The 57671-nt window shown below is 74.4% G+C and carries 46 protein-coding genes and 3 tRNA genes; 23 read left to right on the top strand and 26 right to left on the bottom strand.

Features of this window, described 5'->3' with window-relative positions; genetic code table 11:
- Positions 1-161: 161 nt before the first annotated feature.
- Entirely contained in the window at positions 162-803 is a 642-nt protein-coding gene (locus QP090_RS37320; protein WP_285944522.1) for a TetR/AcrR family transcriptional regulator, read from the bottom strand.
- Between the two features lie 104 nt (positions 804-907).
- On the opposite strand from QP090_RS37320, the gene QP090_RS37315 reads away from it, so the two are divergent.
- From QP090_RS37315 to QP090_RS37295, 5 genes are all read left to right on the top strand, one after another.
- Positions 908-2776, top strand: coding sequence for an acyclic terpene utilization AtuA family protein (locus tag QP090_RS37315; protein WP_285944520.1), 1869 nt, complete (start codon positions 908-910; stop codon positions 2774-2776).
- Between the two features lie 56 nt (positions 2777-2832).
- Positions 2833-4365, top strand: a complete 1533-nt coding sequence (locus tag QP090_RS37310; protein ID WP_285944550.1) for an acyl-CoA carboxylase subunit beta — start codon at positions 2833-2835, stop codon at positions 4363-4365.
- A gap of 11 nt (positions 4366-4376) precedes the next feature.
- Positions 4377-6383: an acetyl/propionyl/methylcrotonyl-CoA carboxylase subunit alpha gene (locus tag QP090_RS37305; protein WP_285944548.1), complete on the top strand. Its 2007-nt coding sequence runs from the start codon at positions 4377-4379 to the stop codon at positions 6381-6383.
- Positions 6380-7534 carry an acyl-CoA dehydrogenase family protein gene (locus tag QP090_RS37300; RefSeq protein WP_285944518.1) on the top strand — a complete coding sequence of 385 codons (1155 nt, stop codon included), beginning with the start codon at positions 6380-6382 and terminating at the stop codon, positions 7532-7534. The genes QP090_RS37305 and QP090_RS37300 overlap by 4 nt, the downstream gene beginning before the upstream one ends.
- 88 nt (positions 7535-7622) lie before the next feature.
- Entirely contained in the window at positions 7623-8786 is a 1164-nt protein-coding gene (locus tag QP090_RS37295; protein WP_285944516.1) for an RDD family protein, read from the top strand.
- Positions 8787-8814: 28 nt separating this feature from the next.
- Here QP090_RS37295 and QP090_RS37290 read toward each other — a convergent pair whose 3' ends face one another.
- The 6 genes from QP090_RS37290 to QP090_RS37265 all read right to left on the bottom strand — a co-directional run bounded on the left by QP090_RS37290 (position 8815) and on the right by QP090_RS37265 (position 15947).
- Positions 8815-9387 (bottom strand): P-loop nucleotide/nucleoside kinase family protein, encoded by a 573-nt coding sequence (locus QP090_RS37290; protein ID WP_285944514.1) that lies wholly within the window; start codon positions 9385-9387, stop codon positions 8815-8817.
- A 55-nt stretch (positions 9388-9442) separates the two neighbouring features.
- On the bottom strand, positions 9443-10561 hold the full coding sequence (locus QP090_RS37285; RefSeq protein WP_349666539.1) for an enolase C-terminal domain-like protein: 1119 nt from the start codon (positions 10559-10561) through the stop codon (positions 9443-9445).
- Between the two features lie 140 nt (positions 10562-10701).
- A complete protein-coding gene (locus tag QP090_RS37280) occupies positions 10702-11142 on the bottom strand; it encodes a hypothetical protein (RefSeq protein WP_285944512.1) in 441 nt (146 codons plus the stop codon).
- Between the two features lie 70 nt (positions 11143-11212).
- The gene (locus tag QP090_RS37275; protein ID WP_285944511.1) at positions 11213-12751 is read right to left on the bottom strand and encodes an LCP family protein; all 1539 of its coding nucleotides are present in this window, start codon (positions 12749-12751) and stop codon (positions 11213-11215) included.
- A 113-nt stretch (positions 12752-12864) separates the two neighbouring features.
- Positions 12865-14358: an LCP family protein gene (locus tag QP090_RS37270; RefSeq protein ID WP_285944509.1), complete on the bottom strand. Its 1494-nt coding sequence runs from the start codon at positions 14356-14358 to the stop codon at positions 12865-12867.
- A gap of 152 nt (positions 14359-14510) precedes the next feature.
- Positions 14511-15947 carry a GuaB1 family IMP dehydrogenase-related protein gene (locus QP090_RS37265; RefSeq protein WP_285944508.1) on the bottom strand — a complete coding sequence of 479 codons (1437 nt, stop codon included), beginning with the start codon at positions 15945-15947 and terminating at the stop codon, positions 14511-14513.
- Between the two features lie 833 nt (positions 15948-16780).
- Between QP090_RS37265 and QP090_RS37260 the strand changes: the two genes are divergently transcribed.
- Positions 16781-17692 carry an Lrp/AsnC family transcriptional regulator gene (locus tag QP090_RS37260; RefSeq protein ID WP_285944506.1) on the top strand — a complete coding sequence of 304 codons (912 nt, stop codon included), beginning with the start codon at positions 16781-16783 and terminating at the stop codon, positions 17690-17692.
- A 59-nt stretch (positions 17693-17751) separates the two neighbouring features.
- Here QP090_RS37260 and QP090_RS37255 read toward each other — a convergent pair whose 3' ends face one another.
- Genes QP090_RS37255 through QP090_RS37235 form a run of 5 tightly spaced genes read right to left on the bottom strand, consistent with a single transcriptional unit; the run spans position 17752 to position 21787 of the window.
- Entirely contained in the window at positions 17752-19101 is a 1350-nt protein-coding gene (locus tag QP090_RS37255) for a cytochrome P450 (RefSeq protein ID WP_285944503.1), read from the bottom strand.
- Complete coding sequence (locus tag QP090_RS37250) at positions 19098-19703, bottom strand: GTP-binding protein (protein WP_285944501.1); 606 nt, start codon at positions 19701-19703, stop codon at positions 19098-19100. Before QP090_RS37250 ends, QP090_RS37255 begins: the two co-directional genes overlap by 4 nt.
- Positions 19681-20034 carry a DUF742 domain-containing protein gene (locus QP090_RS37245; RefSeq protein ID WP_285944500.1) on the bottom strand — a complete coding sequence of 118 codons (354 nt, stop codon included), beginning with the start codon at positions 20032-20034 and terminating at the stop codon, positions 19681-19683. Before QP090_RS37245 ends, QP090_RS37250 begins: the two co-directional genes overlap by 23 nt.
- The gene (locus QP090_RS37240) at positions 20031-20465 is read right to left on the bottom strand and encodes a roadblock/LC7 domain-containing protein (protein ID WP_285944498.1); all 435 of its coding nucleotides are present in this window, start codon (positions 20463-20465) and stop codon (positions 20031-20033) included. The genes QP090_RS37245 and QP090_RS37240 overlap by 4 nt, the downstream gene beginning before the upstream one ends.
- Positions 20462-21787, bottom strand: a complete 1326-nt coding sequence (locus QP090_RS37235) for an ATP-binding protein (protein WP_285944496.1) — start codon at positions 21785-21787, stop codon at positions 20462-20464. The genes QP090_RS37240 and QP090_RS37235 overlap by 4 nt, the downstream gene beginning before the upstream one ends.
- A gap of 398 nt (positions 21788-22185) precedes the next feature.
- On the opposite strand from QP090_RS37235, the gene QP090_RS37230 reads away from it, so the two are divergent.
- The gene (locus QP090_RS37230; protein WP_285944494.1) at positions 22186-23151 is read left to right on the top strand and encodes an AraC-like ligand-binding domain-containing protein; all 966 of its coding nucleotides are present in this window, start codon (positions 22186-22188) and stop codon (positions 23149-23151) included.
- Here the strand turns inward: QP090_RS37230 and QP090_RS37225 are convergent.
- The 5 genes from QP090_RS37225 to QP090_RS37205 all read right to left on the bottom strand — a co-directional run bounded on the left by QP090_RS37225 (position 23138) and on the right by QP090_RS37205 (position 28811).
- Positions 23138-24733 (bottom strand): Na+/H+ antiporter, encoded by a 1596-nt coding sequence (locus tag QP090_RS37225; RefSeq protein ID WP_285944493.1) that lies wholly within the window; start codon positions 24731-24733, stop codon positions 23138-23140. The two genes, QP090_RS37230 and QP090_RS37225, sit on opposite strands and share 14 nt — an antisense overlap.
- Positions 24734-24875: 142 nt before the next feature.
- On the bottom strand, positions 24876-25763 hold the full coding sequence (locus QP090_RS37220; RefSeq protein WP_285944491.1) for a LysR family transcriptional regulator: 888 nt from the start codon (positions 25761-25763) through the stop codon (positions 24876-24878).
- 173 nt (positions 25764-25936) lie between these two features.
- Positions 25937-27481, bottom strand: a complete 1545-nt coding sequence (locus QP090_RS37215; RefSeq protein WP_285944490.1) for an MFS transporter — start codon at positions 27479-27481, stop codon at positions 25937-25939.
- Complete coding sequence (locus QP090_RS37210) at positions 27481-27744, bottom strand: ubiquitin carboxyl-terminal hydrolase 14 (RefSeq protein ID WP_285944487.1); 264 nt, start codon at positions 27742-27744, stop codon at positions 27481-27483. Before QP090_RS37210 ends, QP090_RS37215 begins: the two co-directional genes overlap by 1 nt.
- A gap of 32 nt (positions 27745-27776) precedes the next feature.
- Positions 27777-28811 carry a GDP-mannose 4,6-dehydratase gene (locus QP090_RS37205; protein ID WP_285944546.1) on the bottom strand — a complete coding sequence of 345 codons (1035 nt, stop codon included), beginning with the start codon at positions 28809-28811 and terminating at the stop codon, positions 27777-27779.
- Positions 28812-29037: 226 nt separating this feature from the next.
- On the opposite strand from QP090_RS37205, the gene folP reads away from it, so the two are divergent.
- Positions 29038-29928 carry a dihydropteroate synthase gene (gene folP, locus QP090_RS37200; protein WP_432763120.1) on the top strand — a complete coding sequence of 297 codons (891 nt, stop codon included), beginning with the start codon at positions 29038-29040 and terminating at the stop codon, positions 29926-29928.
- Positions 29929-29998: 70 nt separating this feature from the next.
- Here the strand turns inward: folP and QP090_RS37195 are convergent, their stop codons facing one another.
- A complete protein-coding gene (locus QP090_RS37195) occupies positions 29999-30559 on the bottom strand; it encodes a CGNR zinc finger domain-containing protein (protein ID WP_285944485.1) in 561 nt (186 codons plus the stop codon).
- A 147-nt stretch (positions 30560-30706) separates the two neighbouring features.
- Complete coding sequence (locus QP090_RS37190) at positions 30707-31279, bottom strand: hypothetical protein (RefSeq protein WP_285944484.1); 573 nt, start codon at positions 31277-31279, stop codon at positions 30707-30709.
- Positions 31280-31496: 217 nt separating this feature from the next.
- Between QP090_RS37190 and QP090_RS37185 the strand changes: the two genes are divergently transcribed.
- The 4 genes from QP090_RS37185 to QP090_RS37170 all read left to right on the top strand — a co-directional run bounded on the left by QP090_RS37185 (position 31497) and on the right by QP090_RS37170 (position 32426).
- Positions 31497-32012, top strand: coding sequence for a PaaI family thioesterase (locus tag QP090_RS37185; protein WP_285944481.1), 516 nt, complete (start codon positions 31497-31499; stop codon positions 32010-32012).
- 75 nt (positions 32013-32087) lie between these two features.
- Positions 32088-32159 (top strand) — tRNA-Trp (locus QP090_RS37180).
- A 14-nt stretch (positions 32160-32173) separates the two neighbouring features.
- A tRNA-Ala gene (locus tag QP090_RS37175) sits at positions 32174-32244 on the top strand.
- 97 nt (positions 32245-32341) lie between these two features.
- Positions 32342-32426 (top strand) — tRNA-Ser (locus QP090_RS37170).
- Between the two features lie 103 nt (positions 32427-32529).
- On the opposite strand, the gene QP090_RS37165 is transcribed toward QP090_RS37170, so the two are convergent.
- Positions 32530-33897, bottom strand: a complete 1368-nt coding sequence (locus QP090_RS37165; RefSeq protein WP_285944480.1) for a pyridoxal phosphate-dependent aminotransferase — start codon at positions 33895-33897, stop codon at positions 32530-32532.
- Between the two features lie 143 nt (positions 33898-34040).
- Here QP090_RS37165 and QP090_RS37160 point away from each other — a divergent pair, with 143 nt between their 5' ends.
- From QP090_RS37160 to QP090_RS37140, 5 genes are all read left to right on the top strand, one after another.
- Positions 34041-34967: a LysR family transcriptional regulator gene (locus QP090_RS37160; protein WP_285944478.1), complete on the top strand. Its 927-nt coding sequence runs from the start codon at positions 34041-34043 to the stop codon at positions 34965-34967.
- A gap of 192 nt (positions 34968-35159) precedes the next feature.
- Positions 35160-35855 carry a VC0807 family protein gene (locus tag QP090_RS37155; RefSeq protein ID WP_285944476.1) on the top strand — a complete coding sequence of 232 codons (696 nt, stop codon included), beginning with the start codon at positions 35160-35162 and terminating at the stop codon, positions 35853-35855.
- A 153-nt stretch (positions 35856-36008) separates the two neighbouring features.
- Positions 36009-37181: a L,D-transpeptidase gene (locus QP090_RS37150; RefSeq protein WP_285944475.1), complete on the top strand. Its 1173-nt coding sequence runs from the start codon at positions 36009-36011 to the stop codon at positions 37179-37181.
- Between the two features lie 204 nt (positions 37182-37385).
- Entirely contained in the window at positions 37386-38567 is a 1182-nt protein-coding gene (locus QP090_RS37145; protein WP_285944473.1) for a L,D-transpeptidase, read from the top strand.
- Positions 38568-38640: 73 nt separating this feature from the next.
- A complete protein-coding gene (locus tag QP090_RS37140) occupies positions 38641-40020 on the top strand; it encodes a glycosyltransferase family 4 protein (RefSeq protein ID WP_285944471.1) in 1380 nt (459 codons plus the stop codon).
- Between the two features lie 11 nt (positions 40021-40031).
- Here QP090_RS37140 and QP090_RS37135 read toward each other — a convergent pair whose 3' ends face one another.
- From QP090_RS37135 to QP090_RS37125, 3 genes are all read right to left on the bottom strand, one after another.
- The gene (locus tag QP090_RS37135; protein ID WP_285944470.1) at positions 40032-43229 is read right to left on the bottom strand and encodes a condensation domain-containing protein; all 3198 of its coding nucleotides are present in this window, start codon (positions 43227-43229) and stop codon (positions 40032-40034) included.
- Positions 43226-44497: a serine hydroxymethyltransferase gene (glyA, locus tag QP090_RS37130; RefSeq protein WP_285944468.1), complete on the bottom strand. Its 1272-nt coding sequence runs from the start codon at positions 44495-44497 to the stop codon at positions 43226-43228. Before glyA ends, QP090_RS37135 begins: the two co-directional genes overlap by 4 nt.
- Positions 44498-44693: 196 nt before the next feature.
- Entirely contained in the window at positions 44694-45161 is a 468-nt protein-coding gene (locus QP090_RS37125) for a MarR family winged helix-turn-helix transcriptional regulator (RefSeq protein WP_285944467.1), read from the bottom strand.
- 83 nt (positions 45162-45244) lie between these two features.
- Between QP090_RS37125 and QP090_RS37120 the strand changes: the two genes are divergently transcribed.
- On the top strand, positions 45245-47131 hold the full coding sequence (locus tag QP090_RS37120) for an ABC transporter ATP-binding protein (RefSeq protein ID WP_285944465.1): 1887 nt from the start codon (positions 45245-45247) through the stop codon (positions 47129-47131).
- Positions 47132-47154: 23 nt separating this feature from the next.
- Here the strand turns inward: QP090_RS37120 and QP090_RS37115 are convergent, their stop codons facing one another.
- Positions 47155-47517 carry an STAS domain-containing protein gene (locus tag QP090_RS37115; RefSeq protein ID WP_285944463.1) on the bottom strand — a complete coding sequence of 121 codons (363 nt, stop codon included), beginning with the start codon at positions 47515-47517 and terminating at the stop codon, positions 47155-47157.
- A 359-nt stretch (positions 47518-47876) separates the two neighbouring features.
- Here QP090_RS37115 and QP090_RS37110 point away from each other — a divergent pair, with 359 nt between their 5' ends.
- Both QP090_RS37110 and QP090_RS37105 read left to right on the top strand, forming a co-directional pair.
- Positions 47877-49082 (top strand): hypothetical protein, encoded by a 1206-nt coding sequence (locus QP090_RS37110; protein ID WP_285944461.1) that lies wholly within the window; start codon positions 47877-47879, stop codon positions 49080-49082.
- A gap of 78 nt (positions 49083-49160) precedes the next feature.
- Positions 49161-49580 (top strand): RNA-binding S4 domain-containing protein, encoded by a 420-nt coding sequence (locus QP090_RS37105; protein WP_285944459.1) that lies wholly within the window; start codon positions 49161-49163, stop codon positions 49578-49580.
- A gap of 45 nt (positions 49581-49625) precedes the next feature.
- Here QP090_RS37105 and QP090_RS37100 read toward each other — a convergent pair whose 3' ends face one another.
- Entirely contained in the window at positions 49626-51101 is a 1476-nt protein-coding gene (locus QP090_RS37100; protein ID WP_285944457.1) for an FGGY-family carbohydrate kinase, read from the bottom strand.
- A gap of 174 nt (positions 51102-51275) precedes the next feature.
- Between QP090_RS37100 and QP090_RS37095 the strand changes: the two genes are divergently transcribed.
- Positions 51276-53360 (top strand): ATP-binding protein, encoded by a 2085-nt coding sequence (locus QP090_RS37095; RefSeq protein WP_285944455.1) that lies wholly within the window; start codon positions 51276-51278, stop codon positions 53358-53360.
- Between the two features lie 1752 nt (positions 53361-55112).
- On the opposite strand, the gene QP090_RS37090 is transcribed toward QP090_RS37095, so the two are convergent.
- Positions 55113-56636 (bottom strand): acyl-CoA synthetase, encoded by a 1524-nt coding sequence (locus QP090_RS37090; RefSeq protein WP_285944453.1) that lies wholly within the window; start codon positions 56634-56636, stop codon positions 55113-55115.
- 222 nt (positions 56637-56858) lie between these two features.
- On the opposite strand from QP090_RS37090, the gene QP090_RS37085 reads away from it, so the two are divergent.
- Both QP090_RS37085 and QP090_RS37080 read left to right on the top strand, forming a co-directional pair.
- Positions 56859-57200, top strand: coding sequence for a hypothetical protein (locus tag QP090_RS37085; protein WP_285944451.1), 342 nt, complete (start codon positions 56859-56861; stop codon positions 57198-57200).
- A gap of 339 nt (positions 57201-57539) precedes the next feature.
- The coding region (locus tag QP090_RS37080) for a Clp protease N-terminal domain-containing protein (protein WP_285940114.1) at positions 57540-57671 on the top strand (132 nt) is incomplete at its 3' end.

Raw genomic sequence — 57671 nt, 5'->3', positions numbered from 1 at the left:
ATGCACGTTTCCATCGCCTGGGGCGCGACTGAGGACGAGGGCGGACGTGGGTGCGCGCCGTGTCAGAACTCGGTGTCAACTGCCGCCGGATGGCACGCCGCGAGGCGGGCGGCGCGGGGACGGTGGTGCGCCTGGCGCGGGTGCTGCGGAGGAGGGCGGCGTCAGGTGGTGCCGTCAGACGGTGGGGCTGGGGCGCTGGGAGCGAGGGCCAGATCCAGGGTCTCGGCCCACTGGTGGAGGAGCCGGGCGCGGCGGGCCGAGTCATCGGTGAGCAGGTCGGCCAGGCCGAGGCCGCGCACGAGGTCGAGGGTGGCCTGGACGGTCTCGCGCACGCCGGGGACCGACTCGTCCGCACCGAGGGCTTCGACCGTGAGGCGGTGCGCCTCCCGTCCGACGCGGGCCTCCAGCGGCAGGACCTGGGCGCGCAGCTGATCGTCGGAGCTGGCGGCGACCCAGAGCTGGAGCGCGGCGCGGAAGAGCGGGCTGGTGTACATCTCGCCGAGCAGTGCGACCACGTCCAGAGTGGACGGGCGCCGTCCGGCGAGAGCGTCGAGGCGCTCGCGCATCTGGGCCATGCGCACCTCGGAGCCGTACTCGACCGCCGCGGTGACCAGCTCCTCGCGCGTGCGGAAGTGGTGCTGGGCCGCTCCGCGCGAGACGCCGGCGCGCTCGGCGACCACGGCCACGGTGGTGCCGGCCCAGCCCGCCGAGGCCAGGCAGTCGATCGCGGCCTCCAGCAGCCGCCGCCGGGTGGCGCGGCTGCGCTCCTGGCGCGGTTCGCGGGGGACGGCCTGCGTGGTCATGGTCTCCTCGGATCGGCTCGGAGGTCCCAGTCAATCAAAGGACCTCGGCAAAAAACAATCAAGCACGATTGATTTTTTTGAGCCCGGCTGGCAGGCTGCGGGCCATGAGCCAACCGTTGCGGATCGGTAACGCCTCGGGCTTCTACGGCGACCGCTTCACCGCGGTGCGGGAGATGCTGGAGGGCGGCCCGCTGGACGTCCTCACGGGCGACTACCTCGCCGAGCTGACGATGCTGATCCTCGGCCGGAGCCGGATGAAGGACCCCGCGGGTGGGTACGCGACCACGTTCCTGCGGCAGATGGAGGAGTCCCTCGGACTCGCCGTCCGGCACGGCACGAAGATCGTCACGAACGCGGGCGGGCTCAACCCGCGCGGCCTCGCGGACGCGCTGCGCGCGCTGGCCGGACGGCTCGGCGTCGACGTGCGGATCGCCCATGTCGAGGGCGACGACCTGCTCGGCAGGGCCGACGGGCTCGGCCTGGCCGCCTCGCGGTACGGCCGGCCGCTGACCGCCAACGCCTACCTGGGCGCCTGGGGCATCGTCGCATGCCTGCGGGCCGGAGCCGACATCGTGGTGACCGGCCGCGTGACCGACGCCTCGCTCGTCGTCGGGCCCGCCGCCGCGCACTTCGGCTGGGCGCGCGACGACTGGGACGCTCTGGCGGGCGCGACCGCCGCGGGCCACGTGCTGGAGTGCGGGGCGCAGGCCACCGGCGGGAACTACGCGTTCTTCCAAGAAATCTACAACGTAAAGGCGGCGGCCTGGCGAGACCCGCGCCGTGGGGACCCGCACCGTGGGAACCCGCACCGGGCAGACTCGCCGGGGTTCCCGATCGCCGAGATCCGCGCCGACGGGTCCAGCGTGATCACCAAGCATCCCGGAACCGGCGGCGCCGTCACCACCGAGACGGTCACCGCCCAGCTGCTGTACGAGATCGGCGCCCCGGCCTACGCGGGCCCGGACGTGACCACCCGGTTCGACACGATCGGGTTGCGGCGGGAGGGGCCCGACCGGGTCCTGATCAGCGGTACACGGGGCGTCCCGCCGCCCGCGTCCACCAAGGTCTGCCTCAACCATCTCGGGGGCCACCGCAACGAGATGACCTTCGTGCTCACCGGGCTCGACATCGAGGCGAAGGCGGAGTTCGCCAAGGCGCAGCTGGAGGCGTCCTTCGGTCATGGCGGTCGCGGTGGACGGCCGGCGCGCGTCGAGTGGACTCTCGTCGGCGCGGCCAGGCCCGACGCCGAGACACAGGGGGAGGCGACCGCGCTGCTGCGCTGCGCCGTGCTGGACCCCGACCCCGACAAGGTCGGCCGGGCCTTCAGCGGCGCCGTTGTGGAACTTGCGCTCGCCGGATACCCGGGCTTCACCATGACCTCCCCGCCGGGGAAGGGCGGGCCGTACGGGGTGTATACGCCAGCGTTCGTGCCCAATGAGGAGATCGAGCATGTCGCCGTCCTGCCGGACGGGACCCGGCGGGTCATTGCGCGATCGGCCTTCACACAACCCCCGCCCGCCCAGGGGGGCGACCCCAGTTCTATTGTCAACCGCCCAGATGGGGCTGCGGAAGACGAACCGCGTTCTGTGGACAACCGCGTGGTGCGGGTGCCGTTGGGGTGGGTGGCGGGAGCCCGGAGCGGGGACAAGGGGGGCGACGCCAACATCGGCGTCTGGGCTCGAACCGACGCGCAGTGGAGCTGGCTGGAAGGGTTCCTCACCACGGAACGGTTCGGCGCGCTGCTGCCGGAGACGCGCGAGCACACCGTGACGCGGCACGTCCTGCCGAACCTCCGCGCGGTGAACTTCGTCGTCGAAGGGCTGTTGCAGGAGGGCGTGTCGGCCTCGACCCGGTTCGACCCGCAGGGCAAGGCCCTCGGGGAATGGCTGCGGTCCCGCCACGTCGACGTCCCGGTGGCGCTGATCCCCGAGGAACTGATTCCAGACGACCCGATCCCGGAGGCAGTGCGTTGACCCTGAAGAGCACGCTCGATCCGCGGAGCCCGGAGTTCCGGGACCGCCGCGCGGCCATGCTCGCCAAGCTCGCGGAGCTGGACGCCGAGCACGCCAAGGCCCTGGCGGGCGGCGGAGAGAAGTACGTGACCCGGCACCGGGGGCGCGGCAAGCTGCTGGCCCGTGAGCGGATCGAGCTGCTGCTCGACCCCGACTCGCCGTTCCTGGAGCTGAGCCCGCTCGCCGCGTGGGGCAGCGACTTCCCGGTGGGCGCGAGCGTCGTGACCGGCATCGGCGTCGTCGAGGGCGTCGAATGCATGATCGTCGCGAACGACCCGACGGTGCGCGGCGGGTCCAGCAACCCCTGGACGGTCAAGAAGAGCTTCCGGGCGTCCGACATCGCGCTGGAGAACCGGCTGCCGGTGATCAACCTGGTCGAGTCCGGCGGCGCCGACCTGCCCACCCAGAAGGAGATCTTCATCCCGGGCGGCCGGATGTTCCGCGACCTGACCCGGCTGTCGGCGGCCGGGATCCCGACGATCGCGCTGGTCTTCGGCAACTCCACCGCCGGCGGCGCCTACATCCCGGGGATGTGCGACCACGTCGTCATGGTCAAGGAACGCGCGAAGGTGTTCCTCGGCGGGCCGCCGCTGGTGAAGATGGCGACCGGCGAGGAGGCCGGCGACGAGGAGCTCGGCGGCGCCGAGATGCACGCCCGCGGCTCCGGCCTCGCCGACTACATGGCGGTGGACGAGGCCGACGCGCTGCGCCTCGGCCGGCAGATCGTCAAGAACCTCGGCCACCGCCGGCTCGGACCCGCGCCCGGCCCGGCCGCCGAGCCGCTGCACGACGCCGAGGAGCTCGCCGGGATCGTCCCCGAGGACCTGAAGGTCCCGTTCGACCCGCGCGAGGTCATCGCGCGGATCGCCGACGGGTCGCGGTTCGACGAGTTCAAACCGCTGTACGGGACGAGCCTGGTCACCGGCTGGACCCGCGTGCACGGCTACCCGATCGGGGTCCTCGCCAACGCGCAGGGCGTGCTGTTCGGCGCCGAGGCGCAGAAGGCCGCGCAGTTCATCCAGCTCGCCAACCAGGGCGACGTCCCGCTGCTGTTCCTGCACAACACCACCGGCTACATGGTCGGCAAGGAGTACGAGCAGGCCGGCATCATCAAGCACGGCGCCCTGATGATCAACGCGGTGGCCAACAGCAGGGTCCCGCACATCACGATCGTCATGGGCGCCTCCTACGGCGCCGGGAACTACGGCATGTGCGGGCGCGCCTACGACCCGCGGTTCCTGTTCTCCTGGCCGAGCGCCAAGTCGGCGGTGATGGGGCCGCAGCAGCTCGCCGGGGTGCTGTCGATCGTCGCGCGGCAGGCGACCGAGGCGCGCGGGCAGGTGTACGACGAAGCGCAGGACGCGGCGATGCGCGAGATGGTCGAGGCGCAGATCGAGTCCGAGTCGCTGCCGTTCTTCCTGTCCGGGCGGCTCTACGACGACGGGGTCATCGACCCCCGCGACACCCGCACCGTCCTCGGCCTGTGCCTGTCGGTGGTCCACAACGCGCCCGTACGCGGAGCCGACGGCTTCGGCGTCTTCCGGATGTGAGCGAAGAGCTGATGATCTACAAAGTGCTGGTCGCCAACCGCGGCGAGATCGCCCGCCGCGTCTTCCGCACCTGCCGCGACCTCGGGATCGGCACCGTCGCGGTGTTCTCCGACGCCGACGCGGCGGCCCCGCACGCCGCCGAGGCCGACACCGCCGTCCGGCTGCCGGGGGCCGCGCCCGCGGACACCTATCTGCGCGGCGACCTGATCATCGAGGCGGCGCGGGCGGCGGGCGCCGACGCCGTCCACCCCGGGTACGGGTTCCTGTCGGAGAACGCCGCGTTCGCGCGCGCCGTCCTGGACGCCGGGCTCACCTGGATCGGCCCGCCGCCGGACGCCGTCGACGCGATGGGCTCCAAGATCGAGGCCAAGCGGCTGATGGCGGCGGCCGGCGTGCCGGTGCTGCCCGAGCCCGACCCGGCCGCCGTCACCGCCGCGGACCTGCCGATCCTGGTGAAGGCGTCCGCCGGCGGCGGCGGGCGCGGCATGCGCGCCGTCCGCACCCTGGATGAGCTGCCCGAGGCGCTGGAGGCGGCGCGGCGGGAGGCGCGGTCGGCGTTCGGCGACCCCGCGGTGTTCTGCGAGCCGCTGCTGGAGGACGCCCGGCACATCGAGGTGCAGATCCTCGCCGACGGGCACGGCCGCGTCTGGGCGCTGGGGGAGCGGGAGTGCTCGATCCAGCGCCGCCACCAGAAGATCGTCGAGGAGGCCCCCTCGCCCGCGGTGGACGCCCCGCTGCGCGCCGAGCTGTGCCGGGCGGCGGTGGACGCGGCCAAGGCCATCGGGTACGTCGGCGCCGGCACGGTCGAGTTCATGCTCACCGGCGACGGGCGCTTCTTCTTCCTGGAGGTCAACACCCGGCTCCAGGTCGAGCACCCGGTCACCGAGTGCGTCCACGGCCTGGACCTGGTCCGGCTCCAGATCGAGGTCGCCGAGGGACTGCCGCTGCCGGACGAGGCGCCCGCCCCGCGCGGCCACGCCATCGAGGTCCGGCTGTACGCCGAGGACCCCGCCGCCGGATGGCGGCCCGAGACCGGCGTCCTGGACACCTTCGAGGTCCCCGGCGCCGACGCCGAGTTCGCCGTGCCGGACGGGTACGGGCTGCGGCTCGACAGCGGCGTGCGGAGCGGCGACGAGGTGGGGATCCACTACGACCCGATGCTCGCCAAGCTGATCGCGTGGGGCCCCACCCGCCCGGCCGCCGCGCGCCGGCTGCGGGCCGCGCTCGCCGGAGCCCGCGTGCACGGCGTCACCACCAACCGCGACCTGCTCGTCCGGATCCTCGCCGACCCGGTGTTCCTCGCCGGGGACACCCACACCGGCTACCTCGACCAGATCGGGCTGGACGTCCTGTCCGCCCCGCTCGCGGGCGCGGACGCGGTCCGGCTGTCGGCGCTGGCGGCGGCGCTCGCGGGCGCCGCCGCCAACCGTTCGGCGGCGCGGGTCCAGGGCGGGCTCCCGTCCGGCTGGCGCAACGTCCCCTCGCAGCCGCAGCGCAAGTCCTACACCGCGCCGGACGGCACCGGGATCGAGGTGGCCTACCGGCTCACCCGCGACGGCCTGGCCGCCGAGGGCCACCCGGACGTCGCGCTCGCCGCCGCCACCGCCGGACGGGTCGTCCTCGACACCGGCACCGTCCGCCGCGCCTTCGAGGTCCGCGCCGCCGGAGACCGCGTGCACGTCGACTCCGGGCTCGGGCCGGTGACGCTGCGCGTCCCGCCCAGGTTCGCCGACCCGAGCGACCAGGTCGCGCCCGGCTCGCTGCTCGCGCCGATGCCCGGCACGGTCGTCCGGGTCGAGGCCGCGGCCGGCGACACGGTGGCCGAGGGCCGCACCCTGGTCGTCCTGGAGGCGATGAAGATGGAGCACCGCATCGCCGCGCCCGCCGGCGGGACCGTCACCGAACTGAACGTCGGCCCCGGGCAGCAGGTCGAGGCCGGTGCCGTCCTCGCCGTCATCGCCGCGCCCGAGACCGCCGCCCCTGGAGAGACCGCCACCCCTGGAGGGACCCCCCGATGAGCTTCGTCGAGACCGAGGAACGGCGGGCCCTGCGCGCCGCCGTCGCCGAACTGGGCGCCAAGTACGGTGCGTCCTACTACGTGGACCGGGCCCGGGCGGGCGAGAAGACGGGCGAGCTGTGGGCCGAGGCCGGACGGCTCGGCTACCTCGGCGTGAACGTGCCCGAGGAGTTCGGCGGCGGGGGCGGCGGCATCGGCGACCTCGCCGCGGTCTGCGAGGAGCTGGCCGCCGCGGGCTGCCCGCTGCTGCTGATGGTCGTCTCCCCGGCGATCTGCGCCACCATCATCGCCCGGTCCGGCACCGCGGAGCAGAAGCGGCGCTGGCTGCCCGGATTCGCCGACGGGGCGGTGAAGATGGCGTTCGCGATCACCGAGCCCGACGCCGGGTCCAACGCGCACCGGATCACCACCACCGCGCGCCGCGACGGCGACGGCTGGCTGCTCAACGGGCAGAAGACCTTCATCTCCGGCGTCGACGAGGCGGACGCGGTGCTGTTCGTCGGCCGCAGCCAGGACCAGCAGGGCACCCTGCGGCCCTCGCTGTTCATCGTCCCGACGGACGCGCCCGGCTTCACCTTCACCCCGATCGAGATGGAGATCGTCTCGCCGGAGAAGCAGTTCGTCTGCCACCTCGACGACGTCCGGCTGCCCTACGACGCGCTCGTCGGCGACGAGGACGGCGGGCTGCTCCAGCTCTTCGCCGGGCTCAACCCCGAGCGGATCATGGCCGCGGCGATGGGCGCCGGGATCGGCCGGCTCGCGCTCGGCAAGGCCGTCGCCTACGCCGGCGACCGGCAGGTCTTCACGACCCCGATCGGCGCGCACCAGGGCGTCCAGCACCCCCTCGCCCAGGCCAAGATCGAGCTGGAGCTGGCCCGGCTGATGGGGCAGAAGGCCGCCTGGCTGTACGACGCCGGCGACGACGCGGGCGCAGCCGAGGCCGCCAACATGGCCAAGTACGCCACTGCCGAGGCGGCGATCCACGCCGTCGACCAGGCCATCCAGACGCACGGCGGCAACGGCCTCACCACCGAGTACGGGGTCGGGATGCTCGCGGGCGTGGTGCGGCTGATGCGCATCGCCCCGGTCAGCCGCGAGATGATCCTCAACTACGTCGCGCAGCACTCCCTGGGCCTGCCCAAGTCCTACTGACGGCCGGGTGGCGGGGGCGGGGCGGCGTCCCTAAACTCTGGACGGTCCGCCGTCCTGATCATGAGTCGACGACCCCGAAGGGGCTCTCGTGCACGGCCCTCCTCCGCCCCCGTTCCCCGTGCCCTTCTCCCCGGCCCCCGAGCCCGTCCCGCCGCCCCCGCCGGGCTCGCCGGGACGGGCGGACGCCGCGCCCCGGATCCGGCGGCTCGCGGCCTGGTCGCTCGACGCGGCCCTGCTCGCGGGCGTCGCCGGACTGCTCGCCGTGATGACGTGGGGACGGCTGCACGGCTCGCTGGTGGACGGCCTGCCGGGCAAGGTGCTGTCCGCGGCCGGGGGCCTGCTGCTGTCCGGCGGCGACGCCGGACAGGCCGCCGAGGCCTTCGGCATGGGGCTCTGGCGGACGATCGTCCGCGACATCGAGCAGGCCCTCGCGCTGCTCGTCCTGATCGAGCTGCTGTACCACCTCGTCCTGCCGGCCTGCACGGGCCGGACCCTCGGCAAGACGGCCATGGACATCCGCGTCCGCGCCGCCCGCGCGACGGCGGCCGGACGCGGGCCCGGGCTGGGCCGCGCCGCCCGCCGCGCGCTGGTCGGCACCGCCGCCGGCACGGGACTGTACGCGGGGGCCTGGGTCCTCCTCCTCGAAGGCATGTTCTTCTTCGCGCTGGTCGCGTGGCTCCTCGCGGTCGCGGTGTTCGTGGCCAACAGCGCGCCCACCCTCTTCGGCGCGCGGCGGCGCTCCCTCGCCGACGCCGCGGCCGGCACCGTCGTGGTGCGCGCCCGCAGCTACCAGCGGGTCAAGGAGGCGACCCGGTACGGCGCCGTGGCCGCCTGGGACGGAGCACAGGCGGCGGGCCAGGTGGCCGGGCAGGTCGCGGGGCAGGCGGCCCGCGACAACGCGGCCAGGCTGGCCCAGAGCGGACGGGCGCAGCAGGCATTGGAGTCCGCGCCCGTCCGGCAGGTCCAGGACATGGGCAAGCGGCTGGGCGGTCGCGTCAGGAACGCCTACCGTGACCGCCGGGACGACCGCCTCCCCGGCAGCTCCGGCCAGCCAGGGGAACTCCAGCACGACCCCTACCCGCAACTCGCCGCCCCGCCCCAGCCCAACCCCGTCCAGCCCGCCCCTGCTCACCCCGGCCTGGGCGAGCCAGTCCTGGGGCGGCCCGCCCCGGTTGAGCCTGTCCCTGACCCGGCCCCGTATCCGCACCCGTACGGGAACCCGGACGAGCCGTCCGGCGGGCGACCGGCCTGAACGGGGCGGCGGCGCCCGCCTGAGCGGGTCAGAGCAGCGCCGCGACCTGCTCGCCGAGCGGTACGGGCGCGTCGAGGCGGTTGTCGATCGCCACGTGGGGGACCGGTGGCGGCTCCTCCGGGAGCATCCGGTCGACGAACGCGCCGAACGCGCCGAGCTTGCCGGCGTCGCGGTCCAGGCCGCGGGCCGTCAGCCGGTGCCGCAGCGTCGCCGGATCGGTCCGGATCCAGACCAGCCGCACCTCGGGACCGCCGAGCGCCGCCACCCACGCGTCCCAGCGGACGGGTGAGCGGATCTGCCCGGTGAACGGCGCGCTCAGCAGCACCGGGCACCCGTGCGCACGGACCTCACGGGCGGTCGAGGTCAGCCCCTCGTACTCGTGCGCCTTGACGTGCTCGTCGTACCACGGGCCCTCACGCTCGCCGGGATCGCGCCCGTGCGCCGCGAGGGTGGCCGCGACGAACGGCCCGTACAGCGTGTCCTTGTCGAGCAGCGCGGGCACGGGGCGCAGCCCCGCCAGCAGCAGCCCCGACACGGTGGTCTTCCCGCAGCCCGGCGGGCCCGCCACCACCCACACCGTCCCGGCCCTCACCGCGCCCATCGCCTCCACCTCGCCGGGTGCCCCGCGCCGCCCCGCCGGCCGCGCGCCGCCCGCGTCACACCGACAGGCGCATGCGGCGGGTCGCGAGCCGCTCGATGCGCGCCTCGTCGACCTCGTGGCCGAGGCCGGGCTGGGTCAGCGGGACCCCGACGACCCCGCCGGTCGACCGCACGGGCGGCGTCACGAACACCGGCCCGCCCGCCGGGTCGGACACGTCGCTCGGCAGCGTGCAGCCGGGCAGCGACGCCACCGCCACGGCGGCGGCCTGCCCGATGCCGAACGCGCCCGTCCCGGTGCACCACACCGCCCAGCCGGCCGCGAACGCGAGGTCGTGCGCGCCGCGGGCGGCGGTCAGCCCGCCGAACCGCTCGGGCCGCAGGTGCAGGGCGCGGCCCGCCTCCTCACCGAGTGCGGCGTCCAGGGTGTCGAGGTCGCCGACGTCCGGCGCGATCGCGGTGCCGACCCGGCGCTGGAGCCGCGCGTGGGCGGACAGGTCGGCCGCCGCGAACGGGCGTTCGAGCGCCACCAGGCCGTAGGCGTCCAGCCCCTCCAGCGCCGCCAGGTGCTCGGGCGACTCGGTGTAGGCGTGCCCAGCGTCCGCGACGATCGCCAGTGCCGGGAACGCCTGCCGGATCGCCCGCACCGGTTCGATGTCCCAGCCCGGCCGCACGTCCAGCGTGATCCGGGTGTGCCCGGCGCCGACCGCCCGGTTGACCCGGCCCGCCACCGTCTCCAGCAGCGGCTCGGGCGACAGCCGCGCGCCCGTCACGATCGAGGTGCGGGTGCCGCCGAGCGCGTGCGCGAGCGGCATCCCCCGGCCCCGGCACCACAGGTCCCAGCAGGCCGTGTCGATCGCGGCGGCGGCGTCCCGGCAGCCGAGGTCCACGGCGGCCGACGCGTCCTCGGGCCGGTCGAGCTGGAGCCCGATCAGGGCCGGGCCCATCCGCTCCTCGATGTCGGTCCAGGCGCGTCCGGGGCCGTCGTCAGGGCCCCGGCCGCCCGCGCCGCCGCGCCCGCCGCCGGACCGGCCGTTCGGCGCCGCCGGCACCGAGACCTCGCCCCAGCCCACCGCGCCGTCGGCGCCGGCGAGCCGGATCAGGATGCTCTCCGGACGCCGGCCGCGCGGCATCGCCACCCGGAAGGCGTCGCAGCCGTGGATCTGGGGCACCCGCACCCGCCCCCTCGTGATCGGAAGTGTTCCCTCCCCATGATCCCCCCTCCGGGGACCGGGAGGACACCTCCGCGCCGAGGTGGGAGCGCGTGGCGGGGACCCCGCGGCGCGGGCCCCGCGGGGAGAGCGGCCCGCCCGCCTTGTCAGGACGTGGGGGAGCGGCGGAAACGGCGGAGCGGGCGCCGGACGTAGCCGCCGTCGTCCAGGCCCGCCAGGCGCTCGAACGGGTTGTAGGACGAGTAGTCGCCGCACAGCGCGAACGACGCCCCGGCGGCGGCGAGGTAGAGCGGGATCATCACGGGACCCAGGCAGAACGCGTACTGGGTCGCGTGCCGTCCCTCATGGCGCAGCAGGGCGGGCCGGTCGAGCAGGCCCGCCGCGTCGCCGCGCACCAGGATCACGTTGCCGACGGTGAAGGCGGGCGCGGCCGGGAGCGGCAACCGGTACCCGCCGGCCACCAGCAGCCCGGCCGGCGCGCCGGCCGGGCGCGGGCCGCGGGCCCCGGCTGCCGCGAGGAGCAGCCCGAGCGGCGTGGAGAGGTTGACCGCGTTGACGATCTGGCGGAGCCGGTGCGCCGGTTTCACGGCCCCAGTGTGCTCCGGGACGGCGCCGCGCCGCGAGACCCCCGCCCGGGGGTCTCGCGGCGCGGGGAGGTCAGGGGCAGGTGGCGTCGAGGGACGTCGGCTTGCTCTCGCCGCCGGGCTTGTGCGTCGCCTGGCCGCTCGGCGCGGCCGTGGAAGCGCCGGCGGACGGCGTGCCGGGCGACGGGGCGCCGGCGGACGGGGAGGCGTTCGCGGCGCCGCTCGACGACGCGCTGGGGGAGGGGCTCGAGGCGGGCGGGGGCGCGACGGCCTTGGCCGTCAGCTTGCGGATCAGCGCGAAGTCGGGGGCGCCGGTGCTGATCAGCGGCGGCACGAACTGGAGGCTGTTGATCTGCGCGCCGTCCTTGACCTCGTTCGACAGCGTCATCAGCGCGGGCAGCAGCTCCTGCGGGATGTCGGTGGCCAGCGTCCGCTTGGCGGCGGTGGCCAGCTTGTCGAAGCTGGTCAGCACGGTCTGCGGGTTGGCCTGCTGCGCGATCGCGCGCATCAGGCACTTCTGCCGGCCCATCCGGGCGTAGTCGTCGCTCATGGTGCGGGACCGTCCGTACCAGAGCGCCTCCTTGCCCTTCAGCGTCCGCTCGCCGGGCTGGAGCACGCCGCCCTGCAACCCGTACGGGATCGGCTCGGTGATCTTGACCTTGACGCCGCCCATCGCGTCGATGATGTCGGCGAAGCCGAACATGTCGACCAGGATGTAGTAGTCGACCGGCTGGCCGAGGATGCCCGAGATGGTCGACTTCAGCAGCTCGGGGCCGCGCTGGTTCTTCAGCGCGCCGGGCACCACGTCGGGGTGCTCCTCGGCGTACTGGTACACCTCGTTGAGCAGGCCGGGAGTGCCCGGGCCGTCGCCGGTGAAGCCGTAGGGGAACCGGTCTCGGGCCGGGCCCGCCGGCAGCTGGAAGTGCTCCAGGTTGCGCGGCAGGCTGAACAGGACGGTGTCGCCGGTCTTGGTGTCGACGCTGGCCAGGGTCATGCTGTCGGTGCGGACGCCCTCGCGGTTGGACGCGGCGTCGCCGCCCAGCAGCAGCACGTTGACCCTGGACTGCCCGTTCCACGGGTCCTTGGCGTCGACCTTGCGCCCGTTGGAGCCGCCGGTGCGGAAGATGCTCGTCAGCGCGTCCCGGTAGACGAAGGTGTTGTAGGCGCCCCACGACACCGGCACCGCCACCGCGAAGCACACCACCGCCACCGCCACCGCGCCCGCCGTGTGCGCCGGCACCGACAGGCCCGCCGGGCGGACGATCTGGTACGAGCGGATGACCACGGTGATCCAGAACAGCCCGAGCACCAGCAGCCCGACCGCGATGGTCCGCAGCCAGTCGGGGCGCACGGCCAGGTGCACCAGATCGGAGCGGTAGAACGTGCCGGCGAGGACGCCCGCCGCGACCAGCACCGTGAACAGGGCGAGCAGCAGCGCGCCGATCCAGCGGCGGCCCGTGGACAGATGCGCGACGCCCCAGACCAGGGCCGAGGCGGCCGTCAGGCCGAGCGCCCTGACCAGGCCGCGCGGTCCGTCCTGGGCGCGGTCCGACTCCGACTCCGGCTCCGTGCCGTCCTCCCGGTCACGCCGGCTCGCTGATCGCCTCGCCATGTACGCTCCGATCCCCCATCCACGGTGAATTCAGCCTCCGACTTACATTATGGACGCGCAAAACCGGGCAAGGGTTGCGTACGAGTCGACCGAATGCGGGCTGATTAGTAACTTCAGGTGCAGCTCCGGCCAAGACTATGCAATCCGGCCGCGCCGCGGGGGCCTTGATCAGATTCCCGCACGGCTCGATCCGCGAGCCGCCGGATCTGCGGGTAGTCGGGCCGCCCGGGCTGCACCAGCGGCGGGACGAACTGCACCGAGGTCACCTCGGCGTCCTTGACGCGCCCTGAGAGCTCGATCAGGGACGGCAGGAGGCTCTGCGGCAGATCGGTGCTCACCGAGGACTTGAAGGTCTGAGAGAGGTCCTGGAAGCTCCGCAGCACCGTCAGGGGGCTCGCCTGGCGGGCGATCGCCCACATCAGGCACTTCTGCCGGCCCATCCGGCTGTAGTCGCTGCTGCCGGTGCGCGACCGCCCGTACCAGAGCGCCTCCCGGCCGCCGAGCCGCCGGCAGCCCGGCCGCAGGACTCCGGCGGGCACCTGCTCGCGCGGCGCCGGGACCGCCTCGCCGACGCAGACCCGCACCCCTCCCATCGCGTCGACGATCTGCCGGAAGCTGCGCATATCGACCATCGCGTAATAGGGAACCGGGCGGCCGAGAATGTGGCCGATTGTCCGTTTGAGCAGTTCGGCGCCGGGGTCGCGGTACCGGCCGCCGCGCAGCACGGACGGATGAAGGGTGCCCTGCTGGTAGACGGCGTTGAGGAGCTCCTCCTCCGGAAACGGCACCGGGCCGTGCCCCGACCAGACCGGCACGTGTTGCAGGTTGCGGGGCAGGCTCAGCAGGACGGTGTCGCCGGTCTTGGTGTCGACGCTGGCCAGGGTCATGCTGTCGGTCCGTATCCCCGGACGGCCCACGTCGGCGTCGCCGCCGATGAGCAGCAGGTCCAGGCGGCCGGGCGGGACCGGAGCCCGCTGCGAGGCCGGGCTGGAACCGGGCGCGCCCGCCCCGCCCGCAGGCCCGGCGGGAGCGGGCCGGTCGGCGGACGCGCCGCCCGCGAACACGCTGCCGACCAGATCCCGTTGGAGGTAGGCGTACCGGGCCAGCGTCAGCGGCGGCACCGTCATCAGCAGGCACAGCACCGTCGCCGCCGAGCCCCCGGCCAGCCGCCAGGCCGGGGGCAGCCCGGCGGGCAGCAGCACGGCGTAGGAATGCGCGCCCAGCACCGCCCACAGCCCCGCCAGGAGGATCGAGGCGGTGATGAGCGCCAGCAGCCACCCTGGGCGGACGGTGAGTTGCAGCAGGCTCGCACGGGCGCTCCCGGCCACCACCGCGGCCACGGCCAGCAGCACCGCGTGGACGATGAGCAGCAGCGCGCCCGCCCGGATCCGCCCGGCCCGCAGATGGGCCACCCCGGGCAACAGCGGCGCCAGCGCGGCCAGCAGTAGCGCCTCCGCCAGCCGGGAGAGCGCGGGGGTGGCCCCGAGCGCGTCCCGGGCGGGGGAGCCCCCGGCCGCGCCGTCCCGATCCTCGTCGGCGGATCCGTCCGATCCGCCCGATCCGTCCGAGCGTTCGGCGTGCGTGCCGACCGGTCCCCCGTCGTCCATGATCCGCCCCCTATCGGGACGGAGCCCCCGCGACTCCGTCCGTGAAGGCAAAGAGTGCAGGCCAGATCACCTAAAGTGCGAAGATGATCACGGCGTGTCGCTGAATTGGCGCTGCGACGGCCCCCAGGCGGGCGCGGCCGTTCGGCCCCGGGTCACCAGCTCGTCGACAGCGGCATGCCCTCGGCGTACCCGGACGAGCTCTGGACCCCGACCGTCGCGCGCTCGTGGAACTCCTCCAGCGTGCGCGCGCCCGCGTAGGTGCACGAGCTGCGCAGCCCCGCCACGATCGAGTCGACCAGGTCCTCCACCCCGGGCCGCCGCGGGTCGAGGAACATCCGGGACGTGGAGATGCCCTCCTCGAACAGCGCCTTGCGGGAGCGCTCGAAGGGGGAGTCCTCGGCGGTGCGCAGCCGGACGGCCCGCGCGGACGCCATCCCGAAGCTCTCCTTGTAGAGCCGCCCGTCGGCGGCGCGCTGGAGGTCGCCCGGCGACTCGTAGGTGCCGGCGAACCAGGAGCCGACCATCACGTTGGCGGCGCCCGCGGCCAGGGCGAGCGCCACGTCGCGGGGGTGTCGCACCCCGCCGTCGGCCCACACGTGCCTGCCGTGCCGGCGGGCCTCGGCGGCGCACTCCAGCACGGCGGAGAACTGCGGGCGGCCCACGCCGGTCATCATCCGCGTGGTGCACATGGCGCCCGGCCCCACGCCGACCTTGACGATGTCGGCGCCCGCCTCGATCAGGTCGCGGACGCCCTCGGCGGTCACCACGTTGCCGGCCGCGACCGGGACGCCCGGGTCGAGGCCGCGGACCGCCGCCAGCGCGCTGATCATCTTCTCCTGGTGGCCGTGCGCGGTGTCGACCACGAGCAGATCGGCGCCGGCCTCCAGCAGCGCCTTGGCCTTGCCCGCCACGTCGCCGTTCACTCCGACCGCCGCCGCGACGCGCAGCCGGCCGCCCGCGTCGACCGCCGGGTCGTAGAGGGTGGCGCGCAGCGCCGCGGTCTTGGTGAGGATGCCGGAGAGCCGGCCGTCGCCGTCGACCACGGGCGCGAGCCGGTGTCCGCGCTCGTGCAGCCGGTCGAACGCCTCGCGGGGGTCGACGCCGCCGGGCAGCGTGACCAGGTCGCTGGACATGATGTCGCGGAGCTGCGCGAACCGGTCGACGCCCTGGCAGTCGGCCTCGGTCACCACGCCGACGGGCCGGTCGTCCTCGACCACGATCACCGCGCCGTGCGCGCGCTTGGGCAGCAGGGCCAGCGCCTCGCCCGCGGTGCTCGTCGGGCCGAGCCGGATCGGGGTGTCCACGACCAGGTCGCGCCGCTTGACCCAGCCGATCACGTCGGCGACCACCTCGGTCGGGATGTCCTGCGGGATCACCGCGAGGCCGCCGCGCCGGGCGATGGTCTCGGCCATCCGCCGGCCCGACACCGCCGTCATGTTGGCCACGACAAGCGGGACCGTGGTGCCGCTGCCGTCCGACGTCGACAGGTCGACCTCGAGCCTGGACCCGACCGCCGAGCGGCGGGGGACCATGAAGACATCGTTGTAGGTGAGGTCGTGAGTGACGGGCTCACCGTTCAGCAGACGCACGGCTTCTCTACACACCAATCGTCGATCAGGGTGGCTGGGCCACCGAACATTCTGTGTCATACCCGTAGATGCCCGGACCAAGCCGGAACCAAGGCCCTATATCGGGCCTGCGAAAGACCGGTGGAGGGCCTTCCGGGACGCCCCCGACCGCCTGAGGACGGTCCAGAAGCGCCCCACGGGCGCGCAGCGGCGTCGCGAGGGCCTTACGTAGGCCCGCACCCCGGGGTGACGGCGCGGTGTCTCCAGAGTGGCGTAAAGATCCCCTCCCGGAACCCCCGCGGCGGCCACCGCTTTCACCGGCGGTTCTGCTCTTAACGCAGGGGGTGGAGCAGGCGCAGTCGAATCGGGGGCAACGTGAGGTTTAGCTCTCTGTAAAGTTACCTCTTGACGTAACTGCGCCCCCGATGCACTTTTCTTACATGTGCCTCATTCGGAAGGCCGGCCCTCCGTAGGAGGCGTCACAGCAGAACACCGGGAGAGGCACATGCGAGTCACGCACCTGGGCCCGGCCGGTCGTGCCCGCCCGTGCCGCGGGCCGCCGGGCCCGCGCCGCCGCCCGCCGTCCCGCCCCCGAAGTGATCATCACCACCCCGACCGCCCCCGCCCCCCGCCGCGCCGGGCCGGTCGTGCCGGGCGGCCCGATCGGCGTTGTGCTCACGCACCGGTCGGCGCGGCGCGGCAATCGTCGCCGCGGAGACCGTACGCCGACGCTTCGACGGTCACCGGGCACCCCGAACACGAGCAAGATCAATATTTGACGTCATACCGTCCCGAAATGGAATGATCTTGCAGTTGCTGGCAGAACGCTTCATTGCATATCGAGGAGGACAGCCGTGCTGGATGCGGTCGACGCCGTGCTCGTCCGCGAGCTCCAGCGGGATGGCAGGGCGACGTTCCAGGCGCTCGCCGATCGCGTCGGGCTTTCCCGCACGGCCGTGCGGGCACGCGTGCAGAACCTCCTCGAAACCGAGGTCGTCCGGGTCGTTGGCATCGTGCACGCCGCGGTCGTCGGCGCCGAGGCGATCGGGCACGTGTCGGTCACCGTGGACGGCTCGGCCCGCAAGGTCGCCGCGGCGATCGCCGGGCACCCGGCGGTCAGCTTCACCGCGCTGACCGCTGGGCCCTACGACCTGGTCGCCCAGGTGCGCACCCGGGACGACGCCGCGCTGGCCGCGGAGGTCGACCAGATCCGGTCGGTGCCCGGGGTGCGGTGGGCCGAGGTGTTCCGCTCGGTCGCCACCGTGCGCGACACCCACGCGGTGGTGCGCGAGCTCGGCGAGATCACCCTCGACGACATCGACTGGCGGCTGCTTCAGGAGCTCCAGCGTGACGGTCGCGCCCCCTACACCCGGCTCGCGCACATCATCGGGCTGTCCCAGGCCGCCACCCGGGCCCGGGTGGTGCGGCTGATGCGCTCGGGCGTCATCCAGGTGACCGGGCTGGCCGATCCGCTCGCGCTCGGCGCCGCCGAGCTCGGCGGCTTCGGGCTGACGGTGACCGGCGGGCTCCGGCGGGCCGCGGAGGCGGTGGCCGAGCAGGAGGGCGTCCGCTACCTGGCGACCGGCTTCGGCCGCTACGACATCGTCGGCCAGGCCGAGGCGTCGTCGCGCGCGGAGCTGGTGGCCGTGCTGGACGCCGTCCGCGCGGTCCCCGGCGTCAGCGTGCGGGAGTCCTGGCACCACCTGGACGTGCTCAAGGAGTCCTACGCCGTCGAGCTGCCCGACAAGCCGCTCAACGGCGCCTGACCCCCGCCGCCGCGCCGGGCCGCCGCGTCACCGTGTCCCGCGCCGGGCCGTCCGCTCCTTCACCGGGGCGGACGGGCCGCGGCGGGGCCCGCCGGTGCCCGCGGCGCGGGCGGGAACCGGACCGGTAGCTCGGCCAGGGCACGGTGGAACGGGCCGGGCCGCCAGACCAGCCCTCCGGCCGGCACGGCGAGCTCCAGGTCGGGCAGCCGGTCCAGGACCCGCTCGATCGCGACGATGGCGATCAGCCGGGCCGGGTTCTTGGCCGGGCAGGTGTGCGGGCCGGCGCTCCAGGCCAGGTGGGCGCGGTTGCCCGCGCGGTAGGCGCCGGACCGGTCGCCGCCGGCCCGCGCCGGGTCGGTGTTGGCGGCGGCGAAGCTGATCACCACCGGCTGGTCCGCGGGCAGCCGCACCCCGGCGAAGTCGAGGTCGCGCACCGGGTAGGTGACCGCGTAGTTGGCCATCGGCGGGTCGGTCCACAGGATCTCGTCGAGGGCCTCCTCGACCGGCAGGCTCCCGCCGGACAGGTCGCCCGCGAACCGGTCGTCCGACAGCAGCAGCCTGATCCCGTTGGTGATGAGGTTCTGCTCGGGCTCGGTGCCGGCGCCGAGGAGCAGGATGAGCTGGTGCGCCATCTCCTCGTCGGTCAGCCCCACCGGATGGCCCAGCATCCACGAGGCCACGTCGGCGCCGGGCGACCGCCGCTTCAGCGCCACCAGGTCGAGCACCGCCTCGCCGAGCACGGCGTTGGCCTTCTCGGCCTCGACGCCGTCGAAGATGCCGCTCATGCCGAAGACCAGCCGGTCGCCGATCTCGGCCGGGCAGCCGAACATCTCGTTGAAGATCAGCAGCGGCAGCACCCGCGCGTACTGGGCGGCCAGGTCCGCCGCGCCGTCGGCGGCGAACGCGTCGATGAGGGCGTCGCCGTTGCGCTCCACGTGCTCGCGCAGCGTGAAGGGGTCGAGCCGGGCCAGGCTGTCGGTCACCGCCGCGCGCAGCCGCGCGTGGACGCCGCCGTCGGTCAGCAGGCAGTTCGGCCGGTACATCATCATCGGCAGGACGGGGCAGTCCGGCGCCACCGTCCGCTCCCAGCGGCGCGCGTCCTTGGGGAACGTGCCGGGGTCGCGGAGCACCTCCAGCGCCGCGTCGTAGCCGATGACGAGCGTCGCGGGCACCCCGGGCGCGAGCTCGACCGGCGCGACGGGGCCCCGCTCGCGCAGCTCGGCGTAGAACCTGTCGGGCGCGGCGTCGAACGCGGGCCCGTACATCCGCGGACGGCCCGTCCCGCCGGAACCCGGGCCCGAACCGCCGGCGGGGCCGGTGCCGGGAGCCGCGTCCGGCCCGGGCCCGGGTTCGGGTTCGAGTTCGGTCGCGGGGGCGGATGGGGGGACGGCGGCCGGGTCGGTGGTCACTCGGGCTCCTGGTCGAGGGTGAGGAGGTGGTCGACGAGGGTGATCAGCGCGCGGGTGGACGACTCGTGGTCACGGGCGTCGCAGCTCACCAGCGGGGTGCCGGGCAGCAGGTCGAGCGCCTCGCGGATCTCGTCGTCGGGGAACGCCGGGGCGGTCTCGAACCGGTTGACCGCCACCGCGTACGGCAGGCCGTGCTGCTCCAGCAGGTCCATCACCTCGAACGACTGCCGGAGCCGGGAGGTGTCGACCAGGACCAGCGCGCCGAGCGCACCGCGCGCCAGGTCGTGCCACAGCCGCTCGAACCGGCTCTGCCCGGGGGTGCCGAACAGGTACAGCACGAGCTGCTCGCTGAGCGTCAGCCGGCCGAAGTCCATCGCGACGGTCGTGGTCGTCTTGTCCGGGACGCCGGCCAGATCGTCGACGATCGCGCCGGCCTGGGTCATGCGCTCCTCGGTCCGCAGCGGGCGGATCTCCGACAGCGTGCCGACGAAGGTGGTCTTGCCGACCGCGAAGTGGCCGACGATGAGCAGCTTCACCGCGGTCCGCACGGTGTCGGGCAGGTAGACCGGCTCGGCCGCCTCAGAGGCGGGCGCGGAGTCCATCGAGCACCTCCTGGAGGAGCTGGAGCCTGGGCGGCCGGGCGGACGGTGCGGGGGCGCGGGTGGTGACGTGGCCGCTGTCCATCAGGTCCGACAGCAGCACCCGGGCGACCCCGACGGGCAGCCGCAGGTGCCCGGCGATCTCGGCGACCGACAGCGCCCCGCCGCGGCACAGCGTCACGATGCGGCGCTGCTCGGGGTTCAGCCCGGTGGTCCGGTCGCTGACCGCGATCACCAGCGTCACCAGGTCGAACACGTTGCGGCTCGGATGCGCGCGCCCGCCGGTGACCACATGCGGCCGGACCAGGGCGCGCTCGTCGCGGGGCGGCCTCATGCGGTCCGGCCGGGCCCGTGCCGCGGCGGCGTGGTCAGCTCCTTGCCGAGCCGCTGGACGAGCTCCTGGAGCCGGAACGAGACCGCCTCCATGTCGACGTGCGGGGACGCCGACACCGCCAGGTAGGCGCCCGGGCCCGCCGCGACCAGGAACACGTATCCGTCGTCGAACTCGCTGACCGTCTGCCGCCAGGGCGTGTCGGCCGCGCCGCAGAACTCGGCCGTGCTGCGGGCCAGCGACTGCAGCCCCGACATCCCGGCGGCCTGCCGCTCGGCCTCGTCGCGGCCGATCCGCTCGGAGTGCGCCATCAGCAGCCCGTCGGCCGACAGCAGGATCGCGTACCGCGTCCCGGGCATCCGCAGGGCGTCGTCGAGCATCCAGCCGAGCTTGTTGTGACCGGCGCCGGCGCTCTGGTCCATCGTCTCGTTCATGGCCGGGGGTCCTTCCGTTCGCTATCGGGCGGTGGGGCGGCGCGTCCGGACCGGGTGCCGCGCTGCCAGGCGCCGAGCCCCGCGGCGGTCGCCCTGGCCGGGCGGACGGGCGGGCCGCCGGTCTCAGGGGGCGGCCCGCCCGGTCCGGGTGCGGCCTTCCCGGCGGCGCTCGCGCGCGTCCTCTTGGGCAGGCCGCCGGCCGTGGTCGGCGCGGACGGGTCGAGAGGGGCCTCGAAGTCCGGGGGCTCCGCCGGCGCCCGGCGGGCCTGCGCCGCTCCGGAGGCCACCGCGGCGGCCTCCGGAGCGCGCGGCTCCTCGGGGACGTCCGTCAGCAGCTCGCTGGGCAGGAACACGACCGCGCGCACGCCGCCGTACGGCGACCGGGTGTCGACCGAGACGGTGAACCCGTACCGCGCGGCGAGCACCCCCGCCACCGCGAACCCCACCTGGGGCGGGTCGCCGAGCCCGTGCACGTCGGCCGCGCGCTCCCCCGACAGCAGCCGGGTCGCGTGCTGGATCTCCTCGGTGTCCATCGCGACCCCGGCGTCGTCGATCATGATCGCGATGCCGTTGTGCGTGTTCCGCACGTTGACCTCGACGGCGGTGTCGGGCTGCGAGTGCCGCGCCGCGTTGTCCAGCAGCTCGGCGACGGTGAGCACGACCGGCTCCACCGCGCGGGCGGTGACCGCCGCGTTCACCGGCGAGTGCACCTCCACCCGCAGGTAGTCGCGGATCCGGGAGGTCGCGCCGCGCACCACGTCGCTGAGCGTGGACGCCGCGCGCTGTTGGCCGGGCCACGAGCCGCACAGCACCGCGGTGGCCTGCGCGCGCCGGCCGAGCTGGGCGTTCATGTGGTCCAGCCGGAGCAGGTCCGAGAGCGTGTCGGGGTCGTCGTGCCGGTCCTGCATGTTCGACAGGACGAGCTGCTGCTCGCCGGCCAGGCTCTGCACCGAGCGCATCGCCCCGCGCAGCGCCGACTTGGCCGACTGGTCGGCGCGGGCCCTGACCCGCTCGACCGAACCGGCGACCAGCTCCATGGCCGCGTCGATGCCCTGCTCGTACACCGGCCCGAGGCGGCGCGCGTCGTGCAGCGGGCCCGACACCGTCACCGCCGGGTTGTGCAGCGACTCCAGCAGCTCGGGCAGGCGCGTCCCGGCCAGGTGCCGGACCTCCTGGTCGCGGGCGTCCAGGTCGGCGCGCAGGGCGGTGTTCTGTCTGCGCAGGCGGAGGGTGGCGCGCCGCTCCCGGGTCAGGAGCACCGCGGTGGCGGCGATGCCGGCGACCGAGCAGAAGGTCGCCATGGCCAAGAGGAATTGCTCCATCTGATCCTCGTGCGCTACGGGGGTTGGAGGGGTGGCGTGCCATGGTGGCACGACCTGACGCGCCGTGGTCAGCGTGTCCCGAGATCGCTCGCCCCGCCGCCCGCCCCGGCGCCCGACGGTCGCGCCCGACCGGTGGGAGCGTGTCGCGGGCCGCGGGGGACGGCGTCCGAGACGATAGGGCGGCGGCCGGGGACGCACTTGCACGGACGCGCACGGATCTTGCCGTGGCGCGCAGCGAGGCCCGATGACCTCGGGTCCCGATCCGCTCACGATCTGCGGGAACCGCCGAACGGCGGCCGGAGACCGCATTACGCTGCCGCCGTGGGCGCCGCGCTCCGGCGGGGGCGGCGCCAGACCGTCAACGCCGGTCCGGGCGGGCCGGAGGGAGGGTGCCCCCGGTGTCCGGACCGACCTATGCCGTCGAGGCGTCCTCGACCGACGACGTGCCGGCGCGCGACCGCGCCGAGTTCTGGAGCGAGCAGACCGCGTCCTACCAGTCGCGGATGACCTGCGAGTATCCGCGTGCCGGCGACTTCAGCGGCGGGTCGGTCCGGCAGCGCAGCCGGAACCACCAGCTCGTCCGGTTCTGGTCGGGGCCCGTCGGCTACCGGCGGACCGCGCGGCAGATCGGCCGCGACGCCGACGGCGACTACCGGCTGCTGCTCCCGCTCGCCGGCGGACTGGCCGTCCGGCAGGGCGACCGGGAGGCGCGGCTCGCGCCGGGCTCTGGGGCGCTGGTCCCGTTCGGCGAGCCGTTCGAGGCGGTGCAGGCGCCCGGCACGCAGGCGTTCATCATGACGATCCCCGCCCGCGAGGTGGACGGCCCGCTGAACCGGGCGGCGCCGCTGCCCGCCGGGCTCGACTTCACCACCGGCCTCGGCCGGGTGGCCGGCGCGATGCTGACCGGCCTGCACGAGGAGCGCGCGGCGCTCACCGGCACCGGGTTCGACGCGGTGTGCGACCGCCTGGTCGAGCTACTGTGCATGCTCGCGGCGGGCGACGACCGCCCGTCCGCGCCGGGCCGGCTCGCCGAGGTCGAGGCGCTGGTCCGCCGGCAGATCCGCCGCCGCGCCGCCGACCCGGGGCTGAACGGCGCCGCGGTCGCGCGCGAGCTCGGCTGGTCGCTGCGCCAGGTCCAGCTCGCCCTCCAGCAGGCCGGGACCACCCCGCGCGACCTGATCCGGGACGAGCGGCTGAAGCTGGTGCACGACCGGCTCGGCAGCCCCCGGCACCGGCACCTGACCATCTCGGAGCTGGCGGCGGCGTCGGGCTTCTCGTCCGCGAGCGCGCTCAGCACCGCGTTCCGGCGGCGGTACGGCGTCAGCCCGCGCGACCTGCGGCCCGAGGCGGTCAGTCGCGGCTGAGGGCCGCCTCCTCCAGGTCGAGCTCGTGCAGGACCCGGTCGAGCACCTCGTCGTCGATGCGGCGCTCGTCGCGCATCCGCACGAACACCCGCCGCTCGGCGGCCAGCATCTCGCGGCGCAGCCGGCGGTAGGTGGCCGACGGGACCTCCTCGCCCTCGGGGCCGGTGCCGCCGCCGAGCCGCTCCCAGGCGCGGAGCTGCCGGTGCTCGGCGAGGCCCCGCAGCCGCTGCACCACGTCCTCGTCGAGGGTCTCGGCCGCGCTGACCTCCTCCAGCCGGTCCAGCGCGGCCTGGGCGGCGGCGTGCTGCGCACCCGCCTCCGCGACGGTGTCGGTGTACCGCTCGCGGGCGCTGCCGATCCCGAGCGCGCGGATCAGCGGCGGGAAGGTCAGCCCCTGCACCAGCAGCGTGCCGAGGACGGTGGTGAAGGTGAGGAAGAGGATCAGGTCCCGGCCCGGGAACGGATGCCCGTCGTCGGTGCCGAAGGGGATCGCGAACGCGGCGGCCAGCGACACCACCCCGCGCATCCCCGCCCACGAGAGGACCACGTTGCCGCGCCAGCCGATCCGGGCGTCGGGCCGCCGCCGCGCCGACAGCCACAGCGGGACGTACCAGGCGGGGAACACCCAGGCGAACCGGGCCAGCACCGTCGCGCCGAGGACGGCCAGCGCCCACCCGGCGAGCTCGGCCCGGCCGTGCCCGGACAGGCCGTCGATCACCGGCGGCAGTTGGAGGCCGATCAGCAGGAACACCACCGACTCCAGCAGGAACACCATGATCTTCCAGAAGGACTGGCCGATCAGCCGGGTCACCGCCGTCGTCTCGGTGGACCGGTGCCCGAGGTACAGGCCGCTGACCACCACCGCGATCACGCCGGAGGCGTGCACCGCCTCGGCGATCAGGTACGCGGCGAACGGCGCCGCCACCGCGACCCCGTTCTCCACCAGCGGGTCCTTCAGCCGGGTCCGCAGCCAGTGCAGCGGCGGCCCGAGCAGCAGCCCGACCGCCGCGCCCGCGACCGCCGCGAACAGGAACCGCCCGACGCCGCCGGTGAAGCTGAAGCCCGCGCCGACCGCCGCGGCCACCCCGACCCGGAAGATCGTCAGCGCGGTCGCGTCATTGAACAGGCTCTCGCCGAGCAGGATCGTCACCAGCCGCCGCGGCAGCCCGAGCCGCTGCGCCACGCTCACCGCGGCGACCGCGTCCGGCGGCGCCACGATCGCGCCCAGCACGAACGCCGCCGGGAGCGGGAGGCCCGGCACCAGCAGGTAGGCGGTGCACCCGACCGCGAAGGTGGTGAACAGCACCAGCCCGACCGACAGCAGCGCGATCGGCCGCACGTTCTCGCGCAGGTTGTAGTAGGAGCTCTGCCACGCCGCTGAGAACAGCAGCGGCGGCAGGAACACGTAGAGGACGAACTCGGGGTCGAGCCTGAACTCGGGCACCCCGGGCAGGAACGCGACCAGCAGTCCCGCGATCACCAGCACCAGTGGCGCCGACAGCCCGGCCCGCCGTGCCGCCGCGGCCACCACCAGGGCGCTGACCGGCACGGCCAGCAGCCACAGCGCATGCGTCGTCTCCACGGGCCGATCATGACATGGGGCGGCTCCCCGCGCGGCACCGCGGGCCCGCTGCCGCCGGGCCCGCCGGTGGCCGGGCGTGCAGGTGGCCGGGCGTGCAGGTGGCCGGGCGTGCAGGCGGCCGGGCGTGCCGGGGGAGCGGACGTCAGTGGTGGTCGCGGCCCCGGGCGTCCCGGGTGGTCTCCTTGGCGAAGGACAGGAAGTCGCGCGCCACCGGCGAGAGCGGCCGGTGCGCGTGCACGAGCCCGATCGTCCGGGTGATCGGCGGCATGAACGACCGGACCGTGACGCCCTCGGTGTCGTCCAGCCGGTTGCGGTACCAGAGCAGCGAGCCCATCCCGGCGCGCACCCAGCCGATCCAGGATCCGCGCTCGTCGGACTCCATCGCCGCCACCGGGGTCGCGCCGAGCCGCCTCAGCAGGTGGTCGATCTCGGCGCGGCCGGTGCCGCCCCGGGCGGGCAGCACCAGCCGCATGCCGTTCAGCGCGGCGGGCGGAACCGGGTCGCGCAGCCTCAGGCCCGGCGGCGAGACCAGCACGACCTCCCGCTGCTCGAACGGGTGCGCGGACAGGTCGCCGGGCACCGGCAGATCCGTCAGCGCCAGGTCGGCGCGGCCGGTGCGGAGCGCCCCGGCGACCTCCTCGCGGCTCTCCCGGCGGATCACCCGCACCCGCACGGCGGGCTGGTCGCGGGCGAACCTCGGGATCAGCCGCCCGGTCAGCTCGGGTTCCAGGGACGGGGTGGCCGCGACGCGCAGCTCGGCGCCGCGCCCGCCGGCGCGGGCCACCGCCAGGCTCTCGATCGCCTCGACGGCGTCCAGCGCGACCCGGGCCTCGCGGACCACCCGCTCGCCGACGGGGGTCAGCACCACTCCGCGGCCGGACCGGGCGAACAGCTCCACCCCGAGCTCCCGCTCGAGCTCCCGGACGGCCCGCGACAGCGCGGGCTGGGCGACGTAGAGCGCCTGGGCCGCCGACGTCATCGTTCCGTGGTCGGCGGTGGCCACGACGTACCGCAGCTGCCGCAGATTCATGCCCTTGACCGTATGACAACGAACCGATCCGGTCCTGGACATAGCCGGAATCGGACCTGAGGTTTGCCAGCCGATGGTGACGGCCCGCCGGCGGCACGCCCGCCGCCCGGACGCGCGGCGGTGCCCCGGAGCGGCGCCTGGCCGGCGCGGTTCCGGAGTGACAGGGCCGCCGGTCAGGAGGCCGGACGGGGGTGCGCGGCCTCCGGATCGGGTTGCAGGGGAGGGGCGCCCAGCGCGCAGTGTCTCTTGGTGTCGGGCTCGTGCTGGTGGTCGGGCGCGGACCTGAGCGCGTCGTTCCGCACCGTGAGGAAGCTCAGCACGGATCCGGCGGCCAGGAACCCCCCGCACGTCATCATCGCCAGCCGGAACCCGTGGGAGAACTTGGCCGGGTCGTTGAAGGCGTCGCCGGTCAGCCCGGTCAGCGGCGGGATCGCGGCCACCGCGAGCAGGCCCGCCGCCCGCGCCACCGCGTTGTTGACGCCGCTCGCGACGCCCGCGTGCCGGACGTCGGCGGTGGCCAGCACGGTCGCGGTCAGCGGCGCCACCACGGCCGCCAGGCCGAGCCCGAACACCACGACGGCGGGCAGCACGTTCCACACGTACGACGAGCCCGGGCCGGTCTGCCCGACCAGCACCATCCCGGTCGCCGCGACCAGCAGGCCCACGGTCATCGGCAGCCGCGGCCCGATCTTCTGGGCGAGCGCGCCGGCCCGCGCCGACAGCATCAGCATCAGCACCGTGACCGGCAGCAGCGCGGTGCCCGCGGCGATCGGCGAGAACCCCGACACCACCTGGAGGTCCAGCACGAACAGGAAGAACAGCACGCCCATCCCGCCGTACATGACGAACGTGATGACGTTGACGGCGGAGAACTGCCGGGACGCGAACACGTCCAGCGGCAGCATCGGCTGGGGCACCTCGCGGGCGGAGCGCCTGCCCCACAGGCGCCGACGCCGCCCGCGGGCCCGCTCGACGGCGACGAACGCCACCGCCGCGACCAGCCCCACCGCCGCCGCCGTGCCGACCACCCGGGGGGAGACCGCGCCCCCGGGCGCCTCGGTGAGCGCGTAGGTCGTCCCGGCCAGGGCCAGCGCGGCCAGCACCGCGCCCGTCACGTCGAAGCGCCCCCGCGCCCGCGGATCGACGCTCTCGGGGACGTGCCGCACCGTCACCAGCACCACCACCACCGCGAGCGGCACGTTGAGCAGGAACACCCAGCGCCAGCCCGCCGCCTCGACCAGCCAGCCGCCGGCGAACGGGCCGATCGCGCCGGCCACCCCGCCGAACCCCGACCAGGCGCCGACCGCCCGCGGCCGGTCGTCGGCGGCGAACGACGCCTGGATGATCGCCAGTGAGCCCGGGGTGAGCAGCGCCCCGCCCATACCCTGGAGCGCCCGCGCCGCCACCAGCATCGGGACGTCCTGGGCCGCGCCGCACAGCACCGAGGCCGCCGCGAACCACACCACGCCGATCAGGAAGACCCGGCGCCGCCCGAACCGGTCGCCGAGCGAGCCGCCGAGCAGGATGAACCCGGCCAGCGTCAGCGTGTAGGCGTTCACCGTCCACTGGAGCCCGGCCATGTCGGCGTGCAGGTCGCGGGCCAGCCGGGGCAGCGCGACGTTGACCACCGTCGAGTCGAGCAGCGCCACGCTCGACCCGAGCACGGTGGCCAGCAGGATCCACCGGCCGGCGCCCGTCCCGAGGCGGACCTCGGGCATCAGACGATCAGATCATCGGCGAAGCACCAGCGCCAGTCCTCACCCGGCTCGAACGACCGGACGACCGGATGCCCCTCGCCCCGGTAGTGCGCGGTCGCGTGCCGCATCGGCGAGGAGTCGCAGCAGCCCACGTGCCCGCAGCTCAGGCACAGCCGCAGGTGCACCCAGCGGGTGCCCTCAGCGAGGCACTCCTGGCATCCCTGCGGGGTCCGCGGTGCGGGATCCTCGTCCGGCAGCAGCCGCACATGTTCACACGTTGCCATAAGGGCATCGTCGCACGGCGCCGCCGGACGGCTCACCAGTGGTCCGGGCTGATCGGCTCGTCCTCGGGCCGGGACGACCCCGACAGCAGCCGCAGGTCCGACTCGACCATCATCGTCACCAGCTCGGCGAAGGCGACCCGGGGCTCCCAGCCGAGCTGCTCGCGGGCCTTCTTCGGGTCGGCGCACAGCAGGTCGACCTCGGCGGGCCGGGTGTACTTGGCGTCCAGTACCACGTGCTCCCGCCAGTCGAGGCCCACGCTGGAGAAGGCGAACTCCACCAGATCGCGCACCGACTGCGTCTGGCCCGTTCCGATGACGAAGTCCTCGGGTGTCTCCTGCGCGAGCATCAGCCGCATCGCGCGGGCGTAGTCGCCGGCGAAGCCCCAGTCGCGGCGGGCCTCCAGGTTGCCCAGGCGCAGCTCGGAGGCCAGGCCCAGCTTGATGCGGGCCGCCCCGAGCGAGACCTTGCGAGTGACGAACTCCGCGCCGCGGCGCGGCGATTCGTGGTTGAACAGGATCCCGCTGACCGCGTACATCCCGTACGACTCGCGGTAGTTCTGGGTGATGTAGTGCCCGTAGCTCTTGGCCACGCCGTACGGGCTGCGCGGGTGGAAGGGCGTCCTCTCGTTCTGCGGAGTCTCGCGGACCAGGCCGAACATCTCCGAGGACGACGCCTGGTAGAAGCGGATCTGCGCGCGCGCGGGAGTGCGCGAGGAGCTGATCCCCGACACCACCCGGATCGCCTCGAGCGTCCGCAGCACGCCCATCCCGGTGACCTCGGCGGTCAGCTCCGCCTGCTGCCACGACATCGGGACGTAGGAGATCGCACCCAGGTTGTAGACCTCGTCGGGCTGGACCCGCTCCACCGCCGAGATCAGGCTGCCCTGGTCGAGCAGGTCGCCGGTGGTGATCTGGACGTCGCCGATGTGCTTGCGGAGCCGTGACACGTGCGGGTTCGCCTGACCGCGCACCAGGCCCCAGACCTCATACCCACGCTCCAGCAGATGCTCGGCGAGGTACGAGCCGTCCTGCCCGGTGATGCCGGTGATGAGTGCTCGCCTGGACAGCGGATCCTCCATGGCTGGTTGGGTCGGGCGACGGGGCCCACCACGGGTTGCGCCCGCAATGAGTGTGGAGGACGAGATTAGCGATCCCCCGCGAATGCCGACACGGGAGGGCGCCGTTTGCACCGAATTCGTTTCTAGTATCCGGGATCTTCTGGTCCGGCGCCACGGCGGGCGTGGCGCGCGGCGGTCCCGATGTGCGACGGTGTGGTCATCATGAGGTGCCCGAATGCCGCGTCCTGACTCCGGCCCGCCCGCCGGAACCCCCGCCGCCGTGCCCGCCGCGACGGCCGGGCTGCCGCCGCTGCGGCTGAACGGCCGCGCGCTCGGCCGGTTCGCGATCATGGGGGTGGTGAACCGCACCCCCGACTCCTTCTTCGACCGGGGCGCCACCTTCGGGTTCCGCGCGGCCCTGGACGCCGTCGCCCGCGCCGTCGACCAGGGCGCCGACATCGTCGACATCGGCGGGGTGAAGGCCGGCCCCGGCGACGAGGTGGACGTGGCCGAGGAGCTGCGCCGGGTGGTGGACGTGGTCGCCGCCGTCCGGGACCGGCATCCGGACGTGGTGATCAGCGTCGACACCTGGCGGGCGGAGGTCGGCGAGGCGGTGGCCGCCGCGGGCGCCGACCTGCTCAACGACACCTGGGGCGGCCCCGACCCCCGGCTGGCCGAGGTGGCCGCCGCCCACGGCATCGGGCTGGTCTGCGCGCACGCGGGCGGCCTGGAGCCCCGGACCCGGCCGCACCGGACCGGCTACGCCGACGTGGTCGCCGACGTGGCCCGGCACGTCACCGCCGAGGCGCGGCGCGCGGCGGACCTCGGCGTCCGGCGGGACGCGATCCTCATCGACCCCGCGCACGACTTCGGCAAGAACACCCGGCACTCCCTGGAGATCACCCGCCGGCTCGGCGAGCTCACCGCCACCGGCTGGCCGGTGCTGGTCGCGGTGTCCAACAAGGACTTCATCGGCGAGACCCTCGGCCGCCCCGTCGACCAGCGCGGCGTCGGCACGATGGCGGTGCTGGGCGTCTCGGCGAGGCTCGGCGCCCGCGTCTTCCGCGTCCACGACGTGGCCGGCGCCCGCCGCGCCCTCGACGCCGTCGCGGCCCTCGGTCCCTGACCCGCCCGGACCGGGCCCGCCGGGTCCGGTCCGGCCCGCACCGGGCGCGTGGTCCGGCACGCGCGGACGGTCAGGGGGCGGTGGCCTCGCGGCGGCGGGCCCGGTAGGCCGCCACGTGCATGCGGTTGCCGCAGGTGCGGCTGTCGCAGTAGCGGCGGCACCGGTTGCGGGACAGGTCGACCAGCACCCGCGCGCAGTCCGGCGCCTCGCAGGTGCGCAGCCGCTCGAGCTCGCCCGCCGCCACCACGTACGCCAGCGCCATCCCGCAGTCGGCCGCCAGGTGCTCGCCCATCGGCGCGCCCGGGGCGAAGAAGTGCACGTGCCAGCTGTAGTCGTCGTGGTCGGTCAGGTGCGGGGTGGTGCGCACCTCGCCGATGACCTCGTTGACGAGCCGGACCGCGGTCGGCACGTCCGGCGCCTCGAACACGGCCTGGAACCGGGCGCGCAGGTCGAGCACCCGGGCCAGGTCGCGCTCCGACAGCGTCCGGATGCCGCTGAACCGATTGCGCTCGACGAACTCGCGCAGGTCCGTCGGCCCGCCGAGCCGCTCGGCGCCGGACGTCGCGGGGGCGGTGTTGATCAGATCGACGACGATGGCGAGCGCGTGCTCGGTGTCATGGGTGAAGATCACGATGACTCCAGTCTCGGGGGACCGGGAGGCGGCCGGGCGCCCGACGCCGCCGGGACCGGCCCGCGGCCCGCTCTCACCCTATGACGCCCGCCCCGGTCGGCGCGGCGGCCCCGAACGGGCCCGCACCACCCCGGGGCGGGGCGGCCGTCAGTGCGCGTAGTAGGGGTCGGCGACCACGGGGTAGAACGCGTCGACGTGCTGGATCCGCATCGTGACCGTCTGGCCGTCGAGGGTGTAGTCGGCCTTCACCGGCCGGAACATCGAGTCGGACGCCCACGGGTTGTAGAGGCGCCCGACCGTCGCGCCGTACCGCAGGTGCACGACGTCGTAGCCGCCGGAGGGCATCGACTCCAGCGCCAGGCCGTCGGCGAGCGAGATCGGGAAGCGGAACTCCGTCGGGGCGTCCGCCCCGTGGATCACCGTGAGCAGCCGGACCCCGCCGGCCGTCGTCTGCGCCACGATGTCGGTGTCGACGTCGACCCCTCCATAGACGCGCAGGCTCGGGCGGAGCACCTGCCCGACGGTGTCGGCCGCCGCGGTGTCGATCCCGATGTGGATGCGCTGGCCGTCCTTGGTCGGCACCCACACCCCGTCGCGGGCGCGCTGTCCCCAGCCGACGTCGGGGTTCTCCTGCTCCTGGGGCTCGTTCTTGCCCCGGGCGACCAGAATTCGTGAGGCGGCGCTTATCGCCGCGGCAGCCCCGTCCTGTGCATGCCTCATGGCGGGCCCCCTCGCCTTCTTCCATCACAAACGTGACATCACACTGTTTCGGGTTTACCACGGGGGAGCAAGGTGGGACGGCGCGTCGCCGGCCGATGGTCGCTATGTAACGTTTGCCCCGTGCGACGTTGGACCTTACACCACGCTTATCCGTTGCGGCCCGGCGCGTAACTAGGATGTAGGCGGCAGTACCGGCCGCAGAGGAGTGATCAGGGGCATGGCAGCGCAGCACCCGTCCGGCACGATCCGCATCGCCGAACTGCCCCCGGACGAGCAGGCCGCCGTGCGCGCCACGCTGCGCCACGCCACGCCGCTGCACGACCTGCTCGGCCTGGAGGTCGTCGAGATCGGCGACCGGCACGCGGTGCTGTCGATGCCGGTCCGCGAGCAGGCGTTCAACAGCACCGGCAACCTGCACGGCGGCGCCATCGCGACGCTGATCGACGTCGCGGCCGGCAGCGCCGCCGCCCGCGGCGGCGGCTTCGAGCCCGGCCGCCAGAGCCTGGTCACCGCCGACCTGCATGTGCGCTACCTGGGCCGTCCGCACGGCGAAGAGGTGTTCGCGCGCGCGGAGGTGCTCAAGGCGGGCCGCCAGCTCGTCATCGTCGACTGCCGGGTGACCGACGCCGAGGACCGCATCATCGCCGCCGCCGACTTCTCCATGATGCTCGTCCCACTCCGCCGCCCGCTCCGCCCGGTCGCCACCGCCAAGGACACCGACCCCGACCTGTAGCCGTCCGGAAAACGCGTTGCGGCAGATCATCGGGGCGCGCATCCTGAAGTACGTCGGCGTGAGCCGGCAGCGCGAAGGGGTGAGCCACCGGTTGGGCGGCTGGTCTCCAAATCCAGCGGAAAGTGGGTTCGACTCCCACCGCCCCTGCGCAGTGCTCATCCGGGCTTGTGGTGTAACGGGAACACGGCTGCCTTGCACGCAGCCGATCAGGGTTCGATCCCCTGCGAGTCCACGCGGTGACAGGTGCGGCATGAGGTCCGGCGGCGATTCTCCGGGCCCCCGTTCCGCAGAATCGGATCGGGTTTCCAGACCCGGTTTCGCCGCGCCCGGGAGGGCTGGCCGAACGGCAAGGCAGCAGTTTCGAAAACTGACGTCGAGGTGAAACTCGAAGGGGTTCGACTCCCTTGCCCTCCGCGACGCGAGGCCGGCCTCCGCGCGCCGAAGGGAATTCCCGGGAATCCCGATCGGTGCGCGGGGGTCCCCGCGGTCACGGCGGCCGGCGCGGCCGGTTCCGGTCTCAGCCCGCGGCGGCCGAGGCGAGCCCCGCCCGCGCGGCACCGGCCGCGGGCGCGCCGTCCGTCCCGGCGAGGTCGGTGAGGACCTCGGTGAGGCGGTCCAGGGAACCGGCGATCCAGGGCAGCGCCGCCGGGTCCGGGGCGGCCAGGGCCGCGAGCCGCTGCTCGTCGTTCTCCCCGTACAGCAGGCTCGGCGCCACCCGCATCCGCAGCGCCTCGGCGGGCTCACCGAACGAGCTGCCGGGCAGGATGCCCACGCCGTACCGCTCCAGCAGCAGCTCGGTCAGCCCGGCGGCGGTGCCCACCCCGTGGACCTCGCGCAGCCTCTCGCGGAGCGGCCCGAGGTCGGGGTAGACGTAGAAGGCCGCCTGCGGGCGCGGCACGTTCGCCCCGGCCGCGGCGAACCGGTCGGCCACCGCGTTGGCCACCGCGGCGTGCAGTCGGCTGCTGCGGTCGACGTGCTCGACCAGCTCGGGCGGCTCGGCGAAGGCATAGGCGGCGGCGTGCTGCATCGGCGCCGGCGGGCTCGACCACAGCTCGCTCGCGATGCCGAGCAGGCTGGCGCGCAGCGCGGTGCCGAACGGGCTGTCGGGCAGCCGCGCCACGCCGAGCCGCCAGCCGCCGGCGGCCAGATGCTTGCTCAGCGCGGTCGTCACCACGGTCCGCTCCGGCGCGAACCGGGCGGGGCTGGTCACCTGGCGGGTCCGGTCGTGCACCAGGTCGCGGTAGATCTCATCGGAGATGATCACCAGATCGTGCTCGCGGGCCACCTGGCAGAGCCGGCGGACGGTGTCCTCGGACGCGAGCGTCCCGGTGGGGTTGTCGGGCAGCGTCACGATGACGGCGCGGATCGGCCGTCCGGCCGCGCGGGCGCGCACCGCGGCGTCGGCGAGGAGCGCCGGGCTGGGCACGCCGCCCTCGCCGGGGGGCGTCGAGATGCGCACCGGCTCGGTGCCGACCAGCGCGGCCTGCGCCGCGTAGGTGACCCAGCTCGGCGCCGGGACGGCGATGTCGCCGCCGAGCGCCATGAGCAGGCCGAAGAGCAGCGACTTGCTGCCCGGCCCGGCGACGACGAAGGCCGGGTCGGTGGGCAGGCCCCGGCGGCTCCAGTAGCCCGCCGCCGACGCCCGCAGGGCGGCGGACCCGGCGACCGGGCCGTACGCGCCCTGGCCGGCGGCGGCGGCGAGCTCTCTGGTCAGCGCCGGATGTATGGGGATCCCGGCCTCTCCGAAACCGAGGGGGAGGACGCGCATCCCCGCACGGCGCTTGCGGGCGATGGCCTCGTTGATGGCCAGCGTCGGAGAGAGGGCGACCGGGCGGAGGCGGGTCAGCGGCGACCGGGCGGCGGCGGACTGGGTCTGGGCAGGCATCGATGCTCCAGGGCATGACGAGATGGCGGAAGGTGGAACGGAATTTCCCCGTGTTGCGCCCCGGCCGGGTACCCATCCATGCTCGCCTCCCTCCCAGCATCAGCACAAGCGAGTCTCATCGATGCTGACCGTAAGATGAAGTGATGCTAGAAGTTCGCAGACTGCGCTTGCTCGCCGAATTCGCCCGCCGCGGCAGCATCGCGGCGACCGCCGCGTCGCTCGGGTACACGCCCTCGGCGGTGTCCCAGCAACTGGCCGCGCTGGAACGCGAGACGAAGGCCGCGCTCCTGGACCGCACCGCCCGCAGCGCCGAGCTCACCGACGCCGGACGGCGCCTCGCCGGGCGCGCGGAGGAGATCCTCACCCTGGTCGAGGCGGCCGAGGCGGAGCTGTCGGCGCAGGCCGACACCCCGATGGGCCGGGTGGTGGTCACCGCCTTCCCCACGGTGGCGGTGGCCTTCGCCCCGGCGCTGGCGCACAGCCTGGGGGATCATCCGGGCCTGACCTTCGTCCTGCGGCAGACCCGGCACGGCGGCGGCATCCGGCAGGTGCAGAGCGGCGAGGTGGACATCGCGCTGATCGACGACTGGACGGGCAAGGCCCCCGAGCAGGCGCCCGCCGCGCTGGAGTTCTTCCACCTGCGCCGCGACCCCCTGGTGCTGGTGGTGCCCACCTCGCACCCGATGTCGGACCCCGAGCGCCCGGTCGACCTCCAGGAACTGCGCGAGGAGCCGTGGATGGCGGCGCCGCCCGGCGAGCCCTCCCGGCAGGCGGTCGAACGGCTCCTGGACGGCGTCGGGGGCGCGCGCCCGGTCCCGTGGGAGTTCGAGGGCCTGCACACGATCCTGAGCCTGGTGGCCCGGGGCATCGGCATCACCGCCGTCCCGGAGCTGACCCTGGCCGCGGGTGACCAGGGCGTCGCGGTCCGGCGGCTCCCCGACCGCGCCCTGTCCCGCGACGTGTACGCGGTCATCCGGACCGCGAGCGTGCGCCGGCCCTCGGTGGCGGTCACCCTCCGCGCGATCTACGCCGCCGCCCACGAGACCCGCCCCGCGTCCCCGGAGACCTGACCCGCCCGGCGTGTCCTGGGGCGTCGTGGACCGTTGTGGACCGTTGTGGGCTGTCTAGGGCAGGGTGGGGGTTTTGGGGGAAATGCGAAACTGTGCGGCGGGGGCCCGATCCTCACGTACCGTGGAGCGGGTCGTGAGCACGTCCGAGCCGGGCACGTCCCACCCGAGCCCGCCGAAACGGAGGCGCAGCGCTTGATCGACCGACCGGCAGACCCTCCCGCCGCGGAGGCGCGGCCCGCCCCGGCGCACGGGGGCGGGCATCACGGGTTCGAGCTGCCCCGGCTCACCGCGATGCTCCGGCACGCGCTGCCCCGGTTCGTGGAGGGCGTGATCGCCCCGGTCGCCGTCTTCTACGCCGCGTTCGCCCTGCTCGGCCTGAACGGCGGGCTGGTCGCCGCCGTGGCCTGGGTGTACGGGGGCATCGCCTGGCGGCTCCTGCGCGGAAACAAGGTCACCGGGTTGCTGGTGCTGGCCGCCGTCGGCGTCACCGTCCGCGCCGGGCTGGCCGCTTTCACCCACAGTGCGGTCGTCTACTTCCTCCAGCCGACGCTCGGCACGCTGCTGGTCAGCATGGCGTTCCTGGCCTCGGTCCCGCTCCGCCGCCCGCTGGCGCAGAAGATGGCGACCGACATGGTGCCGATGCCCGAGGCGTTCCTCGCGCACACCAGGGTCCGGCGGTTCTTCCTGCGCATCTCGCTGCTGTGGTCGCTGGTCCTGCTGGTCAACGTCGCGGTCAGCCTCTGGATGCTGTTCAACGAGTCGATCGGCACGTACCTGTGGTTGCGCACCGGCCTGGTCGCCGCGCTCGGCGCCGCGGCGATCACGGTGTCGGTCTGGAGCTTCACCCGCTGCCTGCGGCGCGTCAACGGCGAGCCCGCCGCGGCCTGACCCGTCCCAGCCCGCCCCGGCCGGCCACCATCGGCCCGCGGCGAGACCCCAGTCTCATTCCTGGCGAGTCCGAACTTTTTCGGAGTTCGGGGCGTCTCTCCAAGTCGGATAGATTCATGCCACACGGGTGAATCAGGAAGCTTGGGGGAGTTTGTGGTTGCTCAGGGGCGGCTCGGCCTGGCGGTGGCGGGCGGAACCGGCGCGGTGCTGGTACTGGCGACGGGATGCAGCGGGGGCGGTGACGGCAAGGGCGAGCTGGCCTCCGACCAGACGGCCACGGTGACGATCACGCCCGGGAACGGCGCGAAGGCGGTCAAGCCCGACGGGCCGATCGAGGTCAAGGCGTCCGACGGCACCCTGAAGAACGTCACGGTCCAGGGCAAGGGCGCCACCGTCACCGGACGGCTCTCCGCCGACCGCAAGGTGTGGCGGTCGGACCGCACGCTCACCCCCGGCACGTCCTACACCGTGACGGCGCAGGCCGAGAGCGGCGGCAAGCCGGCGACGACGACCGCCACGTTCACCACGCTCAAGCCCGCCAAGACGCTCTCGGTCACCGACATCACCCCGGGGTTCAAGGGGGAGAAGGTCGGCGTCGGCATGCCGATCATGCTGCGCTTCAACCGCCCGGTGACCGACAAGGCCGCCGTCGAGCGGGCGCTGCGGGTCACGCCGGAGAAGCCGGTCGAGGGCGCGTGGCGCTGGATCGGTTCCGACCAGGTCATCTACCGGACCAAGACGTACTGGCAGCCGCACCAGCAGGTGCGCTTCAAGGCCGACCTCGCGGGCGTGAACGCGGGCGGCGGGGTGTACGGGGCCAAGGACCGCGAGGCGACCATCAGCATCGGCGCCTCGCAGATCACCACGGGCGACATCGGCAAGCACCACATGACCGTCCGCCGGGACGGCGAGAAGCTGCGCAAGGTCCCGTTCAGCGCGGGCAACGGGCAGACCCGGGAGTTCACCACCACCAGCGGCGTGCACCTGCTGATGGGCAAGGAGAACCCGGTCACGATGGTCTCTCCCGGCCGCAAGCCGGGCGACCCCGGCTACTACAAGACCGTGGTGAACTACGGGGTGCGCTTCTCCGCCTCCGGCGAGTACACCCACGCGATGGCCTCGACGGTCGGCGTGCAGGGCAGCGCGAACGTCAGCCACGGCTGCCTCAACCTCAGCCCGGCCAACGCCAAGTGGTACTACGACATCGCGCAGCGCGGTGACGTGATCAAGCTCACCGGCAGCGACCGCCAGGTCGAGCACGACAACGGCTGGGGCTTCTGGCAGCTGTCGTTCGACAAGTGGAAGAAGGGCAGCGCCCTCAGCTGACCGCCTCGCTGTGAATCCGCCCGATGTGCGGAGCGGTGTCCGCTTGCAACGCTTTGATCTCGGAGAGCTGTAGATCCCGCTGCTCGTGACATCATCGTCGATTTTTGTCGCTAATGTCTCCCTGATAAACGCGGGGTATGGAGGTTGACGGTGCAGCGGAGGGTTACCGCAGGTGTGCGGGCGGGCGCAGGAGTGGCGGGGGCCGTGCTGCTCCTCACGACGGCCTGCTCCGGCGGGGAGAAGGGCGACGGCGCCACCGTCGCCGGCAAGGGTGACGCCAACGCCCCCCAGGTGACGATCAGCCCGGGGGACGGGGACGGCAAGGCCAAACCGGAGGCGGGCGTGGTGGTCACCGCCGCCGGCGGCACCCTGGAGCAGGTCACCGTCACCCGCAAGGGCAAGCCGGTGGACGGGGCGCTCTCGGCCGACAAGACGAACTGGAAGTCGCGGACACTGCGCCCCAACTCCCAGTACGAGGTCTCCGCGATCGCACGCAGCCCCAAGGGCAAGACGACCACGGTCGGCAGCAAGTTCACCACGCTCAAGGCCGGCAGCGAACTGAAGATCACCGACGTCACCCCGGCCCAGGGCGAGAAGGTCGGCGTGGGCATGCCGATCCAGGTCACCTTCAACCGCACGGTCGGCGACCGCAAGGCGGTCGAGCAGGCCCTGGAGGTCAAGTCCACCAAGCCCGCCACCGGCGCCTGGTACTGGGTGAGCGGCACCCAGGTGATCTTCCGGACGAAGAACAAGGAGTACTGGCAGGCCAACCAGCAGGTCACCTTCAAGGCCAGGCTGTCAGGGGTCAAGTCCGGGAAGAAGACCTACGGGATCTCCGACACGACCCGCAAGTTCACCATCGGCGACTCGCACATCATCACGGCCAGCACCAAGACGCACCGGCTGGTGGTGCGCAAGAACGGGAAGAAGGTCAAGAGCTGGGGCATCAGCGCCGGCAAGGGCGGCCGGGTCGTCAACGGCGTGGACACCTTCCTCACCACCAGTGGCGTCCACCTGACCATGGGCAAGGAGAATCCGGCGGTCATGACGTCGGAGTGGATGGGCGTCAAGCCGGACGACAAGGCCAACGGCGGCTACAAGGAGGTCATCCCGTTCGCGGTGCGGATCTCCATGTCCGGCGAGTACATCCATGCGATGGCCGGCACCACCTGGGCGCAGGGCCGCCAGAACGTCAGCCACGGCTGCCTGAACTCGCCGCCGGCGTCCGCCCAGTGGTTCTACGGCTGGTCCTACCGCGGCGACGTCGTCGACATCACCGGCAGCAAGCGCAAGCTCCAGTGGGACAACGGCTGGAGCTTCTACCAGATGCCGTGGAGCAAGTGGGTCAAGGGCAGCGCCCTCGACCGCACGGTGACGACCGGCTGAGCGTTTCGTTCATATCGCCCGATCTCAGGGAACAAGCCATTCACGGCGCGGTTTTCTGGGATCGGGGGATCCAATGTCGGACGTCTCGGTGGCGGCACGTGCCCGCCGTGGACTGCGGCGCGGGCGCAGGCCCGTGCACCGCGTGCTGCGGCGGGGCGCGCTGTGCGCGGCGCGCCCCGTGGTCCGATGGCGCCGGACGCCGCCCCCGGGTGAACGGCTCCGCGTCCGCGTCCTGCTCCAGCACGCCCACGGCACCGGCGGGACGATCCGCACGGTGCTCAACCTGTGCGGCTACCTGGCCGATCACCACGACATCGAGATCGTCAGCGTGCTCCGGAGCCGCGCCGAGCCGTTCTACCCCGTGCCCGCCCGGGTCCGCGTCCGGTTCGCCGACGACCGGCTGGCGCCCCCGCCCGGACGCGCGGCGCGGCTGCTGTCCCGGCTGCCGAGCCTGCTGACCCCCGTCGAGGAGAACTCGTTCCGGGGCATGAACCTCTGGACCGACCTGCAACTGCTGCGCGCCCTGCGCGCCGCCCCGGCCGACGTGCTCATCGGCACCCGGCCCTCGCTCACCCTCCTCGCCGCCGAACTCGCCCCCCGCGGCACCGCCACGATCGGGCAGGACCACATGAACCTGCGGTCCTACCGGAGCGGGCTCCGCGAGGAGATCGTCCGGCGGTACCGGAGGCTCACCGTCCTCGCCACCTTGACCGAGTCCGCGCGGGTGGCCTATCAGGACGCGCTGGCCGGGGCCGGCGTCCGGATCGTCCGGATCCCGAACGCGCTGCCCGCGCTGCCCGGCGGCCCGTCGCCCCGCGACCGCAAGGTCGTCCTCGCCGCGGGCCGGCTCGTCCGGCAGAAGGGCTTCGAGATGCTGATCCGGGCGTACGAGCCGGTCGCCGCCGAGTACCCCGACTGGACCCTGCGGATCTTCGGGTCGGGTCCCCGGCACGCCCGCCTCGCCGCCATGCTCGCCGAGCGGCCCGGTCTCGAGGGCCGGGTCGAGCTTCGGCCGCGCACCGCCGACCTCGCGGGCGAGATGGAGCGCTCGTCGGTGTACGCGCTGTCCTCCCGCTACGAGGGCATGCCGATGGTCGTCATCGAGGCGATGAGCAAGGGACTCGCGGTCGTGGCGTTCGACTGCCCCACCGGCCCCGCCGAGCTGATCACCCCCGGCCGCGACGGACTCCTCGTGCCGCCCCGCGACGTCGGGGCCCTGACCGCGGCGCTGCGCGAGGTCATCGAGGACGCCGCCCTGCGCGACCGCCTGGGCGACCAGGCCCGCGTCTCCGCCCGCGCCTACCGCCTCGACCGCGTCGGCGGAACCTGGAACCGCCTCCTCGCCGGTCTCCATCCGGGCCGGCGCGCTTCCGTCCGCACGCCCGTGCCCCACCTTGAGGAACGACCGGCGGAGGGCGCGGACGTCGGCATCGCCGGAGAGAACATCGGGTGACGCGGGCGGCCTCAGGCCGTCTCCGCCGCCTGGGCGTACTCCCTCAGCCCGCGCGCGCGGAAGATGTCGGCGAGGTCCACGTCGCGGCCGAGGATCTCGCGCATCCGCTCCCCGGCCCGCAGGGCGAGCGCCGGGCCGCCGCCGAGGTCGAAGAAGTCCGCGTCGGGGCGGGTGATCCGGACGCCCAGCAGATCGGACCACACGCGCGCGACCCGTTCCTCGGCGGGGGAGGCGAGCGCGGTCCCGGCCGGCGCCCCGGAGGGGGAGGGGAGGGCGCGGCGGTCGAGTTTCCCGATGGTGGTCACGGGAATCCGGTCGATCGCGACGAACGCGGCCGGAACGTCCTCGGGCGGGCACGCGCGCAGCAGGAACCGGCGGAGTTCGAACGGCGACGCGGAGCGTCCGGGGTGGAGGACGACGTAGGCGACGCCGCCGAGGTCCGGGTGGCCGGCGACGGTCGACGCGGCGACGCCCGGGTGCGTTCCGAGGACCGCGTTCACCTCCTCCGGATCCGTCCCGGCGCCCGGCCCCGCGCGCCCGGCGGCGCGTCCGAGGATCTCCACCGTCCCGTCGGACCGGTAGCGCCCCCGGTCGCCGGTGCGGAAGACCACGTCGGACGGGTCGTCCCGGAACGGGTTGGGCGCGTAGCCGCCCGTGGCCCGCCGGTCCAGGTAGCCGAGGGCCGCGTAGGGCGTGCGGATGATGGCTTCGCCGATCTCGCCCGGCGCGCACGGCGTCCCGCCGCGCGTCACGAGGACGATCTCCGCACCGGGGATGCCCGACCCCGCCGGGACCCGCCCGGCGCCCGGGCGCGGTGGGACGCGGTGGAAGGTCTGGACCATGGTGCACTCGCTGGCGCCGTAGAGGTTGACCACCTCGGCGCCGGGGGCCAGGGTGCGGAACCGGTCCGCGAGCCGTCCCGACAACGGCTCCCCGGCGAAGAACAGCAGCCTCAGCCGGTCGAGCGGCCCGGCGTCGGGCCATGACGTGGGCGACGCCAGCGACGCCAGCGACGCCGCGGCGAGCGAGGGGATGGTGTGCGCCATGGTGATCCCTGCGTCCCGCATCCAGGGCAGCAGCAGCACCGCGTCGCCCCCGAGCGCCTCCGCGCCGGACGGAAGGCACAGGCACGCGCCACTGGTCAGCGGTGTGAGCACGTCCCGCAGCAGCGCGTCGGCGCTGAGGCTGATCAGGGGCGCGCACCGGTCGCCGACGCCGACGCCGAACTCCCGGCCCTGCCAGGAGATGAAGTGCGACAGCCCGTTGTGCCGTCCGAGCAGCGCCTTGGGGGTCCCCGTCGAACCGGACGTGAAGCACACGTAGGCCGGATCGTCGGGCCCCGGCCGTCCACCGGCGGGACGGCCGGGCCGCCCGCCGCCGCGCACGGCCGTCACGTCGGCGCCGTCGGCGCTGAGCAGGACGGTCTCCACTGGCGCGGCCATCGCCCCGGCGGCCGATTCCCGGTCGAGCGCGAGCACCGTGCGCGCGCCCGCCCCCGCGACCATGGCCCGGCGCCGGGCCGGTGGCAACGCGGTGTCGACGAGGAGCAGCACCCCGTGGGCGAGCCACACCGCCCAGAGCGCGGCGTACAGATCCGGGCACTTGTACCGCGTGGCGACGGCGACCACGTCGCCCGGAGCGTGCCCGGCGGACCGCAGGGCGTCCGCCAGTTCGTGCGCCCGCGCGGAGAGGTCGCCGTAGGACCGGTGCCGCGTCCCCTGGACGAGCGCCGGGCGCTCGCGGTCGCGGTCCGTCGACTCCTCCAGCAGGTCCGTGATCAGCGGGTGCGTGCGGCGGCGGGGCGGGCGCGCGGGCTCGGGCAGCACGCGCCGATGCGCCAGCGTGATCAGCGGGACGTCGTGAACGGGGGTGTCCGGGTGCTCGGCGACGCCGCGCAGCAGGACGGGGAACGCCCCGAGCAGGGACGCGACGGACTCCGGGGCGAAGCGGTCGTCGTGGAAGACCGCGGTCACGTCCAGGCGCCCGCCGCCCGCGGGCTCGACGCGCACCGCGAGCGGGAGGCGGGGGTCCGCGCGGGGAGGCTCGGCGGGGGAGAAGCGGACCCCCGCGCTCATGGTCCCGGCCGCGGGCGCGCCGTCGAGGTCGAACGTCACCGCGGCGAGCGGGCACGCGTCGATGTACCGCCTCGGCCGGAGCTCCTCGACGATCCTGGCGGAGGGCGGGCCCGCGTTGGCGCGGGCGGCGCGGACGGTCTCCCGCACGCGGGCCAGGGCGTCCGGGAACGCCGGGCCGTCCGCGAGGTCGATCCGCAGCGGCAGGACGTCGTCGAACGGCCCGACCAGCGGTTCCAGGTCACCGTTCCCCCGGCCGGTGACCGTGGTGCCCACCACGATGTCGTCCCGCCCGCCGAAACGGGCCAGCAGCACCGCGAACGCGGCGAGGAGCGCCTCGAACGGGGAGGCGTCGTGCGCGGCGGCGAGCGCCGCGAGACCGGAGGCCGCGTCCGGCGGGATCCGGACCCGCTCCCGCGCCCGGGAGGGACGGCGGTCCGGCGCGCCGCCGTCCGGCCCGATCCCCGTCCGGCCGGACGGGGGCAGGGCCGGTCCGGCAGGCGCGCCCGCGAGGCGATCCCGCCAGTAGGACAGCTCGCCGGCGAACGTCCGGCCGCGCTGCCACGCGGCGAAGTCGGCGTACTGGAGCCGCGGCGCGGACGCCGCCGCCCGCCCGCCCGCGGCGTCCCCGGCGTAGCCCGCGGCCACCTCGTCGGCGAGGATGCGCATCGACCGGGCGTCGGCCGCGATCGGGTGCGCCACCAGCACCAGCACGTGCTCGCGGTCTGCCACCCGCAGGAGAACGGCCCGTAGCAGCGGCGGAGCGGCCAGATCGAAGGGTTCGCCCCGCGCCTGCGACACCCGCTCGCCGATGTCACCGGCCGGACGAGCGTCCACGACGAACGCCTCCGCGACGTCCGCGACGCGGCGCGCGGGGCGCCCGTCCACGGTGACGAAGCCGGTGCGCAGCACCTCGTGACGGCGGGCGGCCTCCCGGACGGCGCGCCGCAACGCCCCGGCGTCCAGCCCGCCCGTCAGGCGCAGCACCACCGAGACGTTCGGGGGCGCCGCGCCGGGGGCGATCCGTTCGAGGAACCACGTCCGTTCCTGCGCGGCGGACAGCGGCGCCCCGGCACGGCCGTCGCCCAGCGGGACGGGCCCGGTCCCTTCCCCCGCCACCGCGGGATCGGCGGTCACGCGAGCGAGGAGTAGACCGGGTGCTTCGCCGCCACGGTGTTCACCCGCGACCGCAGGATCTCGGCGTCGGTGCCGTCCAGATCGGGCCGCAGGGTTCTGGCGATGATGTCGGCGACCTCTTCGAAGTCCTCGCTCTGGAACCCGCGGGCGGCGAGCGCCGAACTGCCGATGCGCAGGCCGGAGGTCACCAGCGCCGGACGCGGGTCGAACGGCACCATGTTGCGGTTGACGGTGATGCCGATGTCGTAGAGGCGGTCCTCCGCTTCGCGGCCGTCCAGCGCGGAGTCGCGGAGATCGAGGACGACGAGGTGCACGTCGGTGCCGCCGGTGAGGACCGCCACCCCCGCCTCCGCCGCGTCCGCCCGGCGCATCCGCTCGGCGATGATCGCGGCGCCCTGGACCGTCCGCCGCTGCAGCTCCCGGAACTCCCCGCTCTGCGCGATCTTGAAGGCGACCGCCTTGGCGGCGATGACGTGCGCGAGCGGCGCCGCCTGCTGGCCGGGGAACACCGCCGCGTCGATCCGCCGCGCGTGCTCCCGCCGGCACAGGATCATCCCGCCCCGCGGGCCGCCGAGCGTCTTGTGCGTCGTCGAGGTCACCACGTCGGCGTGCGGGACCGGGTTCGGGTGGACGCCCGCGGCGACGAGCCCGGCGAAGTGCGACATGTCGATCAGCAGGAAGGCGCCCACCTCGTCGGCGACCCGGCGGAACGCGGCGAAGTCGATCCGGCGCGGGTAGGCCGACCAGCCCGCGACGATCAGCCTGGGCCGGTGCTCGCGCGCGAGCCGCGCCATCTCGCCGACGTCGATGATCGAGTCGGACTCCCGGACCTGGTACGACACCGTGTCGTAGAAGCGTCCGGAGAAGTTCGCGGCCATCCCGTGCGTGAGGTGGCCGCCGTGCGCCAGGTCCAGCCCGAGGATGGTGTCGCCCGGATCGAGCAGGGCCATGTAGGCGGCGGCGTTGGCCTGGGCGCCCGAATGCGGCTGCACGTTGGCGTGCTCGGCCTGGAACAGGGACTTCGCCCGGTCGATCGCCAGCGACTCCATGACGTCGACGTGCTCGCATCCCGCGCAGTAGCGCTTGCCGGGATATCCCTCCGCCAGCTTGTTGACCAGGACCGACCCCTGCGCGTCCAGCACCGCCCGGGGCGCGACGTTCTCCGAGGCGATCATGACGAGCGTGTCCCGCTGCCGCGACAGTTCGTCGGCCAGCACTTTCGCGATCTCCGGATCGGTTTGGGCGAGTGAACGATCGACCAGCGTCATGACGATGACAACCCCTGGAGGAAGGCGGCCGAAGGGCACGGACGTCGGCCGCGGAGGTGTGGCGGTCGGGCCGCGCTACGGTCGGGCGGCCCTGTCGAGGGAGCTTTCCGGTGCGGTCGGGGCGCGCACGTAGGCGATCTTCTCTCCGCGGACCGGGCAATTCAAGGGTCCGGAACGCAGCCACATCCGGCCACGGTCAGCGGGGGTCCGCCGGTCCGAGGTGCCCCCGGCGGCGCCGGGACGGGCCGCACGGGGCAGCGGTGTCGATGACGGCGAGCAGTTCGCGGAGCGTCTCGCGCTGGCCGGCGGACAGGGGCGCCAGCACCTCCTCGGCGACCTCCCGCCGCACCGAGGCCATCCGGGCACGGATGGCGCGGCCCTCGGCGGTCGGCACGACCAGGGTCGAACGGCGGTTGGCCGGATCGGGCGTCCGGGTGACCAGGCCGGCCTCCTCCAGCGCGTCGACCAGCGTGGTGACCGAGCGCGGCACCACCCCCAGCAGGGTGGCGAGCTCGGCCATCCGCGGCGGCGCGTCCGCGCGGACGATCACGCGCAGTGCCCGCGCCTGGGCGGGGGTGAGCCCTAGCGGGGCCAGGTGCTCGACCTGCCTGCCGCGCATCCGGCGCGCCGCCCGCAGGAACAGGTCGGCCAGCTCGTCGTCCATGAAGCGGAGTTTAGCTCATAGTTGAGGAAATAATTATGAGGCAAGCTCAGTTAGGTCGGTATCGACCTGTGGAGGAGCCGCCCGTGAAGTCTCCCGAAGCCGAGACCGAAGCCCTGACCAAGACCGAAGCCCCGACCGAGATCGAGGCCAAGACCGAGGCCGCGACCGAGACCGGGGAGCGGCCGGCGCAGGTCCGGCGCGTCCTGCGGCTCTTCCGTCCCTACCGGGGCCGCCTCGCGGGGGTCCTCCTGCTCGTCGGCCTGTCGTCGCTGGTCGGGCTCGCCTCGCCGTTCATGCTGCGCGCGGTCCTGGACGTCGCGCTGCCGGAGGGCCGGACCGGGTTGCTGACGCTGCTGGCCGCCGGCATGATCGCCGTCGCCGTCGCGACCAGCGTGTTCGGCGTCCTCCAGACCTACATCTCCACCGGAGTCGGCCAGCGCGTCATGCACGACCTGCGCACCGCCGTCTACGCGCACCTCCAGCGGATGCCGCTGGCGTTCTTCACCCGGACCCGCACCGGTGAGGTCCAGTCGCGGATCGCCAACGACATCGGCGGGATGCAGTCGACCGTCACCTCGACCGCGACGTCGCTGGTGTCCAACTTCACCTCGGTCATCGCCACCGTGATCGCGATGGCCGCGCTGGACTGGCGGCTGACCCTGGTGTCGCTGCTGATGCTGCCGTTCTTCGTCTGGGTGAGCCGCCGGGTCGGCGCCGAGCGCCGGAAGATCACCTCGCGGCGGCAGCGCCGGATGGCCGGGATGTCGGCCATCGTGGAGGAGTCGCTGTCGGTGAGCGGCGTCCTGCTGGGCCGCACGATGGGACGGTCCCGCGCGCTCACCGAGCGGTTCGCCGCCGAGTCGCGCGAGCTGGCCGACCTGGAGATCAGCTCCAGCATGGCCGGCCGCTGGCGCCAGTCGACGATCCAGATCGTCATGTCGGCGATGCCCGCCGTCATCTACTGGGCCGCGGGCCTCACCGTCTCCCAGGGCACCCCGCTCGTCTCGATCGGCACGCTGGTCGCCTTCACCACCCTCCAGGCGGGCCTGCTCCGCCCGATGGTCATGCTGCTCCAGACCGGCGTGGACGTGCAGAGCTCGATGGCGCTGTTCGGCCGCATCTTCGAGTACCTGGACCTGGAGCCCGGCATCGAGGAGCCCGCCGCGCCCCGGCCGCTGCCCGCGCCGCGCGGCACCGTCCGGTTCGAGCACGTCGGCTTCTCCTACGACGGCGAGTCGGGCGAGGCGCTCCGCGACATCGACGTGACCGTCCCGGCCGGCACCTCTCTGGCCGTCGTCGGCGAGACCGGATCGGGCAAGACCACGCTCAGCTACCTGGTGCCGAGGCTGTACGACGCGACGTCCGGACGGGTCGCCATCGACGGCGTGGACGTCCGCGACCTGGCCTTCTCCGACCTGTCGGACGCCGTCGGCGTGGTGTCGCAGGAGACCTACCTGTTCCACGCCTCGGTCGCCGACAACCTGCGCTTCGCCAAGCCGGACGCGACCGACGAGGAGCTGCGCGCCGCCGCCCGCGCCGCCCAGATCGACGGCCACATCGCCGGGCTGCCCGACGGCTACGACACCCTCGTCGGGGAGCGCGGCTACCGCTTCTCCGGCGGAGAGAAGCAGCGGCTGGCGATCGCCCGCACCATCCTGCGCAACCCGCCGGTCCTGGTGCTGGACGAGGCGACCAGCGCCCTGGACACCCAGACCGAACGCGCCGTCCAGCGGGCCATCGACGCCCTCGCCGAGGGCCGGACGACCATCACCATCGCCCACCGGCTGTCCACCGTCCGCGACGCCGACCAGATCATCGTGCTCGACCACGGCCGGATCGCCGAACGCGGCACCCACGACGAACTGCTGGCGGCGGGCGGCCGCTACGCCGCCCTCGTCGCCAAGGACGGCGTTCCGGCCGCGGCGGACGCGGGCACGGTGCCCGCGCTCAGCGGGCTCACCGCCGGCTGATCACCGCCCGGCCGGGAGCCTCCTCAGCCGGCGTGGCGCCGCGGGCGGGCGAGCGCGGCGCGGGCGGTGGCCAGGTCCGGGGCGATCGCGACCCGCCTGGCCAGGCCCGCCGCGTCGCAGACCCGGCGGACCAGGCCGCGGGCGGGCAGCACCACCCACATCGGGACCCCCAGGGCGGTGGCCCGCATCTGGGCGCGGTCGATCGTTGCCAGCGCGCTGGAGTCGCAGAACTCGCAGGTGGTCAGGTCGAGGACGAGGCCGGGCGCGCCGTTGTCGAGGTGTTGCAGGGCCTGGTCCAGCACCAGGTCGGCGTTGCCGATGTCGACCTCCGCGGGGAAGGCGACCACCGCGCTGGTGTCCTCGATGCTTGCTCCTCCGAGTCTCATCCTGTGCTCCTTGCCGGGATCGGCAGCGGGCTCGCTCAGCTGATCGGGGGCTGAACTCACACCATAAACACTAAATCTGGACGAACTATGAAAGAAGTGGTCAAAAATGTGGTCGGCACCGCCCAAGGCGGGCGGTGCCGGCCGACGGGCGGGCCCGGCGGGAAGAGCCCCCTTACCCGGCCGGCCAGCCGTCGCCGTGATCGCTGGTCAGGCGCCCTCCGGCTCGGCTACTGTCACGCCAGGATGACGCTGACCGCACGTCCGGACACGGAGCGTGTCGACCGGGCCCGGCGTCCGGCGGCCCATCGACCTGCGCGGGCCGGGCCCGGTTCGCGGAGCCGACGCAGAGAGGCCGCAGCATGGGTGGTTTCCCGTACGCACTGCCAGGAACGATGCCGCCCCGGGGCGACCTGAACTGGGACGTCCCGCTCAACGCCAACCTCGCCGACTTGAAGAGCCGGGTGCTGATCGACGAGGCGGCCTACGGCGCCCCCCTGGACGCGTTCTCGGGCGCCACCGACGACGCCAAGCTCACCGCGGCGATGAAGTACGCGGCGGCGCAGACCCGGCCCCCCGCGATCGTGCTCGCCAACCGCGCGCACTCCTTCAGCGGCCCCCGCGCCTACTACAACGGGTTCCGGATGGTGGGGAGCCTCGGCACCGGCGAGCGCGAGTTCGCCGGGACGGGCCCGCAGTGCGTGGTGACGGCCTCCAGCAGCGCGAAGGTCCCCGCCCTGTTCGCGGTCCCGAGCGGCGGCGTGAAGAACATGTGGGTCTCGGGGATCCAGTTCCGCGCCGCGTCCGGCAGGGTGAACTTCCAGCAGCCCGCCACCGACTTCGCCGCCGGGCCGATCATGAGCGACGCCACCTTCCTCGACCTGGCCTGGGTCGGGTTCGCCACCGTCCAGCACGCGCGCCACCTGCGCGTGCGCATCGACCGCACCTACACCAACGGCGGCGGCGACACGCAGTTCAAGCTGGCCGGCAGCGACAACTACTACTGGCAGAACGGCGGCTACCTGTCGAGCACGCGGCTGGCGGCGACGAAGTTCTACTGCTGGTTCACCCACATGTCGCGCAGCCAGTTCGGCCCGCTGTACATCACCCCGGAGAAGGCCACCGGGATCAGGATCGACGGCTCGCACGGCGGGTTCGTCTTCACCGGGACCCTCCTCGACAGCACCGGGCGCACCGGCACCACCGCGTGCCAGGGCGCCGCGCTGCTGGTCACCGGCGGCAAGGGGCACGTCTTCGACAAGCTGTGGTTCTTCAACAACTGCGTGAACCCGGCCACCACCGGCCGGTCCCCCCGCGACCGGGGCCAGGCGTTCCTGCGCGGCTCGGCGTCGGAGGTGCTGTTCAGCGGCTGCCAGTTCGCCGGGTTCGGCGACCAGCCCGGCCAGACGCCGTCCGGCACCCCGGCGATCTACGCGGCGACCGGCGTGCGCGGCGTCAAGGTCGTCGCGCCGATGGCCCCGGCCGGCGGCACCCGGCTCCTCCAGCAGCAGAGCGCCGGGATCATCGGCAAGTACGCGGCGGACGACTGGTCCCTCGCGGTCGCCTGACCGCGGCGTCCGATCGCGGCGCCCGTCCGGGACGCGTGATCGCGGCGGCGGCGTCCCGGGGCCGGTTAGGGTCGTGGCATGACGGAGGTCGAGGGGACGGTACGGGTCGATGTGTGGCTCTGGTCCGTCCGGCTGCTGAAGACCCGGTCGATGGCCGGCGCCGCCTGCCGGGCCGGGCACGTGCGGGTCAACGACGAGCGCGCCAAGCCCGCCTCCGCGGTGCGGCCGGGCGACCAGGTGCGGCTGCGGCACGGCGGGCGCGAGCGGATCGTCGTCGTGCAGCGCGTCGTGCGGAAGCGGGTCGGACCCGCCGCCGCCGCGGAGTGCCTGATCGACAACAGCCCGCCACCGCCGCCGCGCGAGGCCCTGATCCCGGTGGGACGGCGCGACCGCGGTGCGGGACGTCCCACCAAGCGCGACCGGCGCGAGCTGGAACGCCTCCGGGCCCACCTCGGCGAGCCGGAGCCGGAGCCGGGCCCTGGTCCGGACCCGGACTGAGGTCCCGGCCCGGGGGGTTCAGCGGGTCGGCGGGTGTTGCGTCGATCAGGTCTGCCGGGCGGCGAGGGCGTGGACGATCCCGGCGGTGGCCGGGTAGAGGTCCCGGTAGAGCCCGTACAGCTCGTCATAGTCGCGGGTGGCGCGCTCGTCCGGCTCGACGGTGCCCGCCTGCGGGTTCCATCCGCTCGTGTCGGAGACCAGGCCCGCGGCCCGTCCGGCCAGCAGGGCGTCGCCGTAGGAGGCGCCGATCGTGTACGTCGGGACGCTCTGCGGGCGGCCCAGCACGTCCGAGACGATCTGGGGCCACAGGTCGCCCCTGGTGCCGCCGCCCACCGCGACCAGGCGCCGGGCCTCGCCGCCCGCCTCCCGCATCGTCTCCATGTTGTGCCGCACGCCGTAGGCGGTGCCCTCCAGCGCCGCGCGGTACAGGTGGCCGCGCCCGTGCCGCAGCGTCAGCCCGGCCACCACGCCCCGGGCGGACGGGTCGAACAGCGGGGTCCGCTCACCGGCGAAGTACGGCAGCATGAGCAGCCCGTCCGAGCCGCGCCCGACCGCGCGGGCCTCCTCCACGAGCCTGGCGTACGGCCGCCCGGTGAGGTCGCGCAGCCAGGACGTGACCGCGCCCGAGGTCGCCATCCCGGCCGCCAGGCAGTAGGTCCCCGGCTCGACGCCCACGGTGCCCCAGAGCGTGGGCCAGGTGCGGCGCGCGTTCAGGACCTCCACCAGGAACATCGTCGTCCCGTACATCAGCATGACGTCGCCGGGGGCGGTGACGCCGACCGAGACCGCCTCGGCCCAGGAGTCGATCGTCCCGGCGATCACCGGGGTGCCGGCGGGCAGCCCGGTCTCGTCCGCCGCCGCGGCGTGCACGGTCCCGGCGATCTCGCCGGGCCAGGCCAGCGGCGGCAGCTCCAGGCCGGGCGCGATCTCCTCGGCCCAGTCGCCGATCCACGCGTTGGCCCCGGAGTCGTACAGCGGGGCGCACTGGCTCGCCGAGTGGTGGTCGAGCACGTACGCGCCGGTCAGCTCGTGCACCAGGTACGAGGCGGCCATGAACAGCCGCCGCGTCCGCGCCCAGACGTCCGGCTCGTGCCGCCGCAGCCAGGCCAGCTTCGGGCCCACCGCCTGGGAGGTCAGCGGCGACCCGGCCCGCCGCAGGACGGTCTCGGCCCCGTACGCCTCGGTCTGCTCGGCGATCTCGGCGACCGCGCGGGTGTCGACGCCGTACAGGATCGCCGGGCGCAGCGGCTCGCCGGACGCGGTGGCGGGCAGCGCACACGGGCCGATGCCGCTGACGCCGGCCGCCGCCACGTCCGCCCCGGGCACCGCGGCCAGCAGCTCCCGCGTGATCGCGGTGAAGCCGCCCCACCACACCGCGCGGGCGTCGTGCTCGGCCCATCCGGGATGCGGGCTGGAGACCGCGTGGTCGCGGACCGCGGTCGCGACGACCTCGCCCTCGGGCGTCACCAGCACGCCCTTGGCCCCGGAGGTTCCGATGTCGACGCCGAGCAGCAGGGGCATGGTCCGTCCTTCGGTCGGGAGCGGGCGGGCGCCGGTGCGGGCCCGCCGCCACCACCTCTAGCAGGTGCGGGCCGGGACGGGGCCGTCCCCGCCGCGTTCCGGCCCGGATCCGGCACCGCGCCGTCCGCGTCCCGGTCATACTGGCGGGGGCAAACGAGGCGTGGGGTTGGGGACATGGCCGAATCCGATGGACGCGTGATGAACACGATGGACGGCGTGCAGGGGGCCGCGCTGGTGGTCCAGGCGGGGTCGATCGGCACGCTCGGGCTCCCCCCGGTCCCGGCTCCGCCGGTCCTGGTGCCGAGGCAGCTTCCGGCCGGGCCGGCCGTGTTCGTCAACCGCCGCGCCGAGCTGGAGACGCTGGAGCGGCTGCTGACCCGGCGCGGCGACCAGCCCGCCGTGGTGGTGCTGAGCGGCCTCGGCGGGGTCGGCAAGACCGGCCTCGGCCTGCACTGGGCCCGCGCGGCCGGCCCCCGGTTCGACGGCGGCCAGCTCTACGCCGACCTCGCGGCGCTGCGGCATCGCGGCGGCGTCGACGTCGGGGACGTCCTCGGCGACTTCCTGCGGGCGCTCGGCGCCAAGGAGGACGCGATCCCGGCGGGCCTGGAGCAGCGGGCCTCGCTGTACCGGACGATGGCCGCCGGCCGGCGGCTGCTGGTCGTCCTGGACAACGTCGAGCACGCCGCGCAGGTGACCCCGCTGATCCCCGGCTCGGCCGGCGCCGCGGTGGTCGTGATCAGCCGCCGCCGGCTGACCGGCCTGCTGGTCGCGGGCGCCGTCCCGGTCCGGCTGGACCCGCTCGACGGCCCGCAGGGCGTCCGGCTGATCAGGGAGATGCTCGCCGACTCCCGGGTGGACGAGGAGCCCGAGGCGGCCGGCGAGGTGGCGCGCCTGTGCGGCGGGCTGCCCATCGCGCTCCGGGTGTGCGCGGCCCGGCTGGTCGGACGGAGCGGGCAGGGCATCGGGCGGCTGTCGGCCGCCCTCGCCGACGAGGAGCGCAGGCTGGAACGCCTCACCGCCGAGGGAGTGCCGATCGTGGAGGCCGTGTTCGACGCCGCGTATGCGGGGCTGCCCGCCGAGGCCGCCGCGCTCTACCGGGGGCTCGGGGCGCATCCCGGCCCGGAGTTCTCGCCGGACGCCGTCGGCGCGATCACCGGACGCGGCCCGGACGCGTCCGCCGGGACGGTCGAGGTCCTGCTGGAGGCCAGCCTCCTGGAGGAGGTCGGTGCGGACCGGTACCGGTTCCACGACCTGGTCCGCCTGCACGCGCGTGCGCGCGCCCGCGAGGCGGGCGAGACCGGGTGCCCGATCGTAGAGTGGTACCTGGCGCGGGCCAAGGCCGCAGACCGCGCCGCGCTCGGCCGGCGCCTCCGCCTCGCCGACGACCCGGGCGAGGGCGCAGGTTCGGAGGAGGGCGCGGGCCCGCCCGCGGGCGAGGGGCCGGTCTTCGAGCGGCCCGCCGACGCCGCCGGGTGGCTGGAGCGCGAGCGCGCCAACCTCCTCGCCGCCGTGCGGCTGGCGGCCGACGAGGGGTGGGACGCGCTCGTCTGGCAGTTCGGCGAGGCGCTGTGGGCCCTGTACGACAACCGCGCCCACCTCGCCGACGAGCTGGAGGTCGCGCGGCTCGGGGTGGCGGCGGCCCGGCGCTGCGGGAACCGCCCGGCCGAGGCGCGGATGCACAACCAGGTGGTCCGCGCCCTGCTCAGGGCGGGGGAGCTCGACGCCGCCGCCGAAGCGGTGCCGGTGGCGCTGGAGGCCGCGGCGGAGTGCGGGCACCACCGGGTCGAGTCCGCGGTGATCGAGTCCGCCGGGCTGGTCCGGCTGAGGCGCGGCGACCACGACGCGGCGATCGCGGCGTTCCGGCGGTCACGGGAGATCAACGCCGCGGCGGGGAACCGGCGCGGGGTGGCGATGCAGACCTACCATCTGGGCACCGCGCTGGGCGAGGCCGGCCGGTACGCCGCCGCGGCGGGCGAGCTGGCCCGCGCGATGGCGGGCATGGTGGAGATCGGCGACGAGCTCAGCCAGGCCAAGGTCGGGATCCGGCTCGGCGCGGTCCTGCCGCGTCTCGACCGTCCGGCGGAGGCCGTCGACGCCCTCGGCCGGGCCCTGGCGATCCTGGCCGTCCGGGACGAGCCCCGGCGAGAGGCGACCGCGCTGGAGCTGCTCGCCGACCTCCAGCCCGACCCGGAGGAGGCCGGGAGGTACCGGCGGCGCGCCCGGTCGCTGCGCGGCGTTCTCCCCGAGACCGGCGCATAGGCGCTAAAACGAGCGGGGGGGGGGTGGCATGGATGCGGACCTCACTGGCCCCCGCTTTGACCGTCATCGCGCCGTCGAGGGGGAGGCCCGCCAGGTGGCGGAGGTAGAGCGCTGACGCGCACAGCCCCACGTCCGCCCCGCGCGCGTGGACCCGGCGCCCGCCGCGCAGCGCGATCAGGCACCGTCCGGCCGGGAGCGCGGCGGCGGCGAGCTCGGACCCCGGATACCGCGCGAACACGCTCCCGGCCCACTCGTCGGCCTCGGCCCACGCCCCGGCCTCGGTTCCGCCCCCGGTCCCGGCCTCGCTCGAGCATGCCCGCCGCACGAAGATCGCGGCGCTCTCCAGCAGCCGCCGGTCGGCCTCCCGCTCGTCGACCACCAGGTGCGGGTCGGCGAGGCGGTCGCCGTCGTCCAGGACGGCGGGGTACCGCTCCATCTCCACCCGGTCCGGCCGCGCCGTCCCCTCGACGAGGAGGGCGGGCACGCCGCGTCCGCGCGGGACCGGCGCGGGCACCGGCCGCGACCGGGGCGGCACCGGCGGCTGCTCCAGTCCCATGAGCCCGTACAGCGCGGTGCGCAGGTTCGAGGCAGCGAGCCCGCGCATCGCGAGGGCGTCGGGCACCGCCGCGGGCGCGGTGAGGTCCTCGAGCTGCTCGAGCAGCCCGCGCGCCGGGTCCAGGCGGGGCTGCGCGCGGCCGAACGCGGCCAGCGGCGAGTCGGGGTCGAGTTCGGCCTCGCCGAACGCGGCGAGCAGCGTGGGCCGTCCGAGCGCCGCCGCGTAGTAGGTGACCGAGCCGTGGTCGCCGACGACCCGGTCTGCGGCGACCAGTGCGGCCCGCCACCCCTCCTCGGGCGGGATCAGCATCAGCCCGGCGCTCAGCGCCTCGGCGAGCCAGCCCTCGATCTGGAACGGGCCGTGCCGCGCCCACACGTTCGGGTGCAGGATCAGCGCCGCCCGGTACCGGTCGACGGGCAGCTCCGCCACCCAGCGCGCCAGCAGGTGCGGGCGCCGTCCGAACAGCGAGTCCGGGCCCCAGGTGGACGTCAGGACGAGCAGCCGCCGCCCGTCGCGGACGCCGAGCGCCTCGCGGTAGCGGTCGCGCATCGGCAGGCTGTCCACCATGCGGTCGAAGCTCGGGTCGCCGGCGACGAGCGCGACCTCGGCGGCCGGGGGGCAGGTGCGGCGGAGCCGTTCGAGCTGCTCCCCGTGGGACAGCACGATCGCCGCGGGCACCACCCGGCCTCGGTGCAGCAGCTGCCCGCCCGCGAGCCCCGAGGCCACGTCGGGACGGCCGGTGGCCGCCTCCACCAGCCGGTTGTGCCCCACGCCGTGCGGCATCACCACCACGGGCGCCTTCAGCCGGTGCAGCCCGCCGTTGGCGGAGGCGGACAGGGCCAGGTCGAACCGGGTCCGGACGGCCTCCCGCCACGGCAGCAGGCGGACGCGCAGCCCGTGCAGGAACGCGGGGACCTCGGCGCCGAACGCCGACCCCTCGTTGACGGTGAAGAACACCTGCACCCTGGTGTCGCCGTCGAAGACCGGCAGGACGTCGAGCAGGCGGCTCGCCGACGTCACCGTCCGCACGACCGCCAGGACCCGGCGCTCGGGGGCGAGGGTGCCCCAGCGGTCCCCCTCGCCGGCGACTCGCTGATTCAGCCTCATCCCGCCGACCACGCCGCCCTTTCGATCTTCTGCCGGGCGATCACCCTATCCGCCGCCCGGCGCAGCCCGGCCCGGCCCCGGGTACGAGGTCAGGGGGCGCCGTACGCGTCCCGCAGCGGGCCCTTGAGGATCTTGCCCGTGGCGTTGCGCGGGATCTCGTCGACGAGGACCGCCGACCTCGGCACCTTGTACTTGGCGATCCGCCCGGTCAGCGGCTCCAGCACGCGGTCGGCGGTCAGCCCGGAGCCGGGCCGCGCCACCACCACCGCGCGGCCCACCTCGCCCCAAGTGGGGTCGGGGACGCCGATGACCGCGCATTCCAGCACGTCGGGGTCGGCCAGCAGCGCGTTCTCGACCTCGGCGGGGTAGACGTTCTCGCCGCCGGAGATGATCACGTCCTTGAGCCGGTCCACGATGAAGGCGTAGCCGTCGGCGTCGACCCGCGCCGCATCGCCGCTGCGGAACCAGCCGCCGCTGAACGCCGCGGCGGTCTCCTCCGGCAGGCCCCAGTAGCCCGACATCACGTGCGGGCCGCTGACCACGACCTCGCCCGTCTCGCCGGGCGGCACCTCGGCCAGGTCGGGACCGACCACCCGGACGTCGCTGAAGAAGTGCGGCACGCCCGCCGAGCCGGCCTTGGACACCGCGTGCGCGGCGTCCAGGAACAGCGCGCCGGGCGCGGCCTCGGTCATCCCGTAGCCCTGGAGGAAGGTCAGGCCCCGGTCCTGGTAGGAGGCGATGAGCGAGGGCGGGACGGGGGCGCCGCCGCAGGTGAGCAGCCGCAGGGACGACACGTCGGCGTCCGCCCAGCGCGCCGCGCGGACCATCCGCTGGAACATCGTCGGCACCCCGAACATGAACGTGACCCGGTGCCGCTCGATCAGGTCCAGGGTGGCGTCGGGATCGAAGCCGGGGACCAGCACGCAGGCGCCGCCCTTGAGCAGCACCGGCAGCGTGAGCATGTTGAGCCCGGCGGAGTGGAACAGCGGGGCCGATACCAGCGCGACCTCGCCCGCGGCCAGGTCGTGGTCGACCAGCACGTTGACCGCGTTCCAGGTGATGTTGCCGTGGGTGAGCGTCGCCCCCTTGGGCCGCCCGGTGGTCCCGGACGTGTACATGATCATGCAGGGGTCGTCGAGGCTGACCGGCGTGTCGACCGACGCGGCGCCGGCCGCGGTCTCGATCAGCTCCTCGTACCCGCGCGCCCCCGGGCCGGGCCCGCCCAGCGCGAGGTGCGCGCGGACCTGGGCCCGGTGGCGGATCCCGTCCACCAGCCCGGCGTGCGCGGCGGAGTGCACCAGCACCGAGGCGCCCGAGTCGGTGAGCTGGAAGGCGATCTCCTCGCCGGTCAGCCGGGTGTTGAGCGGCACGAAGACGCCGCCGAGCATCCCGGTGGCGAACAGCGTCTCCAGGAAGGAGGGATGGTTCGGACCGAGGTAGGCGACCCGGTCGCCGGGCCGGACGCCCAGGCCGCGCAGCGCGTGCGCGAGGTGGGTGCACCGCTCGTGCAGGCCGGCGTAGCTGAGCGTCCGCCCCTCGTGGACGAGGGCGGTGGCGGTCGGGGTCTTGCGGGCGCGGCGGATCGGCCACGACCCGAGCCCTTCGTTGTGCATGAGGATCCCTTGGGGGGAGGGGACGGTGGGGGAACACAGGACGGGAGGTGCGGGGAGGCGCAGGGCACTAACCGCGCAGCCTGGCTGCGTTCTCCTTGAGGATCTTCGGCCGCACCGTGTCCTTCACCGGCCCGCGACGCGCGCGGGGACGCCCAGTACCCGATCGATGCGCGCGAACTGCTTGGGGGAGAGGCCGACGTCACTGGTGAACAGGTTGCGCAGATGGCGTTCGCTGACCCGACCCGCTCGGCGACGGCCCGCACCCCCTCCGGCCGCGCACCGGTGGACAGGCCCTCGGCCGCGGCCAGCAGCAGCCCGTTCCGCGCCAGGGCAGCGGAGGGCAGGACCGACAGCCGCGCCCGGAGGGCCGACTCCATCCGCCGGACGATCCCTCCGGGGTCGTCGCCGATGGCCGTGTCGGGCAGCCGGGTCAGCGTCCGGCGGCCGTGGACCTCGACCGTGGCCACGCCGGGGCCGGTGCCCCGCCGCGCCGCCGCCACCGGCCCCGAAGGCCCGTCCGGCCCGTCCGGGGCCTCGCTGAACGCCCGCATGCCCTCACGCTAGGACACCCGGGCCGTTGATCAGCCGCCCGAGTGTGCCGAAACTTCCTAGAGGCGCGACCCGGCCCGGGCGGACGCGCCGTCCGGCACCGAGGTGGTCTGCGGGGACTACGACAAGCGAGCCTCCCTCGGCGACGCGGTCGCGCACGCCACGACGCTCTTCCTCGCGACCGCGCCGAGCGCGGCCCCCGCCGCCGTGCGCCCGCCGGGTACCCGGCGGGCGCACGGCGCGTACCCCGTGCGGCAGGTGCCGCTCGCCCGCGGGCGAGTAGGCCGGTCCCCGTTTTGTCAGTAGAGTGAATACTCCGAACGTAGGCCCAGGCTGCTGCGAAGGGGCGACGAGATGTTCGAGAGGTTCACCGACCGTGCGCGGCGGGTTGTGGTTCTGGCTCAGGAAGAGGCCAGGATGTTGAACCACAACTACATCGGGACTGAGCACATCCTTTTGGGTTTGATCCATGAGGGTGAGGGTGTG

This window comes from Actinomadura xylanilytica, assembly GCF_030283145.1.
Lineage (GTDB): Bacteria > Actinomycetota > Actinomycetes > Streptosporangiales > Streptosporangiaceae > Spirillospora > Spirillospora xylanilytica.
Note: the sequence above shows the minus strand (reverse complement) of the source record. Positions and strands in the feature narration are given on the sequence as shown.

Bases quoted from the DNA above. Each gene is read 5' to 3' on its own strand.
- QP090_RS37300 (WP_285944518.1), top strand. From the start codon at position 6,380: ATGAGCTTCGTCGAGACCGAGGAACGGCGGGCCCTGCGCGCCGCCGTC.
- QP090_RS37305 (WP_285944548.1), top strand. From the start codon at position 4,377: ATGATCTACAAAGTGCTGGTCGCCAACCGCGGCGAGATCGCCCGCCGC.
- QP090_RS37240 (WP_285944498.1), bottom strand. From the start codon at position 20,465: ATGAACGAGACGATGGACCAGAGCGCCGGCGCCGGTCACAACAAGCTC.
- QP090_RS37185 (WP_285944481.1), top strand. From the start codon at position 31,497: ATGGCAGCGCAGCACCCGTCCGGCACGATCCGCATCGCCGAACTGCCC.
- QP090_RS37320 (WP_285944522.1), bottom strand. From the start codon at position 803: ATGACCACGCAGGCCGTCCCCCGCGAACCGCGCCAGGAGCGCAGCCGC.
- QP090_RS37115 (WP_285944463.1), bottom strand. From the start codon at position 47,517: ATGAGACTCGGAGGAGCAAGCATCGAGGACACCAGCGCGGTGGTCGCC.
- QP090_RS37105 (WP_285944459.1), top strand. From the start codon at position 49,161: ATGACGGAGGTCGAGGGGACGGTACGGGTCGATGTGTGGCTCTGGTCC.
- QP090_RS37215 (WP_285944490.1), bottom strand. From the start codon at position 27,481: ATGCCCGAGGTCCGCCTCGGGACGGGCGCCGGCCGGTGGATCCTGCTG.
- QP090_RS37220 (WP_285944491.1), bottom strand. From the start codon at position 25,763: ATGAATCTGCGGCAGCTGCGGTACGTCGTGGCCACCGCCGACCACGGA.
- glyA (WP_285944468.1), bottom strand. From the start codon at position 44,497: ATGACGCTGGTCGATCGTTCACTCGCCCAAACCGATCCGGAGATCGCG.
- folP (WP_432763120.1), top strand. From the start codon at position 29,038: ATGCCGCGTCCTGACTCCGGCCCGCCCGCCGGAACCCCCGCCGCCGTG.
- QP090_RS37095 (WP_285944455.1), top strand. From the start codon at position 51,276: ATGGCCGAATCCGATGGACGCGTGATGAACACGATGGACGGCGTGCAG.
- QP090_RS37310 (WP_285944550.1), top strand. From the start codon at position 2,833: ATGCTCGCCAAGCTCGCGGAGCTGGACGCCGAGCACGCCAAGGCCCTG.
- QP090_RS37160 (WP_285944478.1), top strand. From the start codon at position 34,041: ATGCTAGAAGTTCGCAGACTGCGCTTGCTCGCCGAATTCGCCCGCCGC.
- QP090_RS37085 (WP_285944451.1), top strand. From the start codon at position 56,859: ATGGCGTTCGCTGACCCGACCCGCTCGGCGACGGCCCGCACCCCCTCC.
- QP090_RS37110 (WP_285944461.1), top strand. From the start codon at position 47,877: ATGGGTGGTTTCCCGTACGCACTGCCAGGAACGATGCCGCCCCGGGGC.
- QP090_RS37270 (WP_285944509.1), bottom strand. From the start codon at position 14,358: ATGGACGACGGGGGACCGGTCGGCACGCACGCCGAACGCTCGGACGGA.
- QP090_RS37250 (WP_285944501.1), bottom strand. From the start codon at position 19,703: ATGGACTCCGCGCCCGCCTCTGAGGCGGCCGAGCCGGTCTACCTGCCC.
- QP090_RS37290 (WP_285944514.1), bottom strand. From the start codon at position 9,387: ATGGGCGCGGTGAGGGCCGGGACGGTGTGGGTGGTGGCGGGCCCGCCG.
- QP090_RS37190 (WP_285944484.1), bottom strand. From the start codon at position 31,279: ATGAGGCATGCACAGGACGGGGCTGCCGCGGCGATAAGCGCCGCCTCA.
- QP090_RS37125 (WP_285944467.1), bottom strand. From the start codon at position 45,161: ATGGACGACGAGCTGGCCGACCTGTTCCTGCGGGCGGCGCGCCGGATG.
- QP090_RS37090 (WP_285944453.1), bottom strand. From the start codon at position 56,636: ATGCACAACGAAGGGCTCGGGTCGTGGCCGATCCGCCGCGCCCGCAAG.
- QP090_RS37165 (WP_285944480.1), bottom strand. From the start codon at position 33,897: ATGCCTGCCCAGACCCAGTCCGCCGCCGCCCGGTCGCCGCTGACCCGC.
- QP090_RS37275 (WP_285944511.1), bottom strand. From the start codon at position 12,751: ATGGCGAGGCGATCAGCGAGCCGGCGTGACCGGGAGGACGGCACGGAG.
- QP090_RS37210 (WP_285944487.1), bottom strand. From the start codon at position 27,744: ATGGCAACGTGTGAACATGTGCGGCTGCTGCCGGACGAGGATCCCGCA.
- QP090_RS37245 (WP_285944500.1), bottom strand. From the start codon at position 20,034: ATGAGGCCGCCCCGCGACGAGCGCGCCCTGGTCCGGCCGCATGTGGTC.
- QP090_RS37140 (WP_285944471.1), top strand. From the start codon at position 38,641: ATGTCGGACGTCTCGGTGGCGGCACGTGCCCGCCGTGGACTGCGGCGC.
- QP090_RS37235 (WP_285944496.1), bottom strand. From the start codon at position 21,787: ATGGAGCAATTCCTCTTGGCCATGGCGACCTTCTGCTCGGTCGCCGGC.
- QP090_RS37315 (WP_285944520.1), top strand. From the start codon at position 908: ATGAGCCAACCGTTGCGGATCGGTAACGCCTCGGGCTTCTACGGCGAC.
- QP090_RS37100 (WP_285944457.1), bottom strand. From the start codon at position 51,101: ATGCCCCTGCTGCTCGGCGTCGACATCGGAACCTCCGGGGCCAAGGGC.